Raw genomic sequence first — 57,671 nt, forward strand, 5'->3', positions numbered from 1 at the left:
CTGGTGGCGGATGAACTCACCGCGACCACGCTGGCAGAGCTGCCACCGGAGCGTTTAGCCGGTGTGGTGGTACGCGACGGTGCAGCCAATTCCCACGCGGCTATTCTGACGCGCGCCATGGGCATTCCCACCGTCATGGGTGCGGATATCATCCCTGCGCAGCTCAACAAACGCCTGCTGATTGTCGATGGCTATCGCGGCGAGTTGTTAATCGATCCTGAACCCGTGCTGGTGCAGGAGTATCAGCGTTTGATCAGCGAAGAAAATGCGCTGAGCAAAATGGCTGAAGGTGTGGTGGAGCAGCCCGGCGAGCTGAAAAGCGGCGAACGGGTGCAGGTGATGCTGAATGCGGGCCTGAGCCCTGAGCATGAGCAGAAGCTGGATAACTGGGTGGATGGCATCGGCCTGTACCGCACAGAAATTCCTTTTATGCTGCACAACGGATTCCCGTCGGAAGAGGAGCAGGTCGCGCAATATCAAGGCATGCTGCAACTGTTCTACGATAAGCCGGTGACGTTGCGTACGCTGGATGTCGGCGCCGATAAACAGCTGCCTTACATGCCGATCAGTGAAGAGAATCCTTGCCTTGGTTGGCGCGGTATCCGTTTGACGCTCGACCAGCCAGAAATTTTCCTGGTGCAGGTACGTGCCATGCTGCGTGCCAACGTGGCCTCCGGCAATCTCAGCATTCTGCTGCCGATGATCAGCCATATCGATGAGATCGACGATGCGCGTCGCCTGATCGATCGTGCCGGTCGCGAAGTGGAAGAGATGCTGGGCTATGTGATCCCGAAACCGCGTATTGGCGTGATGATCGAAGTGCCCTCCATGCTTTTCATGATCCCGCATCTGGCGGATCGCGTGGACTTTATTTCGGTGGGCACCAACGACCTGACGCAGTATCTGCTGGCGGTGGATCGCAACAATACCCGTGTGGCGAATCTCTACGATCCGCTGCATCCGGCGATGCTGCGCGCGCTGCAGAGCATTGCCCACGAAGCCCGTCAGGCCAAACTGGAACTCTGCCTGTGTGGTGAAATGGCCGGCGATCCGATGTGCGTGGCGCTGCTGGTGGGCATGGGTTATCACCACCTCAGCATGAACGGTAAAAATATTCCGCGCGTGAAGTATCTGTTGCGCCACCTCGATCATGAGGAAACGCAGAAGCTTAGTGAAAATGGCGTGGCGGCCCATACCGCTTCAGAAGTGCGCCATCTGGTGTCCGCGTTTATGGAGCGACGTGGCCTGGGCGGTTTGATTCGCGGCGGCCGTTAACGGCGTTTACATTTCCGCGGCAATTGTGAAAAGCGGCTGTGCTATCATGCGCAGCCTTTTATGGTATGACCCCTTAGCCAGACCCGTTTCAGGGCAGAAAAAACGATGGTGAAAGATGACTAACGGCTACATTTCGTTTCCCCAATTCGATCCGGTAATTTTCTCCATCGGACCGATTTCGCTTCACTGGTACGGTTTGATGTATCTGGTGGGCTTTGTATTTGCTATGTGGCTGGCGGTGCGCCGAGCCAACAAACCCGGCAGCGGCTGGAAAAAAGAAGAAGTGGAAAACCTGCTGTATGCGGGCTTCCTCGGCGTGTTCCTCGGTGGCCGTATCGGCTACGTGCTGTTCTATAACCTGCCGCTGTTCCTCGATAATCCACTCTATCTGTTCAAAGTCTGGGATGGCGGTATGTCGTTCCACGGTGGCTTGATTGGGGTGATCGTGGTGATGCTGGTGTTTGCGCGTCGTACTAAACGCACTTTCTTCCAGGTATCTGATTTCATTGCACCATTGATTCCGTTTGGTTTGGGTGCCGGTCGTCTCGGTAACTTCATCAACGGCGAGCTGTGGGGCCGTGTCGATCCCAATTTCAAATTTGCGATGCTGTTCCCGGGTTCGCGCAGTGAAGATATCGCGCTGGCGGCCAACAATCCGCAGTATCAGCAGCTGCTGAGCACTTACGGTGTGTTGCCGCGTCATCCTTCGCAGCTGTATGAGCTGTTCCTCGAGGGTATCGTGCTGTTCATCATCCTCAACCTGTTTATTCGCAAGCCGCGCCCGATGGGCAGCGTCTCTGGCCTGTTCCTGATTGGCTATGGCGCTTTCCGCATCATCGTCGAGTTCTTCCGTCAGCCGGATGCCCAACTTGGCCTGTTTGAAGGCGGCATCAGCATGGGGCAGATTCTCTCGATCCCAATGATTCTGGCCGGTGTGATTATGATGATCTGGGCGTTCCGTCGTCGTCCGCAGCAACAAACTCGTGAGGTAAAATGAAACAGTATCTGGATTTAATGCAACATGTGCTGAATGAAGGCGCAGAGAAAGCCGACCGTACCGGTACAGGCACCCTGTCAATTTTCGGCCACCAGATGCGTTTCAATTTACAGGACGGTTTTCCGCTGGTCACCACCAAGAAAGTACACCTGCGTTCGATCATTCATGAGCTGCTGTGGTTCCTGAAAGGTGAAACCAACATCAGCTACCTGAAAGATAACAAGGTGACGATTTGGGATGAGTGGGCGGATGAGAACGGCGATTTAGGTCCGGTCTACGGTAAGCAGTGGCGCAGCTGGGGTAGTGCGTCAGGCGAAGAGATCGACCAGATTAGCAAAGTGATTGAGCAGTTGAAGCGCGATCCCGATTCACGCCGCATCATCGTATCGGCATGGAACGTGGGCGAGCTGGATCAGATGGCGCTGGCACCCTGTCATGCCTTCTTCCAGTTCTACGTGGCAAACGGCAAGCTCTCTTGCCAGCTCTATCAGCGCTCATGCGATATCTTCCTTGGTCTGCCGTTCAATATCGCCAGCTATGCGCTGCTGGTGCATATGATGGCGCAGCAGTGCGATCTGGAAGTGGGTGATTTTGTCTGGACCGGTGGCGATACCCATCTGTACAGCAATCATCTGGAGCAGGCACAGCTGCAGCTGACGCGCGAGCCACGCCCGCTGCCGAAACTGGTGATCAAACGTAAACCTGCTTCTATCTTCGATTACAACTTTGAAGATTTTGAGATTGAGGGTTACGACCCGCATCCGGCCATTAAAGCGCCGGTTGCGGTGTAAACGCATGCGTCATCACGCTGAAGCCCTGCCACTGTGCGGGGCTTTTTTATCTCTGTTATCTGTATCCTCCTCGCAAAAATTTGTCTCTGCCTGTACCGCGCGAAAACAGCCTGCGCGACGCTTTCCATCCTGCCGCTTGATGCCTTGTTGCCTGTTCGATTGAAGCGCACATTGGCTGCCATGAACAAACACGCAAACCTCGGTTTCACCCTACCGGAGCTGCTACTGGTGATGGTCATCGCGGGAATACTCAGCCTCGGTGCTCTTCACAGTTGGCAGCGCTGGCAACAGCATCAACAACTGCGCGATAGCGTGCAGCAGCTGCAGGGTTTTCTGTTACGGCTGCGCGCCCATGCGAACGGGCATAACAGCGATCTCAATTTGTGGCTGATTCCCGGCGAGCGCGGCTGTTTGGGCGTAGGCGTAAAACCGGCAGGGGGCTGTGAACTGCCTTCACGCTGGTGGCTAGCACCGCCGCATGCCGGGGTACGCTTCAGTGCCATCATCGGCGAGCCGGGTTTCTTTGGACGGCGTGACGTGGCGCGCCCTGGCAGCATTGAGATTGAAAATGCGGCCGGTCGCTGGCGGGTGATTATCTCTGCGCGAGCACGTATTCGCGCCTGCCAGACCGGAGAAAAAGGGTGCGAGTAGCGGAGGCCGGTTTCAGCCTGCTGGAAATGCTGATTGCTCTGGCAGTAGGCGCGATATTGATGGTCAGCGTGGGGCGATTTTTGCCGCTGCTGCTGGAGCAAAATCTGCGCCTGCAGCAGCGCGTGCAATTGCAACAGGAGCTACAGCAGCTTTCACATACGCTGCAAAAGGCTTTACAGCGTGCAGGATACTGTCGTGGGCAATGTAACGGACCGGCACTCACACTCGTTGCAGGTGGCAGCTGTGTCCTGTTGCGCTGGGATGAAAACAGCAATGGGCGCTGGGAAGATGTGGGCAGCAGTGACAGCGACTTTTACGGCTATCGGTTGCGCAGCGGGCAGCTGGAAATGCAGCGCGCGGTGGATAACTGCAACGGCAACGGTTGGGAACGCCTAACCGATCCCGCTTTCCTCACCATCGAACATTTTAGCGTGGTGCGGCAAGGCACCCGATTAATGCTCCATCTGACGGGGCGATCGGGTACACAAAGCCTGCAGGTGGAGCACTGGATTGAAGGACGAAACTTATGAGCCAGCACGGCAACAGCACGCTGGGCATGGTGCTGATGCTGTTACTGCTCGGCAGCCTGACGCTGCATGCCACACGCACGCAGTTGTCACAGGGCATGGTGCTGGTGGCCGATACACAGAAGCACCATAAAGATTTTGCGCAGGCACAGGCTGCGCTGCAATGGGGACTGATGCAGAGTTGGCCAGAGGCGTCCGGCTGGCAATGTCAGCAACAGCCCATACACCAGTGGTTAAGCTGCTTATTGCAGATGGAGGAGGGCAATGCGCTGTTATCGGGTCAGGATGAAAAGAGTGAACTCCGCCTCTGGCAATGGGTCTCGCCACGCAACCAACGGCTGCATCCCCAGGCGCACGGCTGGATTGACTACTGTCCATTGTCTAAACCTGAGCACTGCCAGCCGCAGGCAGGAGGAGCAGGGCTTTAGCCTGGCAGAAACGCTGGTGGCGATGCTGCTGCTGGCGATGACCATTAGTACGCTGATGCAATACCATCGCGCGCTGGCCTTAGGGTTTAGTCAGCAGTGGCAGCAGCGCCAGGCGTGGCAGGTTGCCGGACAAGCCTTGCTGGGGCGTGAGGTGGCGGGCTGGCAGATCGATCGTCAGCAGCAGAGTGTGGGCATAGGATGCGTGCTGGAGCGCATCACGGTGACGGGCTCACAACAGCGCAGTGCCAGCCTGGCTCAGCTCAATTGTCACTAAGGTGACCTCGGCGATAGGCATCGTTAGCGATACAGGGTAGAGTGACCAGGCTGCGCTGTTTTCCCTCTCAAGGAGATTTATGTTCCGGGTTTACCACTCCAATCAGCTTGATCTGTTGAAAAATCTGGCAGGTATTCTGATTGAAAACCAGCCGCTGAACGATGCGTTCGCGGCCGAACAGGTGCTGGTGCAAAGCCCCGGCATGGCGCAGTGGCTGCAGATGGAACTGGCAAACAGTTTTGGTATTGCAGCGAATATCGACTTTCCGCTCCCTGCGACCTTTATCTGGAACATGTTTGTCAAAGTGCTGCCCGGCATTCCAGAGGAGAGCGCTTTCACTAAAGCCAGCATGGGCTGGAAATTGATGCATCGCTTGCCCACCTTGCTGGAGCAGGAGGCCTTTCAGCCGTTGCGTCACTACCTCAATGATGACGATGACAAGCGCAAGCTTTATCAGCTCAGCGCCCGCGTGGCCGATCTGTTTGACCAGTATCTGGTGTATCGATCTGACTGGCTCAACAGTTGGGAGCGCGGAGAACTCATCGACGGCTTGAGCGATGCCCAGCAGTGGCAGGCACCGCTGTGGCGCGATCTGGTGGCGTTCACTGAACAATTGGGCCAGCCGATGTGGCACCGTGCCAACCTGTATGCGCGCTTTATCCACGCCCTGGAGCAAGCAAAGACGGCACCGGCGGGGTTGCCGCAGCGCGTGTTTATTTGTGGTATCTCCGCTTTGCCGCCCGTGTATTTGCAGGCGCTGGAAGCGCTTGGCCGCCATATCGATATTCATCTGCTGTTTACCAACCCCTGCCGCCACTACTGGGGCGATATTCAGGATTACGCTTTCCTCGCCAAATTGCAGAGCCGCAAACGTCGCCGCATGCAGTCTGAAGAGGCACAGCCGCTGTTCCGCGATCCCGAAGCAGCGCCGACGCTGTTCAATGAACTCGGCGAGCAACAACTCACCAATCCGTTATTGGCCTCGTGGGGCAAACTGGGGCGCGATAATCTGTTTCTGCTGAGTCAGATGGAATCCGCCGCTAACGATATTGATGCCTTTGTTGAGATGCCGCAGGACAGCCTGCTGCACAGTCTGCAAGCCGACCTGCTCAACCTGGATGACCACGCCGTGATCGGTTTGCACGCCGATGAACTGGGTAACAGCCACAAAAAACGGGTGCTCGACCCTGATGATCGCACCATCACGCTGCAGGTATGTCATAGCGCTCAGCGTGAAGTGGAAGTGTTACAGGATCATCTGCTGGCGCTGATGGAGGCCGACCCCGATCTCAAACCGCGCGACATCATCGTGATGGTGGCGGATATCGATAGCTACGCGCCCTTCATTCAGGCGGCGTTTGCCAGTGCGCCTGCGGATCGTTATCTGCCGTTTGCCATCTCGGATCGCCGCGCCAGCCAGGCACATCCGGCGATTCTGGCCTTATTAAGCTTGCTGGCGCTGCCAGACAGCCGCTTTGCTTCCGAAGAAGTGCTGGCACTGCTGGAAGTGCCTGCGCTGGCGCAGCGCTTCTCGGTGGATGAAAGCGGTCTGCGCCTGCTGCGCCGTTGGGTGATGGAATCCGGTATTCGCTGGGGGCTGGATGATGCCAGCGTCGAAGCATTGGCACTGCCTGCCACCGGTCAACATACCTGGCGCTTCGGCCTGCAGCGCATGCTACTGGGTTACGCGCTGGAAAGCCGCAACGGTGACTGGCAGGGCATTCTGCCTTACGACGAATCCAGCGGATTGATTGCCGAACTGGCCGGGCATCTGGCCGAATTGCTCTCTCGCTTAGAGTCGTGGCGCACCCGACTGACCGGCGAGCGTACGCTACCGGAGTGGTTGCCGCTGTGCCGCGAGCTGATCGACAGCTTCTTCAACGGCGATGCCGAAAGCGACGCAGCATTACTGCTGGTTGAAACCCAGTGGAAACAGATTATTGAGCAGGGCACGCAGGCTGATTATCAGCAACCGATTCCCGTCACCTTACTGCGTGATGAGTTGCGCTCGCGCCTCGATCAGCAGCGTATCAGTCAGCGCTTCCTGGCCGGGCCGATAAACTTCTGTACCCTGATGCCAATGCGTTCGATTCCGTTCAAAGTCGTCTGCTTGCTGGGGATGAACGATGGCGTCTATCCGCGCACGCTGGCGCCGCTCGGTTTTGACCTGATGCAGCAGCAGGCACGCAAAGGCGATCGCAGCCGCCGTGATGATGACCGCTATCTGTTCCTTGAAGCCCTGATTTCGGCACAGCATCAGCTCTACATCAGCTATATCGGCCGCGCGATTCAGGACAACACCGAGCGTTATCCCTCAGTGCTGGTGACAGAGTTGGTGGATTATCTTGGTCAGAGTTTTTGTCTGCCAGGCGATGAAGCGTGCGAACCCGACGTCAGCGAGCAGCGTGTACGTGAGCATTTACAGAAGCTCCACAGCCGCATGCCCTTTGCAGCGGAGAACTTCCGCCCTGACGCTTACGGCCAGAGCTTCGCCGCAGAATGGTTGCCCGCTGCCACCGACAGTGGCGTGGCACAGCCAGACTTTGTGCAACGGTTGCCGCCACTGCCGCTGGAAACGCTCTCGCTTGAACAACTACTGCGCTTCTGGCGTCATCCGGTACGGGCCTGGTTCCAGCAGCGGCTGGGCGTGGCTTTCTGGATGGAAGAGAGCGAACTGCCGGACAGCGAGCCGTTTGCCCCGGATAGTCTGGAGCGTTATCAAATCAATGCGCAGCTACTGAATACCCTGGTCAACGGTGAGGATCCCGCGCAGCTTTATGCGCGTCATCGCGCTGCGGGCAATCTGCCTTATGGTGCTTTTGGGGAACTTTTCTGGCAGAGCCAGACCGAAGAGATGCAGGAAGTGGCTGCGGAAGTGAGTGGACAGCGTCAGCCCTCAGAGAGTTGGGAAATCAATCTGCCGCTGAATGGGGTGCAGTTGACCGGTTGGTTAACCCAGGTGCAAGCTGATGGACTGTTACGCTGGCGTCCGGGTGTGCTGAACATGAACGATGGTCTGCTATTGTGGCTGGAGCATCTGGTGTACTGCGCGTTGGGCGGCACAGGTGAAAGCCGCATGTACGGGCGCAAACAAAGCCGCTGGCGTTTTAAAGCCATCGACGCTGAGTCTGCGCTGTCACTGTTGAACGAATACGTGACGGCTTATCAGGCGGGGATGACGGAACCGTTGATGTTGCTGAACAAATCGGGTGGCGCGTGGCTGGATGCCAGTTTTGATCGAAAATCCGGCCAGTTGCTGGACGATGACGCCACGCAGAAAAAGGCATTGAACAAATTGCTGCAAGCCTGGCAGGGTGGTTTTCAGGTGGAGGGCGAAGGCAGCGATCCTTATCTGCAGCGCCTGAGCCGTACGCTGGATGATGAGGCGGTGCAGGTAATTGTTGCCGCCGCTCGCCAGTGGTATTTACCGGTGCGCCTTGCGCATCAAGATGATGAATAGCAATTGGGTAACGCCGCTTTTGCGGGTGTTCCCAAAATCATAAAAAGTTGTCTATTGCGCCGCTGGGCACACAGCCAGCGGTAAAGGGTAAAGAAAGGGGTTTAAATGCGGATTTACGCACGCTGGATGGGAGCGCTGCTGCTGAGCATGCTGGCGCTGAATGCCTTTGCCGATAGCGATCGCGGCTGGCAGCCCATCAATGAAACGATTCGAAAAAGCGATCACGATCCGCGCAGTTATCAGGCCATCACGCTAACTAACGGTATGACGGTGTTGCTGGTGTCTGACAAAGAAGCGCCTAAATCACTGGCCGCACTGACGTTGCCTATCGGCTCGCTGGACGATCCGAATCAGCAGCTAGGGCTGGCGCACTATACCGAACATATGGTGTTGATGGGCTCAAAACGCTATCCGCAACCGGATAATCTGGCCGAATTCCTGAAAAAGCACGGCGGCAGTCACAATGCCAGTACCGCGTCTTATCGCACCGCGTTCTATCTGGAAGTGGAGAACGATGCACTGCAACCGGCGGTGGATCGTCTGGCCGATGCCATTGCAGAGCCTTTGCTCGATCCGGTCAACGCCGATCGTGAGCGTCATGCAGTTAATGCAGAGCTCACTATGGCGCGTTCGCGCGACGGCCTGCGTATGGCGCAGGTCGGGGCGGAAACCCTGAATCCAGCGCATCCAGCTTCCCGCTACTCAGGCGGTAACCTTGATACGCTGCGCGATAAGCCCGACAGCAATTTGCATCAGGCGCTGACCGAGTTTTATCACAGCCACTACTCCGCCAATCTGATGAAAGCGGTGATATACAGCAACAAATCGCTGCCAGAGATGGCCGATATTGCGGTACAGACGTTTGGACGAGTGGCTAACCATCAGGCTATCGTACCGAAAATCGAAGTGCCGGTGGTGACCGATGCGCAGAAAGGCATCATTATTCACTACGTGCCCGCTCAGCCGCGTAAACAGCTTAAAGTTGAATTTCGCATCGCTAACAACAGCGACCAGTTCCGCAGCAAAACCGACACGTTGATCAGCTACATCCTGGGCAACCGCAGTAAAAATACCCTCAACGACTGGCTGCAAAAGCAGGGGCTGGCCGACGGGGTGAATGCCGGTGCCGATCCGATGACGGACCGCAACAGCGGCGTGTTTGCCATCACGGTCTCCCTGACCGACAAAGGCCTGGCACAGCGTGATGAAGTGGTGGCGGCGATCTTTAGCTACCTCGACATGTTGCGTAGTAAAGGCATCGATAAGGGTTATTTCGATGAGGTGTCGCATGTGCTGGCGCTGGATTTCCGCTATCCGTCGATCACCCGTGACATGGATTATATTGAATGGTTAGTGGATACCATGCTGCGCGTGCCAGTGGATCATACGCTGGATGCACCTTATCTCGCGGATAACTTTGACCCTGCGGCAATCAAATCTCGTCTGGATGAGATGACACCGCAAAATGCCCGCATCTGGTATATCAGCCCGAATGAGCCGCACAACAAAGAAGCCTATTTTGTCAATGCGCCTTACCAGGTCGATAAAATCAGTGATACCCAGTTCAGTGACTGGCAGCAGCGCGGCAAGCAGATTCAACTGTCGATGCCGACGCTGAATCCGTATATCCCTTCTGATTTCTCCATTATGCCTGGTGATGGCAAAACGTATACGCATCCGGTGGCGCTGACCGACGGTGACAGCATGCGCATCTACTGGATGCCAAGCCAGTTCTACGCCAGTGAACCAAAGGCAGCCATTACTCTGGCACTGCGCAACAAAGCGGCAATAAGCGACGCGCGTCAGCAGGTGTTATTTGGCCTGAATGATTATCTCTCAAGCGTGGCGCTGGATGAGTTGAACTCGCAGGCGTCAGTGGGGGGGATCAGTTTTTCTACCGGTGAAGATGACGGCATTGTGTTCAGCGCCAGTGGTTTTACCCAGCGTCTGCCGGAGTTACTGAAAAAACTGGTTGAGGGCTACGCCAGCTTCCAGCCGGACGCACAGCAACTGGAACAGGCAAAATCCTGGTATCTGGATCGACTGGAAGCCGCCGAGAAGGGCAAAGCCTTCGAGCAGGCGATTCAACCGATGCAGATGCTGTCACAGCTGCCGTATACCCAGCGTGAGACGCGCCGCAAGTTAGTGAAAGATCTGACGCTGAAAGACGTGACGGATTACCGTGATGCCTTACTGCGCAACGCCACGCCGGAAATGATGGTGGTGGGCAACCTCTCCGCCGATCGCGTTAAACAGCTGGGCACCGATCTGCAACAGCAGTTGCACAGCGATGGTCACAGTTACTGGCACAGCGATTACGTGGTGATCGATAAAGCCATGAAGGCCAACCTGCAAACCGCAGGAAGCAGCACGGATTCTGCACTGGCAGCACTCTACGTGCCACTGGGTTACGACGAGTATCAAAGCATGGCCAACAGCACCATGTTGAGCCAGATTGTCCAACCCTGGTTCTATAACCAACTGCGCACCCAGGAACAGTTGGGCTATGCGGTGTTCTCGTATCAGATGCCGATTGGTCGCCAGTGGGGGATTGGCTTCCTGCTGCAAAGTAACAGCAAGCAGCCAGCCTATCTGATGCAGCGCTTTGAGGCGTTCTATCCGCAGGCTGAGCAACGCCTGCGCGACATGAAACCGGAAGATTTTGCCCAGTATCAGCAGGCGCTGATCAATGACTTAAAACAGCGCCCGCAAACGCTTGATGAAGAAGCGAATCGCTACAGCCGTGACTTCAACCGGCAGAATTTTGCTTTCGATACCCGTGAAAAAGCCATCGAGCAGATTCAAAAGCTCACGCCGCAGGGCGTGGCCGATTTCTTCCATAAAGCGGTGCTGGAACAGCAGGGCATGGCGATGATTTCGCAGATTGGCGGTAGCCACGATGGCGCCACTAAAGATGATTATGCGCAACTGCCTGGCTTCACCACCTGGGATCAGGTGGAGAAGCTACAGCAATCCCTGCCGGTTAAGAGTGACGCGCAATGAGTCTGATTCAGCCGCCAGAACCGCTCAATCCGCTGACGCTGCCGTTGCGTGGCGAGCGGCTGATTGAGGCGTCTGCTGGAACCGGCAAAACCTTCACTATTGGGCTGCTTTATCTGCGGCTTTTGTTGGGGCTGGGCGGGCAACATGCCTATGCCCGGCCACTGTCGGTCGAAGAAATTCTGGTCGTGACCTTTACCGAGGCGGCCACCGCAGAGCTGCGCGGACGTATCCGTGCCAACATCCATGAGCTGCGGCTGGCCTGCATTCGCGGTACCAGCCGCAATCCGATGCTGATGCAGTTGCTACTGGAGATGCCGCAGCCAGCAGAAGCGGCATCGCTACTGCTGGCTGCAGAGCGGCAGATGGATGAAGCAGCTATCTTTACCATCCACGGCTTTTGTCAGCGCATGCTCAATCTCAACGCCTTTGAATCCGGCATGCTGTTTGAACAGCAGTTGATTGAAGATGAACAACAGCTGCTGCGTCAGGCCACGGCTGATTTCTGGCGTCGCCACTGTTATCCGCTCTCGCTGGATATTGCCCGCGTGATTGTCAACGAGTGGAGTGGCCCGGAGCAGTTGCTGGCGACGTTGCGGCCGTGGCTGCAAGGCGAATCACCTAACCTGCGTTTAGCGCCCGCTGACGACGAAACGCTGACGATGCGCCACAACGAAAACCTGGCGCGCATTAACGCGATGAAAACCGAGTGGCGCGCGGTGGGTGAAGAGGTGCTGACGCTGGTGGGGCAGTCCGACGTGGACAAACGCAGCTACAGCAGTAAAAATCTGCCGGTGTGGGTGAATAAAGTCAGTTTCTGGGCACAGAGTGAAACCCTGGATTATCAGGTGCCCGCAGAGCTGGCGCGCTTTGGTCAACGGGTGCTGGAGGAGAAAACCAAAAAAGGCCATCCTCCGCACCATGCCCTGTTTGCGGCCATCGACCTGTTTCTGACTCAGCCCATTTCACTACGCGATTTGCTGATTGCGCGCGCGCTGGTGGATATCCGCGCCGCCGTACGGAAAGAGAAACGCCAGCAGGCGCTGCTGGGTTTTGATGATCTCCTGAGCCGACTGGATGATGCCCTGCAGCAGCCTGCAGGAGAAATGCTGGCGCAGGCGATTCGTCAGCGTTTCCCGGTGGCGTTAATTGATGAGTTCCAGGATACCGATCCGCAGCAATACCGCATTTTCCGCACGCTGTACGGTAATCAACCCGAGCATGCGTTGCTGTTGATTGGCGATCCAAAACAGGCCATTTACGCCTTTCGTGGCGCAGACATCTTTACCTATATCCGCGCGCGCAATGAAGTGAGCGCGCATTACACCCTCGACACCAACTGGCGCTCTTCGCCAGCAATGGTGGAGAGCGTCAATCAGCTGTTCAATCGGCTCGAAGCGCCTTTTGTCTTTGATGCTATCCCTTTCTTGCCGGTGCACTTCGCTGAGCCAAATCAGACGCTTTCTCTCACACTGGATAATCAGCCGCAGGCGGCACTGCGTTTCTGGCTGCTGCCGGGCGACGGGTGCAGCGTCGGCGATTATCAGCAGGCGTTAGCGCGACAGTGTGCCGCGGATATCAGCCACTGGTTACAGGCGGGGCAGCAACAGAGTGCGCTGCTGGGTAAAGCGGCCGCGCAACGCCCGGTGCAGGCATCGGATATCACGGTGCTGGTGCGCAGCCGCAACGAAGCCAATCCGATCCGCGAAGCACTTAACCAGCTTGGCATTCCCTCGGTCTATTTATCGAACCGCGACAGCGTCTACACCACGCCCGAAGCGCGTGAGTTGCTGTGGTTACTGCAGGCGGTGCTGGCACCCGAACAGGAGCGAATGCTGCGCACGGCGCTCGCTACCTCGCTGTTTGCCTTTGATGCGGCACAGTTGGATGCATTGGATCAGGATGCGCGCGGCTGGGATGAGCTGGTAGAGACTTTTGCCCGCTGGCAACTGCTGTGGCAGCAGCGCGGCGTACTGCCGATGCTGCGCCAGCTGATACAGGAACGCCAGCTTGCGGAAAACCTGCTCGCCTCAGAAAATGGCGAACGCCGCCTGACCGATTTGCTGCATCTGGGTGAACTGATGCAGGAAGCGGCGGCGCAGCTCGACAGCCCGCACGCGCTGGTGCGTTATCTGGCGCAGCAGATAGCCAGCCCGGACAGTCAGTCGTCCAGCCAGCAATTGCGTCTGGAAAGCGATCGCCATTTGGTGCAGATCGTCACTATCCATAAATCTAAAGGACTGCAATATCCGCTTGTGTGGCTGCCGTTCGCCGCCGGATTCCGCGAGGCGGATACCGCGCTGTATCACGATCGCGACAACTTTGAAGCGGTGCTGGATCTGCAGGCCGATGACGCAAGCCTGGCGATGGCCGAGCAGGAGCGTTTGGCCGAAGACCTGCGCTTGCTGTACGTGGCACTTACCCGTTCGGTGTATCACTGTAGCGTAGGTGTGGCACCGCTGTTTCGCGGCACGCGCAAAAAAGAAGGCGAGAGCGATCTGCATAAAAGCGCACTGGGCCATCTTTTGCAGCGCGGTGAAGCGGCGACAGCGGAACAGCTGGACATGTTACTCAATCAGATCAATGTCGCGGGCACTGAAGTGATGCGCGTGCAGGATCAGGAAGCCGAACGCTGGCTGGCGCCTGATGCCGCTCATGACGCGCTGGCCGCCCGCACCGTCAGCCGCACGCTGGTGGAACCCTGGCGTGTCACCAGTTACTCCGGTTTGCAGCAGCATGGCAGCCAGCGACTACTTGATGTGATGCCACGTTTCGATCTGGAAGCCGCAGGCGAAGAACAGCAGGAAGAGATCGCTGAAGCTGCACTGACACCGCACCATTTCCCGCGCGGCGCCGCGCCGGGGACTTTCCTGCATGAACTGTTCGAATCTCTCGATTTCCCACATCCCCCCACGGCCGCATTGCTGGAGCAACATCTGCAGCAGAATGGGTATCCATTGTACTGGCAACCGATACTGACGGATTGGATTGCGCGAGTGGTGAGTACGCCGCTCAACGATCAGGGGATACAGCTCGGTCAGGTACAGACCAGCGATCGACTCGTGGAGATGGGCTTCTACTTGCCGATTGACGGTTTGCTGACCGCGAATGATCTGGATGCGCTGATCCGTCAGGATGCTTTATCGTCCGATGCGCCGCCGCTCGATTTTCGTGAGGTACAGGGCATGTTGAAAGGCTTCATTGACCTGGTGTTCCGCTGGCAAGGCAAATATTACCTGCTGGATTACAAATCCAACTGGCTGGGCGACAGCCACGAAGCTTATACGCCAGCAGCGATGAGACAGGCGATGATCGACCACCGCTATGATTTGCAATATCAGCTCTACACGCTGGCGCTACATCGCTATCTTCAACATCGCGTGGCAGATTATGACTACGAGCAGCACTTTGGCGGCGTGTTTTATCTGTTCCTGCGTGGCATGGATGGCACTTCACCGGCCAACGGCGTATTCCACACACGGCCAACTCTGGATTTTGTTTCACAACTGGATAGCCTGTTTCGCGGGCAGGGAGCCTCGGCATGAGTGGCATTACAGCGCTACTTCAACAGGCGGTTGAGCTGCGTTTGCTGCGCTCACTGGATGTTCAGTTCGCCCTGTTGCTGGCGGATGACACGCAGCCAGCACGCCTCCTGGCGGCTGCCTGTCTCAGCGCGGAAGCGGGTGAGGGGCACGTCTGCTTACCGCTGTCACAGCTGAGCCGTGAAGGGTTATTCAATGGCCGCCATTCTGAACTGGCGCAGGCTATCTGGCTGGCGGCGGGTGAACCGCAGGACTGGACGCAAGTGATGGCTGGCTGGCCTGCTCTGATTAACAGCAACAGCAACAGCAACAGCAACAGCAGCGAGCAGGCAGCGCCGATAGTTCTCAGCGATGGGCGTCTTTATCTGCATCGTCTCTGGCATAACGAAGGGCAGGTGGCACACTTCTTTCAGGCGCAGTCTGCAACCCAGCAGTTTGCCAGTGAAACCGTGCGCGACGTGCTGGATAACCTGTTTGGTACTGAACCCGATGACTGGCAAAAAATCGCGGCAGCGGTGGCGCTAACGCAGAAAACTGCAGTCATTTCCGGCGGCCCAGGCACCGGGAAAACCACCACCGTGGCAAAACTGCTGGCGGCATTGATTCGCCTGAGCCAGGGTGCACTGCGCATTCAACTGGCAGCCCCGACCGGCAAAGCGGCGGCGCGTTTAACCGAATCACTCGGTAAAGCGCTGCAAAAACTGCCGGTCAGCGACACCGAGCGCCAACGCTTCCCAGCGGAAGCTACCACGCTGCACCGTTTGCTCGGTGCCCAGCCCGAAACCCAGCGCTTGCGCTATCACGCCGGTAACCTGCTGCATCTGGATGTGCTGGTGGTGGATGAAGCCTCAATGGTTGATTTGGGCATGATGGCTAATCTCATCGCCGCACTGCCACCCCAGGCACGCGTGATTTTTCTTGGTGACCGCGATCAGCTGGCGTCAGTAGAAGCCGGTGCGGTACTGGGCGATATTTGCCGCTGTGCGGAAGCGGGATACAGCGTCGCGCGTGCAGCCCAGCTGAGTGCGTTAACCGGTTGCCAGGTTGAAGGCCACGATGATGACAGCGCGCCAGCCGTGCGCGACGCCATCTGCCTACTACGCAAGAGCTATCGCTTTGATGCTAACTCGGGCATCGGCAAGCTGGCGGCTGCGGTCAATGCCGGTGAGCCAAAGGCGGTTGAGGCCGCATTTAACGCGGGCTTCAGCGATATATCACGCCAGCCACTCAATGATGGCGAGGCCTATCAGGCAATGCTGAATGATATCGCGGAAGGCTACCGTCCATTCCTGCGGCTGGTGAGCCAGCGAGCACAGCCCGCAGAGATTCTGCACGCATTTGGGCGTTATCAGCTGCTGTGCGCATTGCGCGAAGGGCCGTTTGGCGTGCAGGGATTAAATCAGCGTATTGAGCAAAAACTGATGCAGATGCAGCTGATTCGTCGTCCGCTGGGGGGGAGCCGCTGGTATCAGGGCCGTCCGGTGATGGTGACTCGCAATGACAGCGCGCTTGGGCTGTTTAACGGCGATATTGGCATTACGCTGTTTGATGATGAAGGGCTGCTGAAAGTTTTCTTCCCGTTGCCGGATGGCAGCATCAAAGCCGTACAGCCAAGCCGGTTACCGGCGCATGATACGGCCTGGTCGATGACGGTGCATAAATCGCAAGGATCGGAGTTCGACCATACCGCGCTGGTGATGCCGGCACAGTTTTTACCGGTACTCACCCGCGAACTGATTTACACCGCCATTACGCGTGCGCGCAAACAGTTAACCCTTTACAGCGATGAAGGCGTATTTCGTCGTGCGGTGCAATTACGCACTCAGCGTCGCAGCGGATTGTTGGACCGGTTAAGCGGAGAGTCATTCTGAGCGAGAGTTGAGGTCGGTAAAGAAACCGACCGCAGGCAATGCAGATGTTTTATTGGATGCGCGTGGATGCGCATCCTGACAACGTTATCAGTTTAAGACGTTGGGCAATTCCAGACCGTTTAGCGAAACCTTCCCTACGCTGCCTTTAACTGCCTTTAACTGCCTTTAACCGCGCTAGCTGGCATTCCCCGCCGTTAGCGCAAATCCGCCATCAACACTTTCGAACGGCGCTGATAGTTATACATCTGCTTCTTACTCTCCGGCAGTGATTCAATATCCACCGGCGTAAAGCCGCGTTCCTGGAACCAGTGAATACTGCGGGTGGTCAGCACAAACAGCTTCTTCAATCCCATCTGGCGTGCCTGTAGCGCCACGCGCTCCAGCAACAGCTCGCCGCGTGAAGAACTGCGGTAATCGGGATGCACCGCCACGCAGGCCATTTCACCAATCTGCTCATCCGGGAACGGATAGAGTGCGGCACAAGCGATGGTCAGATTGTCGCGCTGAATAATGGTGAATTTGTCGATCTCCATTTCCAGCTGCTCGCGCGAACGACGCACCAGAATGCCTTGCTGCTCCAGCGGGCGAATCAATTCGAGGATGCCGCCGATATCGTTGATGGTGGCGCGACGAATCTGCTCAGCGGACTCCATCACAATCTGCGTACCAATACCGTCACGCGAGAACAGTTCCTGAATCAATGCGCCATCTTCCTGATAGCTGATCAGGTGGCTACGACGCACGCCGCTGCGGCAGGCTTTCACCGCGCCGCGCAGGAAACGAACGGTACCTGACAGGAAATCACCGTCGTTCTCCATCTCATCGATACGCGCCTGCGCTTCGTTGGGGAACAGCTCAGAGATAATGGTACCTTCGCGGTTGGTGACGCCTTGTTCAGAGCAGAAGCCAATCATTTTCTCGGCTTTCAGCTTAATCGCCAACTGCGTGGCCACTTCTTCTGATGTCAGGTTAAAGCTTTCACCGGTCACCGACACCGCGACTGGGCCGAGCAGCACAATGGCATCATTATCCAGCTGACGATGGATGGCTTCTTCATCGATACGACGAATACGGCCGCTGTGGCAGTAGTCCACGCCATCATCGACGCCCAGCGGCTGGGCAATAATAAAGTTACCGCTCACCACGTTGATGTGCGCACCTTGCAATGGGGTGTTATTCAGGCTCATCGACAGCCGCGCGGTGATATCCAACTGCAAACGTCCGGCGGCCTGCTTCACCAGTTCCAGTGATTGGGCATCGGTTACGCGCGTGTGTTTGTGGTAAATCGGTTCCAGCTGCTGTTGCGCCATGCTGGCATCAATTTGCGGTCTGGCACCATAGACAACCACCAGGCGAATGCCGAGACTATGCAACAAGCCAATGTCGTTAACGATGTTGGAAAAGTTCTCATGCTCGATAGCTTCGCCGCCAAGCATAATGACAAAGGTCTTGTCACGGTGGGCATTTATATAGGGAACGGTATGGCGAAAACCCTGAACCAGTTCAGTACTACGTTCCTTCACGGCAAACCCTCTGTGAATGTTTATTCGTAATTTGTGTATTTTTATGCTCTTTTGCCAGCTAATGCAAGCGCCGGGCCTGACGTTACTTTACGATTTTCCTGATGCAACCCATGCTAACAGCCTGCATTATCTGGTTTTTCTGGCAAAACAACCCACGGCTTGCTAAGCAAAGTTTTCGCCTTCCTCTCGTCAATTGACGATATTTTAGACACTACACGGCAGTTGGAGCGGCATGTCTCAGGCTTTTACACGACGACGATTATTACAGGGTGCGGGCGCGCTCATGCTATTAAGCGTAACGCGAACCGGGCTGGCGGCCAGCCAGCATATTGTGGCGGTGCGCATCTGGCCTTCGTCAACCTACTCCCGCGTGACGCTGGAGTCGAACGTCCCCCTCAAGTACAAACAGTTCACGTTGAGCAATCCCGATCGTCTGGTGATCGACATCGATAACCTGCATATCAATCCGGTCCTGAGAGGGGTGGATAAGCAAGTGCGCGTTGACGATCCCTATATCAAACATGCGCGAGTTGGCCAGTTTGATGCCAACACGGTGAGGGTGGTGCTGGAGCTGAAACGCAACGTGGCGCCGAAGATCTTCACGCTGGCACCGGTGGCAGGCATCAAACATCGTTTAGTGGTCGATCTCTATCCGAGCCAGCCCTCGCCGGAAGAGGATCCGCTACTGGCGTTACTGAACGATTACAACCAGGGTGACCTTGAACGCGATCAACCGGCGCAAGCTCCTTTGCCGGGCAAAGCGGGGCGCGATCGCCCGATTATCATCATGATCGATCCCGGTCACGGTGGCGAAGATCCCGGTGCGCATGGCAAATACAAAACGCGCGAAAAGGACATTGTGTTGAAGATTGGTCGCTATCTGAAGGCGCTGATCGACAAAGAGCGCAACATGAAGGCGTATATGACGCGCAACGAGGATGTGTTTATCCCGCTGCGCGTGCGGGTAGCGAAAGCACGTAAACAGCGCGCCGATCTGTTTGTCTCGATTCACGCCGATGCTTTTACCAGTCGTGCGGCGCGCGGTTCGTCGGTGTTCGCCCTTTCGACCAGCGGCGCAACCTCAACCGCAGCGCGCTTCCTGGCACAAACCCAGAACGAATCGGATTTGATTGGTGGGGTGAGCATGAGCGGTGACCGCTATCTGGATCACACCATGTTCGATATGGTGCAGCGGCAGACCATCAGCGACAGCCTGAAGTTCGGCAAAGAGGTGTTATCGCGCATGGGGCACATTAATCACCTGCATAAACGCACGGTGGATCAGGCGGGGTTTGCGGTGCTCAAAGCCCCGGATATTCCGTCGATTCTGGTGGAGACTGCGTTTATCAGTAATGTGGAGGAGGAGCGTAAGCTGCGCACGCCGCGTTATCAGCATCAGGTGGCTGAGGCGATTCTGCATGGGATTAAGGCGTATTTCGATAAAGGTGCGGTGCTGGCGCGTCGCTGAGAGGAGGGCGGCCACTGCGCCGCTTTTTTATCGGAAGCCAAAAACAAAAAAACACCCGTTAAGGTGCTTATCTGTAATTGGTTGCGGGGGCCGGATTCGAACCGACGACCTTCGGGTTATGAGCCCGACGAGCTACCAGGCTGCTCCACCCCGCGTCCGTCTGCCGCGTTAAGCGACTTTTCACATTGTATTCTTCTTAAGTCAATTGGTTGCGGGGGCCGGATTCGAACCGACGACCTTCGGGTTATGAGCCCGACGAGCTACCAGGCTGCTCCACCCCGCGTCCGTCTGACGCGTTACACGACTTTCAAATTGTCTCTTCACTTAAGAAGAATTGGTTGCGGGGGCCGGATTCGAACCGACGACCTTCGGGTTATGAGCCCGACGAGCTACCAGGCTGCTCCACCCCGCGTCCGTGGATGCGCACTATACTCTCGACGCGCGGCGATGCAACCCCTTTTTGTGTTAAAGCCTTAAATTTACAGCCAGTTGGTGATTAATAGTGCCATTGGGCGATTAATTGTACAGATGTGAGCGCGGTAACTCGTGGCGGATTTCATTCTCTCTGCCCCTTTGCTATCGTCGCGGTGCAAACAACCGAGAAAAAGAGAAAGTGATGAAAGGACATTGGGCGAAGTATGCACTTACTGGCGCGTTTCTCGCGCTGTTAGCTGGTTGTAGTTCTAAACCGACTGACCGTGGTCAGCAATATATTGATGGCAAGCTGGAGCAACCGCTTGGGCTGGTCAATGAACCGAATGCCAAAGGGCGTCCGGTGAATGGCAGAGATTTTGGTGTGCAGATTCAGCAGATTCAGAGTGCCTCCAGCGGCTTATACAGCCGCAACACCGGCACTTACAGCGCTATTCAGAACTGGCTGCTCTCCGGTGCCGATACCCGTCAGTTGAGCCAGTTTGGACTTAACGCTTATCAGATGGAAGGCACCGATAATTACGGTAACGTGCAGTTTACCGGCTACTACACCCCTGTGGTGGAAGCACGCTACACGCGTCAGGGTGAGTTCCAGTATCCCATTTATCGCATGCCACCACGCACGCGCGGTCAGAAACTGCCGAGCCGTGCTTCTATATATAGTGGCGGACTTGATGATCGTTACGTGATTGCCTGGAGCAACTCGCTGATCGACAACTTCATGATGGACGTGCAGGGCAGCGGCTACGTTGATTTCGGTGACGGCCGTCCACTGCGCTTCTTCGGCTACGGCGGCAAAAATGGCTGGGCCTATCACAGTATCGGCAAAGAACTGATCGATCGTGGTGAAGTGAAGCGAGAAGATATGTCGATGCAGGCTATTCGCCAGTGGGCACAGGAACATACGCCGGAGCAGGTGCGTGACGTGCTGGAGACCAATCAATCCTTCGTGTTCTTTAAGCCAGAAGAGTATGTGCCGGTGCGCGGTGCCAGCGCAGTGCCTTTGATTGCCAAAGCGTCTGTCGCATCCGATCGTTCATTGATTCCCGCAGGCACGGCGCTGTTAGCCGAAGTGCCGCAGTTGAACGAGAAGGGCAAATTTAACGGCAAGTATGAGATGCGCCTGATGGTGGCACTGGATGTGGGTGGGGCGATCAAAGGTCAGCACTTCGACATCTATCAGGGTGTGGGTCCAGACGCTGCGCATCTTGCCGGATTTTATAATCACTATGGCCGCGTTTGGGTGCTGAAAGCCGCGCCAGGTGCAGGACAGCCGCTGTTCAGCAATCCGCAAAATGGCAATAATGGTTCACTGATTATCGGGGCGAATTGATATTCTTCCCTGCAGCAAATCAGCGGGAGTATTCAGCTGATTTGCCATGGGTCGCCAGTCTTCGCGATCCAATGCGTCCATCACTGTTTCTGTAGGGTGCGTATTCATGCGCACCGCATCAAAAGGTTTGATATGAAAGTAGTCAGCGATGCCTGGCGGCAACGTTTTGGCGGTACGGCACGTCTGTATGGGGAAGAGGCGCTGCAGCGTTTTGCCGACGCCCATTTTTGTGTGATTGGTATCGGCGGTGTGGGTTCGTGGTCTGCCGAAGCGTTAGCACGCACCGGGATTGGTAAAATCACGCTGATCGATATGGACGACGTCTGCATCACCAACACCAATCGCCAGATCCACGCCCTGCAAGGAAAAGTAGGACAAGCGAAAACCGAGGTGATGGCGGAGCGTATTCGCGCCATAAATCCTGAGTGCGAAGTGATCTGCATTGATGATTTCATCACGCCGGATAACACCGCTGAAATGCTGTCAGCCGGTTTTGATTACGTGATTGATGCGATTGACAGTGTGCGCCCGAAAGCCGCGCTGATTGCCTGGTGTCGTCGTAACAAGATTCCGTTGATCACCACTGGCGGTGCGGGCGGGCAGATCGATCCGACGCAGATTCAGGTCAGCGATTTAGCCAAAACCATTCAGGATCCGCTGGCGGCAAAACTGCGTGAGCGCCTGAAGAGTGATTTTGGCGTGATCAAAAACAGCAAAGGTAAGCTGGGCATTGATTGTGTGTTTTCGACGGAAGCGCTGGTATATCCGCAGCTGGATGGCAGTGTCTGCACTTCCAAAAGTACCGCTGAAGGCCCGAAACGTATGGATTGTGCGGCGGGCTTCGGTGCGGCCACCATGGTGACCGCCACTTTCGGGTTTATCGCGGTGTCGCACGCGTTGAAGAAATTCCTCGCGCGTGCGGCGCGTCAGGCTGCTTGATGCGCGCGTGCGTGGCGCTGCACTGCATCCGCCAACGCTTTTAAGCCACTGCTGCGTGAGGCGCTAAGCTGCGCACGCAGGCCTAAAGTATCAAACAACGCCAGCGGATCCTGTGCTAACAGATCGGCTGGCGTTTTGCCTTCCACCGCCGTCAACAGCACCGCCAGCAAACCGCGCACGATGCGGCCTTCACTGTCGCCGTAAAAGTGTAGTTTGCCGTTGGGTAGCCGTTGGCTGCTCAGCCAGACACGATTTTCGCAACCGCTCAGCTCAATCTCTGCCGTCTTCACGTCATCTTCCAGAGCGGGTAACTGGCGGCTGAGCTGGATCAGCTGGCGATAGCGATCTTCCCACTGATGAAAATGGGAAAATTTTTCGGTCAGGCTGGCTTCAGTAATCACATCGCCAAACGGATGTGGGCCGATCAGGGTGGTCATAACGTTATTCACTCAACAGGTCTACGGCATGATGCATGGCGCGCACCAGCGCATCCACGTCCTGCAAATTATTATAGGGGGCGAATGATACGCGCAGGGTGCCGCTAACACCCAGTGCCGCCATTAATGGCTGTGCACAGTGCTGTCCGGCGCGCAGCGCAATATCCTGCTCTGCCAGCAGCGTGACAATATCGCTGTGATGAATGTCCGCGATATCAAACGCCAGCAGACTGGCATTACCACAACGGAAACTGCGAAAGCCGGGAATCTCGCCTAATTGCTCTTCGGCGAGGCTGGCCAGTTGCTGGCTCCACATCTCTGCTTTTTCAGCGTGGTGATGCGACAGCCATTCCAGCGCCGCGCTCAGGCCCACCACGCCCGCGACATTGGGCGTGCCGGCTTCAAATCGCCACGGTACCGCCTGCTGCGTGAAGCCATTAAAGTCGACGTGCGTTAACATCTTGCCGCCGCCTTGCCACGCATCCATCTCTTCCAGCAGCTCGGCTTTGCCGTACAGCGCACCAATCCCCATTGGGCCATACAGCTTGTGCGCGGAGAAGGCGTAAAAGTCGATGTCCAGCGCCTGAACGTTGGGGGGCGCGTGCACCACGCCCTGTGCGCCATCTACCATCACTTTGGCGCCAACATGATGTGCCAGGGTAATCGCCTGTGCCAGATCCGGACAGCCACCGGTGACATTCGACATCTGCCCAATCGCCAGCAGCTTAGTGCGTGCGTTTAGCAAATCAGGCAGTAGACGAATATCGGGCAGACGATCCGCGCCAATCGGCCATTTCACCACTTTCGCGCCTGCGGCTTTTGCCACCTTTAACCACGGCACCAGATTGGCGTGATGCTCGGCTTCGCTGACTACGATTTCATCGCCAGGTTGTAAGCGCGGTGCCAGCCAGCTGTGCGCCACCAGATTGATGGCCTCCGTGGTGCCACGCGTCCAGACAATCTGACGGTCATCGCCCGCGTGCAGCCATTTGGCCACCCGGCCGCGCGCCTGTTCATACTTCTCTGTCAGGTCGCGTGCTGATTTGAACTGGCTGCGATGCACGGTGCCTGCGCTCAAGCTATAGAACTGCGATGTGGCGTCGATCACAGCCTGAGGCTTCAGGGCAGTGGCTGCGCTATCAAGATAAACGCCCGCATCGCTTAATGCCGGAAACTGCGCACGGAAGGCGGTTGGGGAGAAGATGGTCATACGAAACCCACTGTATTCAATTTTAGGACCAGGCTGAAACCCGGCCGATTCGCTGGCAAAGCTGGAAAAGCGCGTTATGCTATTTATTGCAAGGTTTGAACCGCAACCCGCATAACGAATCGACCTTTACCAGTCGATTTCACTTTTTGCTGCCTCTGGTCAGCGCTTGCGGGTGGTTTAATGCAATCAATCTGCAAGGAGATAGAAGATGAAAAAACTCGCCGCAGTGCTGGCCGTGTGTACCATGGCCTTTACCCTGGCTGCTTGTTCCAGCAATTATGTCATGCATACCAATGATGGTCGCACCATTGTAGCGGACGGGAAACCGAAAGTTGACGATGAAACCGGTATGATCAGTTATAAAGATGCCAATGGCAACGAGCAGCAGATCAATCGTACAGATGTGAAAGAGATGGTTGAGATGGGTCAGTAAGCAGCAAGCCAAAAAATTTCCCGGAGAAATTTTTACGTCGCTTCAGTGACGGCCCGAAAGGCGTACACAGGGATGTGTAGGACAAAAAAAAGCACCGCAATTTGCGGTGCTGCATAAAATCACTTGGACAGACAGGGTAAATCTACAGGAATTAAAAGTTTGATCTGCAATCGTCAGATCAAAATGCAAACACAACATCACGACCACAAGCCAAAAGCTCTCCAAAAGTCTGCGATCTCTCGCACGTTTCCAGAAATCTTTTCGTTCCGGCTCAGGAAGTGCGGCAACTATAGGTATTTGCTGGAGCTTCCTCAACGGACAAATTATAATGTCTCGGATTAAAATAACTAATACGTAACGACCTTGTATAAGTCGGACTGTTACCTTGTGAATCCGCTGATGGAAAACCATGTCTAAACGCCTTCCACCGCTTAATGCTTTACGCGTCTTCGATGCTGCAGCCCGCCATTTAAGCTTTACAAAAGCCGCTGAAGAGCTGTTTGTCACCCAGGCAGCAGTTAGCCACCAGATTAAATCTCTGGAAGATTTCCTCGGTCTTAAGCTATTTCGACGGAGGAATCGTTCGCTTTTACTGACAGAAGAAGGTCAAAGCTACTATCTGGATATTAAAGAGATCTTCTCGGCTATCAACGATGCGACGCGTAAACTTCAGGCGCGTAGCGCGAAGGGTGCCTTAACCGTCAGTCTGTTGCCCAGCTTTGCCATTCAATGGCTGGTGCCCCGTCTTTCCAGCTTTAATATGGCTTATCCGGGCATCGATGTGCGTATTCAGGCGGTGGACCGTGATGAAGAGAAACTGGCCGATGATGTTGATGTGGCGATTTTCTATGGGCGCGGTAACTGGCCGGGTCTGCGCGTTGAGAAACTGTATGCCGAATATTTGCTGCCGGTCTGCTCGCCCATGTTTCTGACTGGCGACCATCCGCTTAAAACGCCCGCCGATCTGGCACACTTTACGCTGCTGCATGATGCTTCGCGCCGCGACTGGCAATCCTATATCCGTCAGCTAGGATTGCAGCACATTAATGTGCAGCAGGGGCCGATCTTCAGCCATAGCGCGATGGTGCTGCAGGCGGCGATTCACGGCCAGGGCGTGGCGCTGGCTAATAATGTGATGGCGCAGAGTGAAATTGAAGCTGGACGGCTGGTCTGTCCATTTAATGACGTGTTAGTCAGTAAAAATGCTTTTTATCTGGTTTGTCATGACAGTCAGGCAGAACTGGGTAAAATAGCCGCCTTTCGTCAGTGGATCCTGGAAAAAGCCGCAGCTGAACAAGAAAAATTCCGCTTTCGCTACGATCACTAACGCGTTGAGTGCTGCACAGTGATGTGCAGTTTCATCCTGAGGAACAATGAATGTCCAGTCGTGCCATGTTTGTGTTTGCCGCCATCAGCGGATTTCTGCTGGTGGCCTTTGGTGCTTTTGGGGCTCACGTGCTGAGCAAATCGCTCGGCCCGGCCGAAATGGCGTGGATCCATACCGGCCTTGAATATCAGGCCTATCACACATTGGCGGTGATTGGTTTGGGTGCGGCAATGCTGCGTCGCGCCAATATCTGGTTTTACTGGAGCAGCGCTGCGCTGGCGCTTGGCACCGTGTTGTTCAGTGGCAGCCTGTATTGTTTAGCGTTGTCGCACTTGAAGTTTTGGGTTTTTGTTACGCCAGTGGGAGGGTTGTTCTTCCTGATTGGCTGGTTCTTGATGTTGATTGGCGCATTGCGTCTTAAACGAAAGGCGGATCGCCATGAATAAAGTTTTGCTCTATTGCCGTCCTGGCTTTGAGAAAGAGTGTGCGGCAGAGATCAGCGCCAAAGCCGCTGAACGTGAAGTTTACGGTTTTGCCCGTGTCAAAGATGATTCTGGTTACGTGATCTATGAGTGCTATCAGCAGGAAGATGCCGAAAAGCTGATTCAAACGCTGCCGTTTGCCGAGCTGATTTTTGCCCGTCAGATGCTGGTGGTGGGTGAACTGCTGCGCGATTTGCCGCCAGAAGATCGTATTACCCCGATTGTCGGCATGCTAACCGGTGTGGTGGAGAAGGGCGGCGAGCTGCGTGTCGAAGTGCCGGATACCAATGAAGCGAAAGAACTGACCAAGTTCTGTCGTAAGTTAACCGTACCGCTGCGCGCCAGCCTGCGTGAGAGCAAAATCCTGCTCAACTACGAATCGCCGAAACGTCCAGTGATTCATGTGTTCTTTATTGCTCCGGGTACCTGCTATGTCGGTTATTCGCTGCCAGAGAACAACTCCCCGTTCTATATGGGTATCCCGCGCCTCAAGTTCCCATCAGATGCGCCAAGCCGTTCAACGCTGAAGCTGGAAGAGGCGTTTCACGTCTTCATCCCGGCCGATGAGTGGGATGAGCGCCTGGGCAGCGGCATGTATGCCGTGGATCTTGGCGCGTGTCCTGGCGGCTGGACCTATCAGCTGGTTAAACGCAGCATGTGGGTGTACGCCGTAGATAACGGCCCGATGGCGCCCAGCCTGATGGATACCGGGCAAGTCACGCACTGCCGTGAAGACGGTTTCAAATACCGCCCATCGCGCAATAACATTAGTTGGCTGGTGTGTGACATGGTGGAAAAACCCGTTCGCGTCGCCAGTTTGATGACGGAGTGGCTGGTCAACGGCTGGTGCCGTGAGGCGATTTTCAACCTCAAGCTGCCGATGAAAAAGCGTTATGAAGAAGTGACGCAAAATCTGGCCATGATGGATGCGGCATTGAAAGAGAAGGGCGTGAATGCCCAGATTCAGGCGCGCCAGCTGTATCACGATCGGGAAGAGATTACTGTACATGTGCGCCGGCTTTGGGCGGCTGTAGGCGGCCGTCGCGACGAACGCTAAATTTCCCGTCATACTTCGCGCCACAGGTGCGTTGGCTACGTTTATACGCCCCAGTCACATACTGATGTATGCTCCTGGGGACTTAATAAACTTGCCGCCTTCCTGTGACACGAATTATTTAGGGAAATGCTGCGCACTCTTTTAATTCTTCCTGATCTTCCGTGATACTTCACGCCACTGGTGCGCTTGCCGCCTTGCTGTAGCACAAATTATTTCGCAGGATGCATTTCCCGTCATACTTCGCAGGATTCCTGGGATCAAATCGTAGCGGAGCAATTTATTGCGCATGTTGCGAGGCTCGCAGATGTGTGCAGCAGAGACGTCGCACACATCATTCAAGCCTTATACCGCAACGTATTTAAATTCCCCTTCAGAACCAAATCACGTTTTAACGTTGAGACCTGGCGGCAAATCTCTGCTATCTGCTGGTGGTCGCGCAATTTCTTTTGCCACTTTTCCGGAACCTGATCGAACTGCTGATAAAGAGCTTCCAGGGTGCCGAACTGCGTGAGTAAATCGCGGGCGCTTTTGGGACCGATGCCGGTAACGCCGGGGATTTTGCTGCTGCTTATGCCGCACAGTCCCCAGTAATCGGGTAATTGTGCGGGTGTGACGCCAAACTCGTGCTCGATGAAAGGCACGTCCAGCCAGCGTTTTTGGAAATAATCACGGATGCGGATATTCGGCGCTAAAAGCTGGCAATAACCTTTGTCGGTGGAGACGATAGTTGCCTGATGTCCGGCATCGGCCATTTTCACCGCCAGCGTGGCAGCGAGATCGTCAGCTTCATCGAGATCGGCGACCCAGCAACGCACGCCGACAGCCTCAAAGGCCTGCTGGATAACGGGCATCTCCATCTGCAAATCATCCGGCATCGGTGGGCGGCCCGCTTTGTAATCGGGCAGCAGCTGATGCCGCCAGCCAGGGTGACGATCGTGGCTATCGAATACCGCCACGACGTGCGTCGGTTGCGTGTGGCCTAAAAGCTGATGCAGCGCGGCAACGCAGGCTTCGCGGCAGGGCGTGCCTTGCACGGCATGCAAACGGCGGATCAGGTTCAGCGCATCAATAATCAGAAGATGAAACGACATAGTGATAATGGCAGCCCGCAGGCTGCCTTCCTGATGGGTTATTTAATGATTTCGTAGCAGGGGATGTAGGCGCTGCCTGGCAACTTCATACGCTGCTGGGCGACGAAGCCCTGCAGCAGTTCATCCATGCGATGCATAATGTCGGCGTCGCCGTGCAGTTTGTAAGGCCCCTTCTCGCGGATTTCGCGAATACCGACCTCCTTAACGTTGCCGGCAACAATACCAGAGAAAGCGCGACGCAAATCAGCAGCCAGTTTTTCCGCTGGCTGGTTCGGGAACAGCTTCAAGTTAGCCATGTTTTCGTGCGTCGGTACAAACGGTACCTGCAACTCTGGCGCGATGCGAATCGACCAGTTAAAGCTGTAGGCATCGCCAGTTTCGCGGCGATACTCTTTCACCTGCGGCATGGCTTTCTTCATCAGACGCGCCACTTCAGCAGCATCATCAATGATGATCTTGTAGTGCTTACGCGCGGTTTCACCCAGCGTATTAACAATGAAATCATCCAGAACGCGGAAGTAGTCGGCGCTCTCTTTCGGGCCGGTGAGAATCAGCGGCAGAACCTGATCGCTGTTGTGTGGATTCATCAGAATCCCCAACAGATACAGCAACTCTTCTGCGGTGCCAACACCACCCGGGAAGATCACGATGCCATGCGCAATACGCACAAACGCCTCAAGACGCTTTTCGATATCTGGCATGATGATCAGTTCATTCACCAGCGGATTTGGTGGCTCAGCCGCGATAATTGACGGTTCGGTCAGGCCAATGAAACGGCTGTCATGATAGCGCTGCTGGGCATGACCCACCGCGGCACCTTTCATCGGCGCTTCCATCACGCCAGGCCCACAGCCGGTGCAGATGTTGAGTTCACGCAGGCCCATTTGCGTACCGACATTGCGGCAATACTGATACTCCACCGCGTTAATCGAGTGACCACCCCAGCACACCACGGTGTTGGGATATTCGCCAATGTGCAGCGCACGCGCGTTACGCAGAATCGAAAACACCTGATTCGTGATGTGAGCGGAATCATCAGCGTTTTGCTGATCGTTGCGCTCAAGCTGGCCATTCACAAACAGAATATCGCGCAACACGGCAAACAGGTTGGCCTGCAATGAGCGGATAATACGGCCATCAACAAAGGCTTCTTCCGGAGGATTAATCAGTTCGAGTTTGACGCCGCGCTCACGGCGCAGCACGTTGATGTCGAAATTTTCAAAACGGGAGAGCAGTTCCTGACTACTGTCGGTCTGGCTGCCGGAGTTGAGCACCGCGAGTGAGCAGTTGCGAAAAAGCTGGTAAAGGTCGCTGCTGGCCGTTTGCTTCAGCATGTCGACTTCCAACTGGGAGAGCAGATCCATTGAGCCAAGCGGGCTGATATGTGTAATCAAGAGAACTCCTTTACACGCAAATGCGTGGCGGGTGACGCTGCGCTTAACTTGCTGAACGCAGTGACGAAAATCCTTCGGGACGCAGGTTTAGACCTTAGCGCCTTTGACAGAGTAACGTTGTACGCAGTGAATGCTCAAGTGGAACCGCGCATCCGTGCTGCGGCCTGCGAGGCGTCTCGCAATCTGTTACTGACGGACCAGGCGGGAAAACCCGGGAGAGAAGGGGACGTTGCTGCGCCACGGATTGATATCCAACCCACCACGGCGCGTATAACGTGCATAAACAGTCAGGGCTTCTGGTTGGCAAAAGCGTTGAATGTCGTTGAAAATGCGCTCAACGCACTGTTCATGGAATTCATTGTGCTGACGGAATGAGATCAGGTAACGCAGCAGGGCTTCACGATCGATACGTGGGCCTTTGTAGCGAATCATCACAGAGCCCCAATCGGGCTGATGAGTGATCAGACAGTTGGATTTCAGCAAATGGCTCACCAGCGTTTCTTCCACCACTTCACTGCCTGCAGCCTGGGCTAAATAATCTGCGTTGAAAGCATAGTCGTGAATCTCGATATCCTGCTCGTCAATGACATCGCCATTGAAATGGCCGATCGGCTGTCCTTCGACTTCGCCCAGACGGAACAGCGCCACGCTGACCTCGCCATTGGCACAGGCGCGCAAATCGCGCTCGAGTGTCTGGCGTACTTCTCCCCAGTCCGCGAAACGCGTCTGGTTAAAACTGTTAAGATAGAGCTTAAAGCTCTTGGACTCGATCAGGTTTTCGCTGTCCGCGCGCAGTACCACTTCGCCTACCGCCACCTGCGGCACGCCTTTGCTGTTGAGCCAGGAGAGTTCGTACAGCGTCCAGATATCTGCGCCCTGGAACGGCAGATTATCCGGGTAGAGCCCCAGCGGTTCGCGATTCAGGCTGCGCGGCACCGATTGCAGCAGCGTGTTATCGTAGCGATCAACATAAGCCGTGGGCTTACCTAACGTCAGGCCGCTTAACGCCTGATCGCGGTTTTCAGAAGACATATCGGTTACCACTAAATTCCATCAAAGTGGCTAAGTGTAACCGATCACAAGCGAGAAGAAGAATGATGCAGCAAACCGCAGATGCCCTGCGTGAGTTTACCGCCCGTTATGTGCAACATTGGCAGCAGCAGGCTGGACATCTGCCCGCCAGTTCGGATCTGCTGGGTGTGCCATCCCCTTGTATTGTCAGCACGCTGGATGATTGTGTGCTGTGGCAACCACAGCCCTTCACCTTGCCAGCCACGCTGGAAGCCGTCGAGCGGGCACTGGATATTCAGTTGCAATCGGAAATCAGTGCTTTTTACACCTCGCAGTTTGCCGGCGATATGACCGCAACCTTTCAACAGCAGCCGATAACGTTGTTACAGGTGTGGAGCGAATCAGACTTTACCCGCTTGCAGGAGAATCTGATTGGCCATCTGGTCATGAAGCGCCGCTTAAAACAGAGTCCAACATTATTTATTGCGACTACTGAATCGGAGCAGGATGTGATTGCTCTGTGTAATCTTTCCGGTGAAGTGATTCTGGAACAGCCTGGTAGTAAAAAGCGTCAGGTGCTGGCGGCAAGCATTCAGACATTTCTTAATGATTTACAACCGGTTAAAGCCTGATTAGCAGATTTCACAGGTTAAGTTTGTAAGAGATCTCTCACATCAGGTGTGAGAGATCGCTAGATCATCTTGCAGCTATCCGGAAAACAAAGATGTAAAAATATTGTGAATCATAAGCTTATGGCATCACTCCTAAAATTAGTAGTGTGAGAAATCTATTAACGCGTCTTACTAACTTGTTATTACGATGGTTTCTGACAGAATAGTCACCACTGGCAGGATGCTGGAGATAGAGAGACGTTCAGGAGAATGTCAGCCAGGAGGCAGGAACGTAACGGAGTTTACGGCACATGGAAGGCTTCAGGATGAAGCAGGACACTCAGGATTGAGTCAGGGACACCTCCAGGACGGAGAATGAGAGCCACGTGGATGGTGGTGGGCCAGGATGCTAAGGATATCTGTCACGATGACAGGCAATGGAAAGCAGAGGACAAGTTGTCATGGATGAGCAGGGAGCACAGCGGTGGCGGGAATGCTGCGAACGAAACCGGGAGCACTGTAATCACAGTGCTCCCTTTTTTTATGCCTTTTTTGCACGTTGAACGACTAATGGTATGCTTGCCGCCCAATTTTTCTCTGGAGGTGGCGTATGTCGTCGCAAATGATTATTCAACAGCTGCAGCAGATCGAAGCGGTGATGCGCGAACACGGCCACTGGCAGACGCAATCCCCTGAGCCGGCAGCCTTCGCCAGCACCGAGCCTTTTTGCCTCAATACCATGGAGCCGCTGGAGTGGCTGCAGTGGGTACTCATCCCACGTTTCCATGCGTTAATCGAAGCCGGAGTGCCGCTTCCGCAAAATTTCTCTGTCACGCCTTACTATGAAGTGGCGTTACCTGCGACCACGCCAGGCCATGCGGTCCTGTTGCTGACATTGGGCCAGTTTGATGCGCTTTTTCAGGACCCGACCTCTTAATGCTGGAAATCCTTTATCAAGATGAATGGCTGGTCGCCGTCAACAAACCGTCCGGCTGGCTGGTGCATCGTAGCTGGCTCGATCGCGACGAAAAAGTGGTGGTGATGCAAACGGTACGCGATCAAATTGGTCAGCACGTATTTACCGTGCATCGCCTCGATCGCCCCACCTCCGGCGTACTGTTAATGGCGCTCTCCAGCGAAGTGGCGCATCTACTGTCACAGCAGTTCGAGCAGCATAAAATGCAGAAGACCTATCATGCGGTGGTGCGCGGTTGGCTGGATGGCAGCGCGACGCTCGATTATCCGTTGGTCGAAGAGCTGGATAAGATTGCCGATAAGTTCGCCACTCAGGAACGTACTGCACAGGAAGCCGTCACCGACTATCGCTCACTGGCGCAGGTAGAGATGCCCGTGGCGATCAGTCGCTACAACAGTGCGCGCTACACCCTGGTGGAGATGTCGCCGCATACCGGCCGTAAACATCAGCTTCGCCGCCATATGGTGCATCTGCGCCACCCGATTATTGGCGATAGCGCCCATGGTGATTTGCGGCAGAATCGGGGGGCAGCAGAGCACTTTGGTATGAATCGATTGATGCTGCATGCCAGTGCGCTGAGTCTGACGCATCCGGTCACCGGAGAACCTCTGGTGATTCGCGCCGGGCTCGATCGCGTCTGGCAAGGCATGCTGCAACAGTTTGGCTGGCAGGATCAGATCCCTGAGGTTCCCAGGGTTGAGTTTGCCGACGAGGCAGTCCAGGATAAGCCAACAGAATAAAGGAGCGGCAAGATGGCAAAGATTGGCATTTTTACAGGTACGGTTTACGGCAATGCATTGCTGGTGGCGGAAGAAGCGCAGCCGGTACTGGAAGCGCAGGGCCACGAAGTGAAAGTTTTTGAGGATGCGTCACTGGCGGATTGGCAGGCTTACAGCAAGGAGGTCATTCTGATTGTCACCTCCACCACCGGCCAGGGCGACTTCCCGGACAATATTGCCCGCTTGTATGTGCAGATACGCGATGAAGTGGGTTATCAACCAGAGCTTCGCTACGGCGTGATTGCACTGGGTGATAGCAGCTACGATAACTTCTGCGGTGCAGGAAAAACCTTTGATGCCACCTTGCAGGAGCAAAGTGCCAAACGCATCGGTGATGTGCTGCTGGTGGATGCCACTGAAGATCCTGAGCCTGAGTCAGTGACCACGCCGTGGGTTGAGAGCTGGGGTAAGCTGCTGTAATTCTGCCTTCGCTTCGTCTTTGGCAAGCGGCAATCTGAACGGCCTGAAAATATGATGATGATGTTTCAGGCGCGCCAGATTGCATCCTCTCCCTTGTTGGGAGAGGGTGAGATCGCACTCAGGTCACCGGAGCCGGATTAAATACTGCCAGCTGATTGCGAATGCCCCAGCGATCAGACCAGGTTTGTTTGCGACCACTGGCAATCTCCAGTATCAACTCAAACAACCGCCAGCCCACCTGCTCGATACTCTCTTCACCCGTCGCAATGGTGCCTGCATTAATATCCATCAAATCGTGCCAGCGTTCAGCCAGGGCATTGCGCGTCGCCATTTTAATCACCGGAATCGCAGCCAAACCGTAGGGTGTGCCGCGCCCAGTAGTAAACACCTGCAAGGTAATACCTGACGCCATCTGCTGGGTGCCGCAGACAAAATCACTGGCCGGTGTCGCCGCGTAGATTAAACCGCGCTTTGTTGGGCGCTGCCCTGGTGACAGCACTTCCACAATCGGGCTGCGGCCTGATTTGGCAATCGATCCCAGCGCTTTCTCCACCACATTCGCCAGACCACCTTTTTTATTGCCTGGCGAAGGGTTGGCGCTGCGGTCGGTTTGTCCCTGGCTGAGGTAATCGTCATACCACGCCATCTCTTCCAGCAGACGTTTACCCACATTTTCATCGACCACGCGCGGCGTCAGCAGATGTATTGCATCGCGTACTTCGGTGACCTCGGAGAACATCACGGTGGCGCCGCAGCGCACCAGCAAATCAGAAGCAAAGCCGACTGCCGGATTGGCCGTCACGCCGGAAAACGCATCGCTGCCGCCGCATTGCGTGCCAATCACCAGTTTTGATGCCGGGCAGGTCTCGCGCTGGCGCAGGTTCAGTTTTTTCAGATGGCGCTCAGCCACCTTGAGAATTTCATCGACCATCGCGCCGAAACCAACATGCCGTTCATCCTGCAAACGCACAATGTCATGATCATCCAGCGAGATGGACTGCACATCTGGCGTGCCGGTCAGCAGACGCTCCGGCTGTAACTTCTCGCAGCCGAGACTGACGATCATCACTTCGCCCCCAAAATTGGGGTTCAGCGCGAGGTTATGGATAGTGCGGATCGGCACCACCGCAGCGGGCGCATTGATCGCCACACCACAGCCATAAAGATGATTCAGTGCCACTACGCCATCAACGTTGGGATAGCGTGGCAGCAGATCGCGCTCGATCATTTGCACCACGTAATCCACGACGCCAGCCACACAGTGCACGCTAGTGGTGATACCGAGCAGATTGCGTGTTCCTACGCTGCCATCGGCGTTGCGATAACCCTCAAAGGTGTATCCTTCGAGCGGTGGCAGAGCGGGGGGCACATTGTTCGCCAGTGGCAAACTGTTGAGCGGAGGCGCTTCGGGTAGCGCCACCAGAGATTCTTCAATCCAGCTCCCTTGCGCAATCGGGCGCAAGGCGGTGCCAATCACTTCGCCGTAGCGCAGGATGACGCCGTTTTGAGGAATGTCCACCAGCGCCACTTTATGTCCTTGCGGCACGTGTTCGGTGAGCTGCAGGCCATCCTCAAAGCGGGTACCCGCAGGCAAACCCTGATTATTCACCACGATCGCCACGTTGTCGGCGTCGTGTACTTTTATATAAAGCGGTTTCTCTGTTAGCGGTCGGTTCATTGCTCACCTTCCAGTTCGTCGCGCTGTACATGGCAGCGCGTTGTAAATGCTTCCGTCACGTCATCATTTTTTGCCAGCCTCAGTATATGCAGGGGTATTGGCCTGCGCATTGTGCAACTGACTGGCTTTTTGGGGTTTTATTACCTGAGTTTGGTTCGTTTATCCAAATACAAGTGAACAGACTCACAAAGCGCACGTTGGCTGGCTGCTTCTTAATCAATCTCTGGGTGAAAAATCAGGTTCCGTGAGCTACGCCGCAGGGATATGTGCAATTGCCATAAAATCAGCATAAATCAACGCTCATCATCATGCGTTCTTCCAATGCCTCGTAGTTGTGCTGTTCCTATACTGATTCTCGTTCTTCAACGTTTGGTTATTCGTCACGACGCATCATCGTTTTGCCATAACAACAATCGCCGTGTTTAACCCGACATCATTCTGATACCCAACGCGATGTGTATGCAGTCAGAGTGAATGTAGCGTTCGCTATATTTCAGGAGTGCATCATGAATAGTTTCAGCCAGACAGCGGAAGCGGTGCAAAAACGCACCAACGCCCGTTACTGGATTGTGGTGATGTTATTTATCGTCACGTCATTCAACTACGGTGACCGTGCAACCATTTCGATTGCCGGTTCCGCGATGTCTAAAGATATCGGCCTCGATTCAGTCGGTCTGGGCTATATCTTCTCCGCCTTCTCATGGGCTTACGTCATTGGTCAAATCCCGGGCGGCTGGCTGCTCGACCGCTTTGGCTCAAAACGCGTTTACTTCTGGAGCATTTTCCTCTGGTCGCTGTTTACCTTGCTGCAGGGCTTTGTCGATCTGTTCAGTGGCTTCGGCATCGTCGTTTCACTGTTCCTGCTGCGCTTTATGGTCGGCCTGGCAGAAGCGCCTTCCTTCCCGGGTAACAGCCGTATTGTCGCGGCCTGGTTCCCGGCACAGGAGCGTGGCACCGCCGTGGCGATTTTCAACTCGGCGCAGTATTTCGCCACGGTGATCTTCGCCCCGATTATGGGCTGGCTGGTGGCCGAAGTGGGCTGGGCGCACGTGTTCTGGTTCATGGGCGGACTGGGCATCATCCTCAGCTTCGTCTGGCTGAAGTTCATGCACGATCCGAACAACCATCCGGGTGTGAACAAAGCTGAGCTGGAGTACATGGAGCAGGGCGGCGCGTTGATCAACATGGATGCCAAAAAAGCCGACCGCAAAGTGAGCTGGGATGAGAAGTGGTATCAAATCAAACAGCTGCTTTCGACCCGCATGATGTGGGGTATCTATCTCGGACAATATTGCGTTAACGCGCTGACCTACTTCTTTATTACCTGGTTCCCGGTGTATCTGGTGCAGGCGCGCGGCATGTCGATTCTTAAAGCGGGGATGATCGCTTCGATTCCGGCCATCTGTGGCTTCCTCGGTGGTGTGTTAGGTGGCGTGATTTCCGATTACCTGATGCGCAAAACTGGCTCGCTGAACGTTGCACGTAAGACCCCCATCGTGGTTGGCATGCTGCTCTCTATCAGCATGGTGATGTGTAACTACACCGAAACTGAGTGGGTAGTGGTGCTGTTTATGGCGCTGGCGTTCTTCGGCAAAGGTATTGGTGCGCTGGGCTGGGCAGTGATGGCGGATACCGCACCGAAAGAGATCAGTGGATTGAGCGGTGGCTTGTTCAACATGTTCGGCAACTTCTCCGGCATCGTGACGCCGATTGCTATCGGTTACATCATCGCCGCTTCTGGCTCTTTCGAAGGTGCGCTGATTTATGTCGGAATCCACGCCTTCGTCGCTGCGTTTAGCTTCCTGTTCATCACGGGTGATATCAAACGTATTGAACTGAAACACCGAGCATAAGGACGAACTATGAATACGCAAAGTAGCCCGGTGATCACCGATATGCAGGTGATTCCGGTTGCCGGTTACGACAGCATGTTGCTGAACATTGGTGGAGCGCACAGCGCCTGCTTCACCCGCAACATTGTGGTACTGACCGACAGTGATGGTCATACCGGCGTCGGTGAAGCGCCGGGTGGCGAAACGATCTACCAAACGCTGGTGGAGGCGATTCCACAGGTCAAAGGCCAGCAGGTGGCGCGCATGAACCGCCTGGTGCAGCAGGTGCACAAAGGCAATCAGTCGGCGGATTTCGATACCTTTGGTAAAGGTGCCTGGACCTTCGAACTGCGTGTCAATGCGGTGGCGGCGCTGGAAGCGGCACTGCTGGATTTACTGGGTCAATGTCTGGGCGTACCGGTAGCCGAGTTGCTCGGTCCGGGACAACAGCGCGATGAAGTCACCGTGCTCGGTTATCTGTTCTATCTCGGCGATCGTCGCAAAACCGATTTACCGTATCTGACGGGCGAAGGTGCCAGCCATGACTGGTATCACCTGCGTCATCAGGAAGCGCTGACGCCCGAGTCGGTGGTGCGTCTGGCGGAAGCCGCCCAGGACAAATACGGTTTCAAAGATTTCAAACTGAAGGGCGGCGTATTGCCGGGCGAGCAGGAGATGGAGTCCGCGGCCGCGCTGAAAAAACGCTTCCCGGATGCGCGCATTACCGTTGACCCTAACGGTGCCTGGGCGCTGGATGAAGCGATTGGCTTGTGCAAAGGCATGGGCGAGGTGCTGACCTACGCCGAAGATCCGTGCGGGGCCGAACAGGGCTATTCCGGCCGTGAAGTGATGGCGGAGTTCCGCCGTGCCACCGGGTTGCCGGTCGCCACCAATATGATTGCCACCAACTGGCGCGAGATGAATCACGCGGTGATGCTCAACTCAGTCGATATCCCGCTGGCCGATCCGCACTTCTGGACGCTGAGCGGTGCGGTGCGCGTGGCGCAACTGTGCGACGACTGGGGCTTAACCTGGGGTTGCCACTCTAACAACCACTTCGATATTTCGCTGGCGATGTTTACCCACGTTGGCGCTGCCGCACCGGGCAAACCGACGGCTATCGATACCCACTGGATTTGGCAGGAAGGCGATCAGCGCCTCACCAAAGAGCCGCTGCAAATCCGCAACGGCAAGATTGCCGTACCGGATAAGCCTGGCCTCGGCGTCGAACTGGATTGGGATCGCCTGCATCAAGCCAATGCCCTGTACAAATCTCTGCCGGCAGGTGCGCGTAACGACGCCACGGCGATGCAGTATCTGGTTCCCGGTTGGTCATTCGACCGCAAGCGCCCGGCCTTCGGTCGCCGTCATGCATAAGGAGCAGGAAATGAGTCAGACACCAAAAATCACATCGCTGCAGGTCATTCCGGTGGCCGGTCACGACAGCATGTTGCTGAATCTGAGCGGCGCCCATTCACCGTTCTTCACCCGTAACATCGTCATCATCAAGGATAACGCGGGCCACACCGGCGTGGGTGAAATTCCCGGCGGTGAGAAAATTCGTCAGACGCTGGAAGATGCGGCGGCGCTGGTGGTGCAGAAGACCGTGGGTGAGTACAAAAACATCCTTAACCTGGTTCGCAGTACTTTTGCCGACCGCGATTCCAGCGGACGCGGCAATCAGACCTTCGACCTGCGTACCACCATCCATGTGGTGACTGGCATTGAAGCGGCGCTGCTGGATCTACTCGGTCAACACCTGGGCGTCAACGTTGCCTCGCTGCTCGGCGATGGCCAACAGCGTGACCGCGTGGAGATGCTGGGTTACCTGTTCTACGTCGGTGACCGCAAGAAAACCTCGCTGCCTTATCAGAGCCAGGAAACAGACAAGTGCGACTGGTATCGCCTGCGTCATGAAGAGGCACTGACGCCGGATACCGTGGTGCGTCTGGCGGAAGCTGCCTATGAAAAATATGGCTTCAACGATTTCAAACTGAAAGGCGGCGTTCTGCGCGGTGGCGAAGAGGCCGAAGCGGTCACGGCACTGGCGAAACGCTTCCCGCAGGCGCGCGTCACTCTCGATCCCAACGGTGCCTGGTCGTTGAACGAGGCGATTCTGCTCGGTAAACAACTCAAAGGCGTGCTGGCCTACGCAGAAGATCCATGCGGGGCCGAGCAGGGCTACTCTGGCCGCGAAGTGATGGCGGAATTCCGTCGCGCAACCGGCTTGCCGACCGCCACCAACATGATCGCCACCGACTGGCGCCAAATGGGCCACACGCTGTCGCTGCAATCGGTGGATATCCCGCTGGCGGATCCACACTTCTGGACCATGCAAGGTTCAGTGCGCGTGGCGCAGATGTGTCATGACTTCGGCCTGACCTGGGGTTCGCACTCTAACAACCACTTCGATATTTCGCTGGCGATGTTCACCCACGTGGCCGCTGCCGCGCCGGGCGCGATTACCGCCATCGATACTCACTGGATCTGGCAGGAGGGCAATCAGCGCCTGACCAAAGAGCCGTTCCAGATCAAGGGCGGCATGGTACAGGTGCCGCAAAAACCGGGTCTGGGTGTCGAGCTGGATATGGATCAGGTGATGCAGGCCAATGCGCTGTATCAGAAACACGGTTTGGGCGCGCGCGACGACGCGCAGGCGATGCAGTTCCTCGTGCCGAACTGGACATTCGATAACAAGCGTCCGTGCCTGGTGCGCTAACGTTTCCGGCGCCCCGTGCGGGCGCCTGTTGTAACAGACAGGAGTAAAGACAATGAGCAATGCCTGGCCGAACCACTTTCGTCGCCGTTTGCAGGCAGGGGAAACCCTGATTGGTAGCTGGTGCGCGCTTGCCAGCCCGATTTCCACCGAAGTTCTGGGTCTGGCGGGTTTTGACTGGCTGGTGCTGGATGGCGAACACGCGCCCAACGACATCACCACCTTTATCCCGCAGTTGATGGCGCTGAAGGGCAGCCACAGTGCGCCGGTGGTGCGTCCGCCGTGCAATGAGCCGATCATCATCAAACGCCTGCTGGATATTGGCTTCTATAACTTCCTGGTGCCGTTTGTGGAGACCGAGGAAGAGGCGATTCGCGCCGTGGCATCAACGCGCTATCCGCCAGCGGGCATTCGCGGCGTGTCGGTTTCGCATCGCAGTAACATGTACGGCACGCTGCCGGATTACAACGCCACCATCAATGACAACATCACGGTGCTAGTGCAGATCGAAACGCAGCAGGCGGTGGATAACATTGATGCGATTGCTGCCGTTGACGGCGTGGATGGCATTTTTGTCGGACCGGGCGATCTCTCGGCGGCGATGGGCTATCTCGGTCAGCCTGCACATCCTGAAGTGCTGAAAGTAATCAAACATATCTTTGAACGTGCCAAAGCGGCGGGCAAGCCGAGCGGGATTCTGGCGCCGGTGGAAGCCGACGCACGCCGTTATCTCGAATGGGGCGCCACATTCGTTGCCGTGGGCAGCGATCTCGGTGTTTTCCGCAACGCCACGCAGGCGCTGTGTGACAAATTCAAGAAATAACTGACGAAGAGGAAAGGCAATGAAAATTGGATTTATCGGCCTCGGTATTATGGGCAAACCGATGAGTAAAAACCTGGTGAAAGCCGGTTATTCACTGGTGGTACGTGACCACAACGTCAGCAATGAAGCCGAGCTGGTGGAGCTGGGCGCTACCGTGGCGAAAACGCCAAAAGAGGTCGCCGAACAGGTTGATGTGGTGATCACCATGGTGCCGAACTCACCGCAGGTGAAAGAGGTTTGCCTCGGCGCCAACGGGATTATCGAAGGTGCGAAGCCAGGACTGATTGTGATCGACATGAGTTCGATTGCGCCGCTGGCCAGCCGTGAAGTGCACGATGCGCTGGCAGAAAAAGGCATCAAGATGCTGGATGCGCCGGTCAGCGGCGGCGAGCCAAAAGCGATTGAGGGCACGCTGTCTGTGATGGTTGGCGGCGATAAAGCGGTATTCGACCAGTGCTATGACATCATGAAAGCCATGGCCGGTTCGGTGGTGCACACCGGCGATATCGGTGCAGGTAACGTCACTAAGTTGGCGAACCAGGTGATTGTGGCGCTGAACATCGCGGCGATGTCCGAAGCGCTGTCGCTGGCAACAAAAGCCGGTGTGAACCCAGAACTGGTCTATCAGGCGATTCGTGGTGGGCTGGCAGGCAGCACGGTACTCGATGCCAAAGCGCCGATGGTACTGGATCGTAACTTCAAGCCAGGCTTCCGCATCGATCTGCACATCAAGGATTTGGCGAATGCGCTGGACACTTCACACGGCATTGGCGCGCATCTGCCGCTGACGGCTGCGGTGATGGAAATGATGCAAGCGCTGAAAGTCGACGGCAAGGGCACATCTGACCATAGTGCGCTGGCTTGCTATTATGAAAAATTAGCTCAGGTCGAGATCACCCGGTAGTTTGCCTGTCCGGTGTCTGCGGATGCCGGGCAGCTTACTGCATTAGCAGGACGGAACTCCGTCATCCATCGCGCTCGGATTGCCTATGAAAATTGTCATCGCACCGGATTCATATAAAGAGAGTTTGTCCGCCCTGGAAGTGGCTGCGGCGATTGAAGCGGGATTTAGCGAAATTTTTCCCGACGCCGAATACGTGAAAATACCGGTCGCCGACGGTGGCGAAGGCACGGTAGAAGCCATGGTGGCGGCGACGCAGGGAAGTATTGTCAGATTGACCGTGACCGGACCGCTCGGCGCGCCGGTTGAGGCATTTTATGGATTATCGGGTGATGAGCGCAGCGCCTTTATTGAAATGGCGGCAGCCAGCGGTCTGGAGCTGGTGCCGGCCGCGCAGCGTGACCCGTTGATCACCAACTCTTATGGCACTGGCGAGCTGATTAAAAACGCGCTCGATCGCGGTGTTGACCACATCATTATTGGCATTGGCGGCAGCGCCACCAACGATGGGGGATCCGGCATGATGCAGGCGCTGGGCGCTCGCTTGCTGGACCAGCAGGGCAATGAGATTGCCTTTGGCGGCGGCGCACTGCCGCAGCTGGCGCGGATTGAAATCGATCAGCTGGATAAACGTATTCAGCAGTGCCGCATTGAAGTGGCCTGCGATGTCACTAATCCCCTGACCGGTGAAGAGGGGGCTTCGGCGATTTTTGGTCCTCAAAAAGGGGCCACGCCGGAACTGGTGCAGCAGCTGGATAAAGCGCTGGCGCATTACGCTGAGATTATCCATCGCGATTTAGACATTGATGTGCTGCACATTGCGGGCGGCGGTGCGGCGGGGGGCATGGGCGCGGCACTGCATGCGTTTTGCCAGGCCGAGCTACGTCGCGGTATTGAGATCGTCACGGAAGCCCTTGGGTTAGCGGATCAGGTGCAGGATGCCGATCTGGTGATTACCGGCGAAGGGCGTATTGATAGCCAGACCATTAACGGCAAAGTGCCGATTGGTGTGGCGAAGGTGGCAAAGCAGTTTAAAAAGCCGGTGATTGGCATTGCGGGCAGTTTAACCGCAGATGTTGGCGTGGTGCATCAGCACGGGCTGGATGCGGTATTCAGCGTGTTGTTTAGCATTGGCTCACTGGAGGATGCGTTAGCCAATGCGGCGCAGAATGTGCGACTGACCTCGCGCAATGTGGCGGCAACAATCAAGGTGGGGCAGGCCTTATAGATGCGGCTGATCGCGCGCAATGTCGTGGCAGCGAACAATGTGGGGCAGGCCTTACAGGCGCGCCCCTCTCATCCTAACCCTCTCCCGTTATCGGGCGAGGGGACCGTTGGTGGCGATGATTGAGACGACGAGTCATTCTTTAACCATGCTCGATTAGCGCTCTCTTGTGCTTAAGAGAGGGCATGAAACGTTCCGTTATCCCACACCCAACACTTTCCTGGCCTCACGCGCCACGTTCGCCATCTCATCACTCAACTCCAGCAATTCCGGCTCCAGCGCTTCGATATCACTCTCCTGATGCAGGCTCTTTTCCAGCTGCTGACACAGCTGTTTCAGTCTGGGCACGCCGCTGTAGCTGGCACTGCCGTGCAGCTTATGGATGATCTCGCGTAGGCCATTAACATCGTTACTGGCCATGGAACCCTCCACGCGCGCTTCCACCTCCGGCAGGAAATCCAGCAGCATCTGCAGCAGATCGCGCGCCAGATCCGGTTTGTTGGCGGCCTGACGCAGTGCCAGCGCCCAGTCGAGCGATGGCGCAACATCCGGCAGTAGTGTGGGTGCCGCCGTGGGGTTCGGGGCATAGCGCTGCAACAGCTGGCTCAGTTTGCCTTCGTCTATCGGCTTCGCCAGATAATCATTCATCCCGGCGCCAATCAGCTGCTGGCGCTCGCCATCCAGCGCATGCGCGGTCACCGCGACAATCGGGGTATTGGCATGCAGCGGCAGGCTACGGATAATTTCACTGGCGCGAATGCCGTCGATATCCGGCATCTGGATATCCATCAAAATCACATCCAGCTTGTGTAAACGCGCCTGGCGGATAGCCTGTTCCGCGTTGTCGCACAGAATGATGTGCTGAACCTGCTCCTCCAGCAGCGCACCGATTAACTTCAGATTGGCAGGATTGTCATCCACCGCCATCACCGTCAGTGGCTGGCGGGTACTGTGCGGTAAGGCATCGTTATGCAAACTGTGCAAATCCAGCAGCATCGGCAACAAGCGCGTCAGTGAGACGGGTTTGGCGATACAGCCGGCGATGCCTCGTGCGCGCAAATCGTCGGCGAACAGCATCATCTCGCTGGGCAGCGCCAGCAGTACCGAATCGGCATGGGCGCGCAGCCGTTGAATTAAAGCATCCGGCAGCGTGGCGGGGTGAGGATCGTTCACCGGCAATCCCATCAACAACAGCGGGAAGCGGGTATCCGGCAGCGCTTCCAGTGAAGTGAAATGCTGAACCTGCAGCGGCGTGATGCTGAGCATCTCCTGCACTGCTTTCGCCACCGCCGCATGGGGTTCGATATAGGCTAACGGGATGGCGCGCAGATCTTCCAGCATACGCGGAATGGGCGGTGCGTTGGGATTGAGATCGAGATGAACATGCACCCAGAAAGTGGATCCCTGATTCTGACGGCTGTGGAACGCGATCTCTCCGCCCATCTCCGACACCAGTTTTTGCGTGATCACCAGACCCAAACCAGTGCCGCCGTGGCGGCGGGAAATACTCGCATCGGCCTGACGAAACGCCTGGAACAGCTGTGACTGTTGCTGCTCAGAAATGCCAATGCCGGTGTCGTGTACCTGAATTTCCAGTTCAACGCGCGTGGTGCTCAGGCTACGCAGCTCAACACGCAAATCGATGTGCCCCTGCTCAGTAAACTTAATGGCATTACCAATCAGGTTAATCATGATCTGCTGTAAACGTAGCGGATCGCCAATCACATTATCCGGCACCTGTTTTTCCAGACAAACGGTGATCTCGAGTCCTTTGTCATGTGCCGAAGGTGCCAGCAGCACCAGCGTTTCATCCAGCGTGGCGCGTAGCGGGAAGGGGATCGATTCCAGCACCAGTTTACCGGCTTCGAGCTTTGAGAAATCCAGCACATCGTTGATGATGCTCAGCAGGTTATTGGCCGAGCGTTCAATGGTGCTCATATAATCGCGCTGGTTGGTGCTCAGTCCGGTTTTCAGCATCTGACGGGTAAAGCCAATCACTCCGTTGAGCGGTGTTCGTAACTCATGCGACATATTGGCGAGGAATTCTGATTTAATACGCGCCGCTTCCTGCGCGCGCTTTTTCGCCAAATCCAGCTCGACGTTTTGAATCTCCAGCTGCTCCAGGGTTTCACGCAGATCGTAAGTGGCCTGATCGATATTCTGCTGCATCTCTTCGTGATAAGCGGTGAGCGACATCGCCATGGCATTGATGCCGTTTTTCAGGATGCTCAGTTCGCCCAGCATGTAGCCATCAACGCGGCTGTCGAGTTGGCCGCGACGAATGCGGTCCACGGTGGAAACCATGTTACGAATCGGCCCGGTGACGTCGCGCATCAGACGATAGGCAAACAGCATGGCGATGCACAAACAAAACAGTAAGAGCAAAGTGGCCACAAACACCTCTTTGTACTGCTCCAGCCGCACCGATTGCAGATCGAGTTCAATAGCCACATACCCCAACGGATTACCCGCCGGTTTGGCATCTTCTCCGGGCAGTTCGTCTACGGAATAGCGTTCGGAGATAATCGGGGTTCGCAGTACCATCAAATTGCCGTGGCGCTCGACGGAGACACCCTCTTCCAGCGTCGAGATGTCTTCTTTCTGCAATAACGCCAGATTTTGGTTGTTGTTCGAAGTGACGTAGATGTGATTGTTGTTGTCGAAAACGGTAATGGCACGGACAATATCGGAATGACGACGATGCAGCAGGCTGACCAGCTCGCGAATCGCATCACGATTGTGCCAGGTCATGCCGTATTCGCTGGAGACTGCCAGCGGTTCGATAATGTTCGATCCGGCATCGCGCACCTGATGTTGTAATTCGTTATAACGGTGCACCACGAAGAAGGTACTGAGCAGCAGACCAATCATTAACGTTGGCGCCAGTATCAAAATCATCATTCGCGCCCGCAGGCTATATTTGGTCATAATTGTGGCCTGGCAACTCCTGGCATTGATATCCCTGTGCACAATCCGCTTGCGATGGCACACCCCATTAATTTAGAGAATTCACAACACTATGGCGCAATTTTACTCCGCAAAACAGCGTGTGGCGACAAAGCAGCGTATTACCGTCACTATCGAAGACCTTGACCCCTTTGGACAAGGTGTTGCGCGCCATAATGGCAAAGCGATGTTTGTCTGCGGCGCACTGCCGGGTGAACAGGCCGAAGTTATGGTCGTGGAAGATAAACGTCAGTTCTCGCGGGCCAAAGCCAAAAAGATTATGCAGCCAAGCGCACAGCGGGAAAAACCGCGTTGTGTGCACTTTGGCGTGTGTGGTGGCTGCCAGCAACAGCATGCCGCGATCGCGTTACAGGAGGACAGTAAAGCACGTGCGCTGAGCCGAATGTTGAGCCGGGATGCGCCTTTGCCGGTGCAGGTGAATGAGATCATCAGCGGCAACACCTGGGGCTACCGCCGTCGCGCCCGTCTGGGACTGCAATGGCAGCCTAAACAGCAGCGATTACAAATGGGGTTCCGCCAGGCGGCCAGCAACGATTTGGTTGAGTTAACTCAATGCCCCATTTTGGTGCCCGAGCTTGAAGCGTTACTGCAGCCGTTGCACCAGTGTCTGAGCAGCTTACAGGCCGCACGGCGACTGGGGCATGTCGAGTTAGTGCTGGCAGATAATGGCCCGGTGATGGTGCTGCGTCATCTTAATGCATTGTCCGCAGGCGATCGTGTAAAACTGGAACGCTTTTCGCATGAGCATCAGCTGATGTTGTATCTGGCGGACGGCAGCGAGCATTTGCAGCCGTTGGGGGATTACGCACCTTTCTACCAATCGTTTGATTTGAAACTGACTTTCAGCCCACAGGATTTCATCCAGGTGAATGATGGCGTGAATCAGCAGATGGTGACAAAAGCCATTGAATGGCTCGATTTACAGCCCGAAGATCGGGTGCTGGATCTGTTTTGCGGTATGGGTAATTTCACTTTGCCTGTAGGAAAGTTCGTACAAAATGCTGTGGGTGTGGAGGGTGTTGCAGCATTAGTCCACCAGGCAGCGTATAATGCTGAGCTGAATAATCTTAAAAATGTCCGCTTTTTCCAGCACAACCTGGAGGAAGACGTTGCCCACCAGCCTTGGGCAGCGCAGGGATTTAACAAGGTGTTACTGGATCCAGCACGTGCTGGGGCCGCGGGTGTGATGTCGCATATCGTTAAACTTGCGCCGCAACGTGTGGTCTATGTTTCCTGTAACCCAACAACACTTGCGCGCGACAGTCAGGCATTACTGTCGGCGGGCTACCATTTGGAAAGGGTCGCGATGCTGGATATGTTCCCACATACCAGTCATCTCGAGTCCATGGTGCTGTTTAGCAAAGCATAAGCGGCGTTTTCGTCGTTATGGCAGGAGAGGATATGGTTGCGGTTAGAAGTGCGCATTTGAATACGGAAGGGGAATTTGCCCTTGACCAGTGGATCGCCAGTTTAAATATCAATAATCCGCAATCCTGTCAGCGATTGGCGGATACCTGGCGCTACTGTGAAACCGAAACGCACAACCATCCAGATCAGGCTCTGCTGCTGTGGCGCGGTATTGAGATGGTGGAAATACTCACCATGCTCAGTATGGACAACGATAGCCTGCGCGCTGCCTTACTGTTCCCGCTGGCCAACGCGGATGTGGTCAGTGAAGAAGAGCTGGAAAAGTCGTTCGGCAAAGGCATTGTCTCGCTGGTACACGGTGTGCGCGATATGGACGCGATCCGCCAGCTGAAAGCCATCCACAATGATTCTATGGCCTCCGAGCAGGTGGATAACGTGCGCCGCATGCTGCTGGCGATGGTGGAAGATTTCCGCTGCGTGGTTATCAAGCTGGCAGAGCGTATTGCCCACCTGCGTGAAATGAAGGATGCACCAGAAGACGAACGTGTTCTCGCCGCCAAAGAGAGCACCAATATCTATGCGCCGTTAGCCAATCGTCTGGGTATCGGTCAGCTCAAATGGGAGCTGGAAGATTACTGCTTCCGCTATCTGCACCCCGATGAGTACAAACGCATCGCCAAACTGCTGCATGAACGCCGTATTGACCGCGAAGGTTACATTGATAATTTCGTGAGTAACTTACGTGCAGAGATGCAGAAGGAGGGCGTGCGTGCTGAAGTGTATGGCCGCCCGAAACATATCTACAGCATCTGGCGCAAGATGCAGAAAAAGTCGCTGGCGTTTGATGAGCTGTTCGATGTGCGCGCGGTGCGCATCGTGGCAGAACGTTTGCAGGATTGCTACGGCGCGTTAGGCACCGTGCACACACTGTATCGCCATCTTCCCAGCGAGTTCGACGACTACGTTGCTAATCCAAAACCCAACGGTTATCAATCCATTCACACGGTGGTGCTCGGTCCGCAGGGCAAGACGGTAGAGATCCAGATTCGTACTCGCCAGATGCATGAAGATGCGGAGTTGGGCGTGGCCGCGCACTGGAAGTACAAAGAAGGCCCGACTTCCAGTAACGCGCGCGGTGCGGCAGGGCACGAAGAACGCATTGCGTGGCTGCGTAAGCTGATTACCTGGCAGGAAGAGATGGCGGATTCCGGCGAGATGCTGGAAGAGGTGCGCAGTCAGGTATTTGACGATCGGGTGTACGTGTTTACCCCGAAAGGCGATGTAGTGGATCTGCCATCTGGCTCAACACCGCTGGACTTCGCTTATCACATTCACAGTGATATCGGCCATCGCTGCATTGGTGCCAAAATCAGCGGTCGCATTGTGCCGTTCACCTATCAATTGCAGATGGGCGATCAGATTGAGGTGATTACCCAGAAGCAGCCGAACCCGAGCCGCGACTGGCTGAACCCGAACCTCGGCTATATCACCACCAGCCGTGGCCGTTCAAAAATTCACGCCTGGTTCCGCAAACAAGATCGCGACAAGAACCTTCTGGCTGGCCGCCAGATTCTTGAAAGCGAGTTGAGCCAGCTGGATATCAGTTTCCGCGATGCAGAAAAAATTCTGCTGCCGCGTTATAACGTCAGCTCGCAGGATGAGCTGTTGGCGATGATTGGCGGCGGCGATATTCGCCTCAATCAGATGGTCAACTTCCTGCAGGCTAAGCTCAATAAGCCGAGTGCGGAAGAGGAAGATCGTGAAGCGCTGCGCCAGCTGACGCAAAAATCACATCAGCCTTCATCTGCGCGCAGAGAAAGTGGACGCGTGGTGGTGGAAGGCGTGGGCAATCTGCTGCACCACATTGCGCGCTGCTGCCAGCCGATCCCGGGTGACGATATCGTGGGCTTTATCACCCAGGGGCGCGGTATTTCCATTCACCGAGCCGACTGTGACCAGTTAAGCGAACTGATCTCCCATGCGCCGGAACGGATTGTCGATGCGGTGTGGGGCGAAGATTATTCGAGCGGCTATTCGCTGGTGGTACGCGTCACCGCCAACGATCGCAGCGGGTTACTGCGCGATATCACTACCATTCTGGCGAATGAGAAGGTTAACGTGCTGGGCGTTTCCAGCCGCAGCGACACCAAAAAGCAGCTGGCAACCATTGATATGGATATCGAAATCTACAACCAGCAGGTGCTGGGTCGCGTGCTGGCGCGCCTTAATCAGGTGCCGGATATCATCGACGCACGCCGTCTGAACTGATGTGGCCAGGCCGCCATGAAAGGGCGGCCTGGCATTTACTGTACGCCCGAAATGGCACGTCCAGGTTGTTCTGCGCGTCGACGAGATTTCGGTGCGCCTCAGGGTCGCCATTTTGGCGACCTTTTCCATTTTAACCCCTAAGGATTTCCCCATGACAGCCCTGAATCGTCTGCTCACCATCATGCAAACCTTGCGCGACCCGGAACGTGGCTGCCCATGGGATCGTCAGCAGACCTTCGCCTCCATCGCCCCTTACACGCTGGAAGAGACCTACGAAGTGATCGACGCGATTCAGCGCGAGGACTTTGATGACCTGCGCGGTGAACTCGGTGATCTGCTGTTTCAGGTGGTGTTTTACGCGCAAATGGCCGATGAGCAACAGCGTTTCAACTTCGATGACATCTGCAATGCGATTAGCGACAAGCTGGAGCGCCGTCATCCGCACATCTTTGGTGATGTGCAGGCCGACACCACGCAGGAAGTACTGAAAAACTGGGAAGCGATCAAACACAGCGAGCGCGCAGAGAAGTCACAGCATTCGGTGCTGGATGACATCCCTAAAGCCTTGCCTGCACTGATGCGTGCTTACAAAATCCAGAAGCGCTGTAGCACGGTGGGATTCGACTGGAACAACCTGGGGCCAGTGCTGGATAAAGTGCATGAAGAGATCGATGAAGTGATGCACGAAGCGCAGCAGGCGGTGGTCGACAATGACAAGCTGGAAGAGGAGATTGGCGATTTGCTGTTTGCCACCGTCAACCTTTCGCGCCATCTGGGCAGCAAAGCCGAAATCGCCTTACAAAAAGCCAATGATAAATTTGAGCGTCGCTTCCGTCAGGTTGAATCCATCATCAGCGGGCAGGGACTGGCGATGCAGGATGCGACCCTGGATGAAATGGAAGCCGCCTGGCAGCAGGTGAAATGCAGTGAGAACAAAGACTAAGCGGTTATTCTTCAAATTGTAGATTATTCCTGCATTGCGCATAAATTGTCCGCTTGAGCTTACTCGATTCAGCCAAGCGGCAACTTTGTGACGCACGTCAACATTTCCCCCTCGTCTATTCGCTATGTTATCGGCTGCAATGCGGGGGGGTGATGTGATTCATCAATTGTGGCTGAGGACGACTTCGGGTATACTATTTTCCCGTCTTGGTTATTCCACCGTCTTTAAACCTAAACTCTCAGGTTCAGCATGACAACGAATTATATTTTTGTGACCGGCGGGGTCGTATCCTCTCTGGGCAAAGGCATTGCCGCAGCCTCCCTCGCAGCCATCCTTGAAGCACGTGGTCTGAATGTGACCATCATGAAACTCGATCCGTACATTAACGTCGATCCGGGTACCATGAGCCCAACGCAGCACGGTGAAGTGTTTGTTACCGATGATGGGGCCGAAACCGATCTGGACTTGGGTCACTACGAGCGCTTCATCCGTACCAAAATGTCGCGCCGCAACAACTTTACGACCGGTCGTATCTACTCAGAAGTGCTGCGCAAAGAGCGTCGCGGTGACTATCTGGGTGCCACGATTCAGGTTATCCCACACATCACCAACGCCATTAAAGAACGTATTATTGAAGGCGGCGAAGGTCATGATGTCGTGCTGGTGGAAATCGGCGGTACCGTAGGTGATATTGAATCCCTGCCGTTCCTCGAAGCGATTCGCCAGATGGCGGTTGATGTGGGCCGTGAACACACCATGTATATGCACCTGACTTTGGTGCCGTATATGGCCGCTGCAGGCGAAGTGAAAACCAAGCCAACCCAGCATTCAGTGAAAGAGCTGCTGTCGATCGGTATCCAGCCTGATGTGCTGATCTGCCGTTCTGACCGCGCTGTGCCGGCCAATGAACGTGCGAAGATCGCCCTGTTCTGTAACGTGCCAGAGAAAGCGGTTATTTCCCTGAAAGATGTGGATTCCATCTACAAGATTCCTGGCCTGTTGAAATCACAGGGTCTGGATGACTATATCTGTAAGCGTTTCAATCTGAGCGCACCGGAAGCGAACCTGGCCGAATGGGAACAGGTTATCTATGAAGAAGCCAATCCGGGCGGCGAAGTGACCATCGGTATGGTCGGCAAATATGTCGAGCTGCCAGATGCGTACAAGTCAGTGATTGAAGCACTGAAGCACGGTGGCCTGAAAAATCGTGTAACCGTGAACATCAAGCTGATCGATTCGCAGGATGTGGAATCTCGCGGTGTCGAAATTCTGAAAGATCTGGATGCTATCCTGATCCCGGGCGGCTTCGGCTACCGTGGTGTGGAAGGCAAAATGCTCACGGCGCAATACGCGCGTGAGAACAACATCCCTTACCTCGGTATCTGCCTGGGTATGCAGGTTGCGCTGATGGAATTCGCACGCAACGTGGCCGGGATGGCAGACGCCAACTCAACGGAATTTGTGCCAGACTGTAAGTACCCAGTGGTCGCGCTGATCACTGAATGGCGTGATGAAGAAGGCAACGTTGAGCAACGTACTGAGCAGAGCGATCTGGGCGGCACCATGCGTCTGGGTAGCCAGCAGTGCCAGCTGACGCCGGAAAGTAAAGTGCGCCAGCTATACGGTTCTGACGTGATTACTGAACGTCACCGTCATCGTTATGAAGTGAACAATCTGCTGTTGAAGCCGATTGAAGCGGCGGGTCTGCATATTGCGGGCCGTTCCGGCGACGAGCAGCTGGTGGAGATCATCGAACTCCCGAACCATCCGTGGTTTGTAGCTTGTCAGTTCCACCCGGAATTCACGTCGACCCCGCGTGATGGTCATCCGCTGTTCGCTGGCTTTGTTAAAGCCGCGCAGGAGCACCAGAAGCGGTTAGCGAAGTAAGAGTTTAACGAACAGCGCGCGAACTTTTCGCGCGTTGTTTGTCTTAGGATTGACTAACTTGTACTGAGGAAAATCGAATGTCCAAAATCGTAAAAGTCATCGGTCGCGAAATCATCGACTCCCGTGGCAACCCGACTGTAGAAGCAGAAGTGCATCTGGAAGGCGGTTTCGTTGGTCTGGCTGCAGCGCCATCAGGTGCTTCAACCGGTTCTCGCGAAGCACTGGAGCTGCGTGACGGTGACAAATCTCGTTTCCTGGGCAAAGGCGTGACCAAAGCGGTTGCCGCTGTTAACGGTCCTATCGCTGCAGCGGTAACCGGTAAAGATGCCAAAGACCAGGCGAACATCGATAAGATCATGATCGAGCTGGACGGTACTGAGAACAAATCCAACTTCGGCGCTAACGCCATTCTGGCGGTTTCGCTGGCTGCGGCTAAAGCGGCTGCGGCTTCTAAAGGCCTGCCACTGTACGCGCACATCGCTGAACTGAACGGCACCCCAGGCAAATTCTCTATGCCACTGCCGATGATGAACATCATCAACGGTGGTGAGCACGCGGATAACAACGTTGATATCCAGGAATTCATGATCCAGCCTGTTGGCGCGAAAAACGTGAAAGAAGCCATTCGCATGGGTTCTGAAGTTTTCCACAACCTGGCAAAAGTGCTGAAAGCCAAAGGCATGAGCACTGCGGTCGGTGACGAAGGTGGCTATGCGCCAAACCTGGGTTCTAACGCCGAAGCGCTGGCTGTTATCGCTGAAGCGGTAAAAGCAGCAGGCTACGAGCTGGGCAAAGACATCACCCTGGCGATGGACTGTGCAGCGTCTGAATTCTACAAAGACGGCAAATATGTGCTGGCTGGCGAAGGCAACAAAGCTTTCACCTCTGAAGAGTTCACGCACTTCCTGGAAGACCTGACCAAACAGTACCCAATCGTCTCTATCGAAGACGGTCTGGACGAGTCTGACTGGGCGGGCTTCGCTTACCAGACCAAAGTACTGGGCGACAAAATTCAGCTGGTAGGTGACGACCTGTTCGTGACCAACACCAAGATCCTGAAAGAAGGTATCGATAAAGGTATCGCTAACTCCATCCTGATCAAATTCAACCAGATCGGTTCTCTGACCGAAACTCTGGCTGCAATCAAGATGGCAAAAGATGCAGGTTACACCGCGGTGATTTCACACCGTTCAGGTGAAACTGAAGATGCGACCATCGCTGACCTGGCGGTCGGTACTGCTGCTGGCCAGATCAAAACCGGTTCTATGAGCCGTTCTGACCGTGTTGCTAAGTACAACCAGCTGATTCGTATCGAAGAAGCGCTGGGCGACAAAGCTCCGTTCAACGGTCTGAAAGAAGTTAAAGGCCAGTAAGGGTCTGTTGATGTGGCCTGATGGGCTGCATCATCGCTGATAAAGCCCCGCCTCGTGCGGGGCTTTTGCTTTTTTGGCACGAAGCAGCTGTGAACCGGTGGTGAAAATCTGCCATAATCTGCGCCTCGAATTTAAGACGTGAGTAAAAAATGTTCTACCCGATTAACGAAATGTTCCAGACCCTGCAGGGCGAAGGATTTTACACCGGTGTTCCGGCGCTGTTCATCCGCTTACAAGGATGTCCGGTGGGCTGTAGCTGGTGTGATACCAAGCATACGTGGGAAAAACTGGCCGATCGGGAGACCTCGCTGGGTGACATTCTGATAAAGACCGTAGAAAGTGACGCCTGGGGCAGTGCCGATGCGGCAATGCTGATCGAGACCATTCAACGTCAGGGCTGGACCGCGCGCCATGTGGTGATCACTGGCGGCGAACCGGCTATTTTTGATTTGCGCCCGTTGACCGGGGCGTTGGAAGCGGCCGGATTTGAGTGCCAGATTGAGACCAGCGGTACACATGAAGTGCACTGTTCTGACAGCACCTGGGTGACGGTCTCACCGAAGGTCAATATGCGCGGTGGTTACGATGTGCTGCCTCAAGCGTTGCAGCGTGCCGATGAGATTAAACATCCGGTGGCGCGTGAGCGTGATGTCGAAGCGTTAGATGTGCTGCTGGCGGGTCTGCATGATGACAAGAAGCGCATTGTGGCGCTGCAACCGATCAGTCGTGGCGATGCCGCCACCAAACTGTGCATTGAGACCTGCATTGCGCGTAACTGGCGCCTTTCGATGCAGACACATAAATATCTGAATATCGCCTGATTCATCAGGTGCGCATCCCTGCGGCACCTGACTCAAACCTGTTTGAAGGGGCGCCATTGATGGCGACCCTGTTCATTACCGCACCGGCTAAACGATATGGATAGCGACTTTTGCCATTACCCCGCCGACGCATGCTTAGGTTTTATTGCTTTGCTTTATACGCGTCGAAGGCCTGTTTGATCTCAGCCCTGGCTTTCGCCGCGTCTTCAAAACCATTCAGCTCAACTTTCTTACGGCCATCTGGCAGCTGCTTATACACGCGGAAGAAGGCTTCCAGACGCTCCTGCTCCATTTTCGGCAGGTCTTTCATCTCTTTGATGTCGTCATAGGTTGGGTCGATTTTGCTGGTTGGTACCGCAACAATCTTGTCGTCCACTTCGCCACCATCAATCATTTTCAGCACGCCAATCGGGCGCAGTTTGATCAGTGTGCCCGGTTGCAGTGGCGCGCGGGTGTAGAAGATCACATCCAGCGGATCGCCATCACCGCCCAGTGACTGGGTCAGTGAGCCGTAGTTTGCCGGATAGGCAACCGGCATCGACTGGAAACGGTCAGCCACGATAAAACCGGTTTTCGCGTCGGTTTCATATTTAATCATCCCGCCCGCCGGAATTTCAGTCACGGCATAGAACTCATCCGGTACTTTTTCAGGCTGCGGAAAATCGAGGACGTTTTGCGCCTGAACGGCGGCAGAGGCGGAAACCAGCAAAGCAATAACAGAAAGGCGTTTAACGAAGTTCATTGTTGATTCTCTTGATCTTTAATGAAGGAGACAACAACGTAGAGGGGGCGGATGACATGGAGATGAAGTGAACGTAAAGAAGCGTATAGCTGAAAGTCAGGCTGCACAGCGGCAGCCCGTCAACAGTGATTAACCTTTATAAGTACAACCTGCGGTACAGGTTTCCTTGATCATCACTGCACTCAGTTCTGGCAGCATCGGTTTCATCTGATCCCAAATCCATTTTGCCAGCACTTCGCTGGTTGGATTTTCCAGGCCTGGAATATCATTCAGATAGTGATGATCGAGACGATCATAAATCGGCATAAACGCCGCCTTCAGTTCGGCAAAATCCATGACCCAACCGGTATGCGCATCCACTTCACCGGTAATTTCTAATCGCACCAGGAACGAATGGCCATGCAGACGACCACATTTATGCCCTTCAGGCACATGCGGCAGGCGGTGGGCAGATTCGAACTGGAACTCTTTAAACAGCGTGGTAGACATAATGGCTCTCAGACTTAAAAACCGCCGAATTCTACCTGAATCACAGATTTTTCGCACCCGCTTACGATGAAAAGGGCATTTTGCGCACGCCTATACCGCAACATGTTGATTAACGTATTGAATAAAGGCGACTTTATTTACCACTTTTGCCGATTAACATTACCCGAAAAACCACTTAGTCATTTTGGTTATTAATTATGTCGAAGGCGTATTTAATCGTTAATATACAGCCCGGTAACCTACCCACTCTTCCGCCATTTATCGGTCCGGACTTCAGACACTGGAATTTTTAACGCGATGACGACTCAGGCACCAGGTTCAATGCTCCCGCTTAATCCGGAGCAACTCGCGCGCTTACAGGCAGCGACCACGGATTTCAACACCACGCAGATGGCCTGGCTTTCCGGCTACTTCTGGGGCATGGTCAATCAGACGCCGGGCGCCGTTGCCGCACCTGCACCGGTGCAGGCCGAGGTGCCAACCATCACGCTGATTTCCGCGTCACAAACCGGTAATGCTCGTCGTCTGGCGGAACAGCTGCGCGATGATCTGCTGGCCGCCAAACTGAGCGTCAATCTGGTGAACGCCGGTGACTACAAGTTTAAGCAAATCGGTCAGGAGAAATTACTGGTTGTTGTCACTTCGACGCAAGGTGAAGGTGAGCCACCGGAAGAAGCCGTGGCGCTGCACAAATTCCTGCTGTCGAAGAAGGCGCCGAAATTTGCGGCTGGCTCCGCGTTTGCGGTGTTTGGCCTTGGTGACACCTCATACGAATTCTTCAGCAAAGCCGGTAAAGACTTTGATGAGCGTCTGGCGGAACTGGGCGCAGAACGTCTGCTGGATCGTGTTGATGCCGACGTGGAGTACAAAGAGCAGGCTACGGCCTGGCGTCAACAGCTGACCGAGATTCTAAAAGCACGCGTGCCGAGTGAATCCTCAGTGGTCGCGGCTGTGACGGCTTCTGGCGTGGTGAACGATATCCACAGCAGCCCTTACACCAAAGAAGCGCCGCTGACCGCCAGTTTTGCCGCTAATCAAAAAATCACCGGTCGTGATTCGGATAAAGATGTTCGCCATATCGAAATCGATCTGGGCGATTCTGGTCTGCGCTATCAGCCCGGCGATGCGCTGGGCGTGTGGTTTGAAAACGACGCGGAACTGGTACAGGAACTGCTGCAACTGGTGTGGCTGAAGGGCGATGAGCCGGTTGATGTTAACGGTGAAAACCTGCCGCTCGCAGAAGCCTTGCAAAAGCATTATGAGTTGACGGTGAACACGCCGCAGATCGTTGAACAGTATGCTGCGCTGTCACGCAATGATGCGCTGCTGGCGCTGTCGGGTGATAAGCCGAAATTACAGAGCTATGCGCAGAGCTTCCCGATTGTCGATATGGTGCGTCAGGCACCGACTGAACTCAATGCAGAACAGCTCACTGGCCTGTTGCGTCCTTTAACACCGCGCCTCTATTCGATTGCTTCATCGCAAGCGGAAACGGATACCGAAGTACATATTACTGTCGGTGCGGTGCGTTATGAGATTGATGGTCGTCAGCGCGGCGGCGGTGCGTCAACCTGGCTGGCGGATCGCATCGAAGAAGACGGCGAGATCCGCGTGTTTATCGAACACAACGACAACTTCCGCTTGCCGGCGAATCCGGAAACGCCAGTGATCATGGTCGGCCCAGGCACCGGTATTGCGCCGTTCCGCTCCTTTATGCAGCAGCGTGATAACGATGGCGCAGGCGGCAAAAACTGGCTGTTCTTTGGTAACCCACACTTCACCGATGATTTCCTCTATCAGGTGGAATGGCAGAAATACGTCAAAGACGGCTTGCTGACCAACATTGATTTAGCGTGGTCACGTGACCAGGCTGAGAAAATATACGTACAAGATAAAATC

45 protein-coding genes and 3 tRNA genes (2 of these 48 running past the window's edge) are annotated in these 57,671 nt (G+C 55.3%); 35 read left to right on the forward strand and 13 right to left on the reverse strand.

Annotated features, from left to right (window positions below):
• From ptsP to recD, 11 genes are all read left to right on the forward strand, one after another.
• Window positions 1–1,275, forward strand: the 3' portion of a protein-coding gene (gene ptsP, locus F3J37_RS07995; protein WP_038645088.1) for a phosphoenolpyruvate--protein phosphotransferase. The gene continues 972 nt to the left of window position 1, outside the view; 1,275 of the gene's 2,247 nt are visible here — the last part of the coding sequence; the start codon falls outside the window, past its left edge; it ends in the stop codon at window positions 1,273–1,275.
• A 115-nt stretch (window positions 1,276–1,390) separates the two neighbouring features.
• A complete protein-coding gene (lgt, locus tag F3J37_RS08000) occupies window positions 1,391–2,272 on the forward strand; it encodes a prolipoprotein diacylglyceryl transferase (protein WP_034823111.1) in 882 nt (293 codons plus the stop codon).
• Window positions 2,269–3,063 (forward strand): thymidylate synthase, encoded by a 795-nt coding sequence (thyA, locus tag F3J37_RS08005; protein WP_166932908.1) that lies wholly within the window; start codon window positions 2,269–2,271, stop codon window positions 3,061–3,063. Before lgt ends, thyA begins: the two co-directional genes overlap by 4 nt.
• Before the next feature lie 180 nt (window positions 3,064–3,243).
• The gene (locus tag F3J37_RS08010; protein ID WP_166932909.1) at window positions 3,244–3,714 is read left to right on the forward strand and encodes a prepilin-type N-terminal cleavage/methylation domain-containing protein; all 471 of its coding nucleotides are present in this window, start codon (window positions 3,244–3,246) and stop codon (window positions 3,712–3,714) included.
• On the forward strand, window positions 3,705–4,244 hold the full coding sequence (locus F3J37_RS08015; protein WP_160868320.1) for a prepilin peptidase-dependent protein: 540 nt from the start codon (window positions 3,705–3,707) through the stop codon (window positions 4,242–4,244). The genes F3J37_RS08010 and F3J37_RS08015 overlap by 10 nt, the downstream gene beginning before the upstream one ends.
• The gene (locus F3J37_RS08020) at window positions 4,241–4,669 is read left to right on the forward strand and encodes a DUF2509 family protein (protein WP_166932911.1); all 429 of its coding nucleotides are present in this window, start codon (window positions 4,241–4,243) and stop codon (window positions 4,667–4,669) included. Before F3J37_RS08015 ends, F3J37_RS08020 begins: the two co-directional genes overlap by 4 nt.
• 22 nt (window positions 4,670–4,691) lie before the next feature.
• Entirely contained in the window at window positions 4,692–4,943 is a 252-nt protein-coding gene (locus F3J37_RS08025; protein WP_166932982.1) for a prepilin-type N-terminal cleavage/methylation domain-containing protein, read from the forward strand.
• Window positions 4,944–5,022: 79 nt separating this feature from the next.
• Complete coding sequence (recC, locus tag F3J37_RS08030) at window positions 5,023–8,403, forward strand: exodeoxyribonuclease V subunit gamma (RefSeq protein ID WP_166932912.1); 3,381 nt, start codon at window positions 5,023–5,025, stop codon at window positions 8,401–8,403.
• Between the two features lie 105 nt (window positions 8,404–8,508).
• Window positions 8,509–11,406 (forward strand): pitrilysin, encoded by a 2,898-nt coding sequence (gene ptrA / locus F3J37_RS08035; protein ID WP_166932914.1) that lies wholly within the window; start codon window positions 8,509–8,511, stop codon window positions 11,404–11,406.
• Window positions 11,403–14,948, forward strand: coding sequence for an exodeoxyribonuclease V subunit beta (gene recB / locus F3J37_RS08040; RefSeq protein WP_166932915.1), 3,546 nt, complete (start codon window positions 11,403–11,405; stop codon window positions 14,946–14,948). The genes ptrA and recB overlap by 4 nt, the downstream gene beginning before the upstream one ends.
• Window positions 14,945–16,816, forward strand: coding sequence for an exodeoxyribonuclease V subunit alpha (recD, locus tag F3J37_RS08045; protein ID WP_166932917.1), 1,872 nt, complete (start codon window positions 14,945–14,947; stop codon window positions 16,814–16,816). The genes recB and recD overlap by 4 nt, the downstream gene beginning before the upstream one ends.
• Before the next feature lie 194 nt (window positions 16,817–17,010).
• Here recD and argA read toward each other — a convergent pair whose 3' ends face one another.
• On the reverse strand, window positions 17,011–18,339 hold the full coding sequence (gene argA / locus F3J37_RS08050) for an amino-acid N-acetyltransferase (protein ID WP_034823094.1): 1,329 nt from the start codon (window positions 18,337–18,339) through the stop codon (window positions 17,011–17,013).
• 232 nt (window positions 18,340–18,571) lie between these two features.
• Here argA and amiC point away from each other — a divergent pair, with 232 nt between their 5' ends.
• On the forward strand, window positions 18,572–19,807 hold the full coding sequence (amiC, locus tag F3J37_RS08055; RefSeq protein WP_034823092.1) for an N-acetylmuramoyl-L-alanine amidase AmiC: 1,236 nt from the start codon (window positions 18,572–18,574) through the stop codon (window positions 19,805–19,807).
• A 78-nt stretch (window positions 19,808–19,885) separates the two neighbouring features.
• Here amiC and F3J37_RS08060 read toward each other — a convergent pair.
• The 3 genes from F3J37_RS08060 to F3J37_RS08070 all read right to left on the reverse strand — a co-directional run bounded on the left by F3J37_RS08060 (window position 19,886) and on the right by F3J37_RS08070 (window position 20,219).
• A tRNA-Met gene (locus tag F3J37_RS08060) sits at window positions 19,886–19,962 on the reverse strand.
• A 51-nt stretch (window positions 19,963–20,013) separates the two neighbouring features.
• Window positions 20,014–20,090, reverse strand: a tRNA-Met gene (locus F3J37_RS08065).
• Between the two features lie 52 nt (window positions 20,091–20,142).
• Window positions 20,143–20,219, reverse strand: a tRNA-Met gene (locus F3J37_RS08070).
• Between the two features lie 204 nt (window positions 20,220–20,423).
• Here F3J37_RS08070 and mltA point away from each other — a divergent pair.
• Together mltA and tcdA are read left to right on the forward strand one after the other, a co-directional pair.
• Window positions 20,424–21,572, forward strand: a complete 1,149-nt coding sequence (gene mltA / locus F3J37_RS08075) for a murein transglycosylase A (RefSeq protein WP_034823090.1) — start codon at window positions 20,424–20,426, stop codon at window positions 21,570–21,572.
• Between the two features lie 132 nt (window positions 21,573–21,704).
• Complete coding sequence (gene tcdA, locus F3J37_RS08080; RefSeq protein ID WP_160868328.1) at window positions 21,705–22,511, forward strand: tRNA cyclic N6-threonylcarbamoyladenosine(37) synthase TcdA; 807 nt, start codon at window positions 21,705–21,707, stop codon at window positions 22,509–22,511.
• On the opposite strand, the gene csdE is transcribed toward tcdA, so the two are convergent.
• Window positions 22,499–22,948, reverse strand: a complete 450-nt coding sequence (csdE, locus tag F3J37_RS08085) for a cysteine desulfurase sulfur acceptor subunit CsdE (RefSeq protein WP_097117983.1) — start codon at window positions 22,946–22,948, stop codon at window positions 22,499–22,501. The genes tcdA and csdE overlap by 13 nt on opposite strands.
• A 4-nt stretch (window positions 22,949–22,952) precedes the next feature.
• Window positions 22,953–24,158, reverse strand: a complete 1,206-nt coding sequence (csdA, locus tag F3J37_RS08090; protein WP_160868329.1) for a cysteine desulfurase CsdA — start codon at window positions 24,156–24,158, stop codon at window positions 22,953–22,955.
• A gap of 208 nt (window positions 24,159–24,366) precedes the next feature.
• On the opposite strand from csdA, the gene F3J37_RS08095 reads away from it, so the two are divergent.
• The 4 genes from F3J37_RS08095 (at window position 24,367) to rlmM (ending at window position 27,457) form a co-directional block, all read left to right on the forward strand.
• Entirely contained in the window at window positions 24,367–24,591 is a 225-nt protein-coding gene (locus F3J37_RS08095) for a YgdI/YgdR family lipoprotein (protein ID WP_034823084.1), read from the forward strand.
• Between the two features lie 409 nt (window positions 24,592–25,000).
• Complete coding sequence (locus F3J37_RS08100; protein ID WP_045816412.1) at window positions 25,001–25,918, forward strand: transcriptional regulator GcvA; 918 nt, start codon at window positions 25,001–25,003, stop codon at window positions 25,916–25,918.
• 50 nt (window positions 25,919–25,968) lie between these two features.
• Window positions 25,969–26,364: a DUF423 domain-containing protein gene (locus F3J37_RS08105; protein WP_034823080.1), complete on the forward strand. Its 396-nt coding sequence runs from the start codon at window positions 25,969–25,971 to the stop codon at window positions 26,362–26,364.
• Window positions 26,357–27,457, forward strand: a complete 1,101-nt coding sequence (rlmM, locus tag F3J37_RS08110) for a 23S rRNA (cytidine(2498)-2'-O)-methyltransferase RlmM (RefSeq protein ID WP_166932918.1) — start codon at window positions 26,357–26,359, stop codon at window positions 27,455–27,457. Before F3J37_RS08105 ends, rlmM begins: the two co-directional genes overlap by 8 nt.
• Window positions 27,458–27,792: 335 nt before the next feature.
• Here the strand turns inward: rlmM and xni are convergent, their stop codons facing one another.
• The 3 genes from xni to queF form a co-directional block, all read right to left on the reverse strand.
• Window positions 27,793–28,548, reverse strand: coding sequence for a flap endonuclease Xni (gene xni, locus F3J37_RS08115; RefSeq protein WP_166932920.1), 756 nt, complete (start codon window positions 28,546–28,548; stop codon window positions 27,793–27,795).
• 38 nt (window positions 28,549–28,586) lie between these two features.
• Entirely contained in the window at window positions 28,587–29,942 is a 1,356-nt protein-coding gene (gene ppnN, locus F3J37_RS08120; protein ID WP_166932922.1) for a nucleotide 5'-monophosphate nucleosidase PpnN, read from the reverse strand.
• Between the two features lie 186 nt (window positions 29,943–30,128).
• Complete coding sequence (gene queF, locus F3J37_RS08125; RefSeq protein ID WP_034823076.1) at window positions 30,129–30,974, reverse strand: NADPH-dependent 7-cyano-7-deazaguanine reductase QueF; 846 nt, start codon at window positions 30,972–30,974, stop codon at window positions 30,129–30,131.
• A 62-nt stretch (window positions 30,975–31,036) separates the two neighbouring features.
• Here queF and syd point away from each other — a divergent pair, with 62 nt between their 5' ends.
• The 4 genes from syd (at window position 31,037) to F3J37_RS08145 (ending at window position 33,739) form a co-directional block, all read left to right on the forward strand.
• A complete protein-coding gene (syd, locus tag F3J37_RS08130) occupies window positions 31,037–31,585 on the forward strand; it encodes a SecY-interacting protein (RefSeq protein WP_058961517.1) in 549 nt (182 codons plus the stop codon).
• A gap of 589 nt (window positions 31,586–32,174) precedes the next feature.
• The gene (locus F3J37_RS08135; protein WP_058961516.1) at window positions 32,175–32,501 is read left to right on the forward strand and encodes a YqcC family protein; all 327 of its coding nucleotides are present in this window, start codon (window positions 32,175–32,177) and stop codon (window positions 32,499–32,501) included.
• Window positions 32,501–33,280 carry a tRNA pseudouridine(65) synthase TruC gene (truC, locus tag F3J37_RS08140; protein WP_166932924.1) on the forward strand — a complete coding sequence of 260 codons (780 nt, stop codon included), beginning with the start codon at window positions 32,501–32,503 and terminating at the stop codon, window positions 33,278–33,280. The genes F3J37_RS08135 and truC overlap by 1 nt, the downstream gene beginning before the upstream one ends.
• 12 nt (window positions 33,281–33,292) lie before the next feature.
• Window positions 33,293–33,739 carry a flavodoxin gene (locus F3J37_RS08145; RefSeq protein WP_058961514.1) on the forward strand — a complete coding sequence of 149 codons (447 nt, stop codon included), beginning with the start codon at window positions 33,293–33,295 and terminating at the stop codon, window positions 33,737–33,739.
• 118 nt (window positions 33,740–33,857) lie between these two features.
• Here the strand turns inward: F3J37_RS08145 and garD are convergent, their stop codons facing one another.
• On the reverse strand, window positions 33,858–35,417 hold the full coding sequence (gene garD, locus F3J37_RS08150) for a galactarate dehydratase (RefSeq protein ID WP_166932926.1): 1,560 nt from the start codon (window positions 35,415–35,417) through the stop codon (window positions 33,858–33,860).
• A gap of 506 nt (window positions 35,418–35,923) precedes the next feature.
• On the opposite strand from garD, the gene F3J37_RS08155 reads away from it, so the two are divergent.
• The 6 genes from F3J37_RS08155 to F3J37_RS08180 all read left to right on the forward strand — a co-directional run bounded on the left by F3J37_RS08155 (window position 35,924) and on the right by F3J37_RS08180 (window position 42,917).
• The gene (locus tag F3J37_RS08155; protein ID WP_058961512.1) at window positions 35,924–37,270 is read left to right on the forward strand and encodes an MFS transporter; all 1,347 of its coding nucleotides are present in this window, start codon (window positions 35,924–35,926) and stop codon (window positions 37,268–37,270) included.
• Window positions 37,271–37,279: 9 nt separating this feature from the next.
• Entirely contained in the window at window positions 37,280–38,626 is a 1,347-nt protein-coding gene (locus tag F3J37_RS08160) for an enolase C-terminal domain-like protein (protein ID WP_166932928.1), read from the forward strand.
• A 10-nt stretch (window positions 38,627–38,636) separates the two neighbouring features.
• Window positions 38,637–39,968 (forward strand): glucarate dehydratase, encoded by a 1,332-nt coding sequence (gene gudD / locus F3J37_RS08165; protein WP_034823062.1) that lies wholly within the window; start codon window positions 38,637–38,639, stop codon window positions 39,966–39,968.
• A gap of 52 nt (window positions 39,969–40,020) precedes the next feature.
• A complete protein-coding gene (gene garL / locus F3J37_RS08170; RefSeq protein ID WP_097117971.1) occupies window positions 40,021–40,788 on the forward strand; it encodes a 2-dehydro-3-deoxyglucarate aldolase in 768 nt (255 codons plus the stop codon).
• A gap of 19 nt (window positions 40,789–40,807) precedes the next feature.
• The gene (garR, locus tag F3J37_RS08175) at window positions 40,808–41,692 is read left to right on the forward strand and encodes a 2-hydroxy-3-oxopropionate reductase (RefSeq protein ID WP_034823058.1); all 885 of its coding nucleotides are present in this window, start codon (window positions 40,808–40,810) and stop codon (window positions 41,690–41,692) included.
• Window positions 41,693–41,777: 85 nt separating this feature from the next.
• Window positions 41,778–42,917, forward strand: coding sequence for a glycerate kinase (locus F3J37_RS08180; protein ID WP_166932930.1), 1,140 nt, complete (start codon window positions 41,778–41,780; stop codon window positions 42,915–42,917).
• A 195-nt stretch (window positions 42,918–43,112) separates the two neighbouring features.
• Here the strand turns inward: F3J37_RS08180 and barA are convergent, their stop codons facing one another.
• Window positions 43,113–45,842 carry a two-component sensor histidine kinase BarA gene (barA, locus tag F3J37_RS08185; RefSeq protein ID WP_166932932.1) on the reverse strand — a complete coding sequence of 910 codons (2,730 nt, stop codon included), beginning with the start codon at window positions 45,840–45,842 and terminating at the stop codon, window positions 43,113–43,115.
• 91 nt (window positions 45,843–45,933) lie between these two features.
• Between barA and rlmD the strand changes: the two genes are divergently transcribed.
• The 6 genes from rlmD (at window position 45,934) to queE (ending at window position 54,541) form a co-directional block, all read left to right on the forward strand.
• Window positions 45,934–47,250 carry a 23S rRNA (uracil(1939)-C(5))-methyltransferase RlmD gene (gene rlmD / locus F3J37_RS08190; protein ID WP_166932934.1) on the forward strand — a complete coding sequence of 439 codons (1,317 nt, stop codon included), beginning with the start codon at window positions 45,934–45,936 and terminating at the stop codon, window positions 47,248–47,250.
• A 32-nt stretch (window positions 47,251–47,282) separates the two neighbouring features.
• Window positions 47,283–49,517, forward strand: coding sequence for a GTP diphosphokinase (gene relA, locus F3J37_RS08195; RefSeq protein WP_166932936.1), 2,235 nt, complete (start codon window positions 47,283–47,285; stop codon window positions 49,515–49,517).
• Window positions 49,518–49,668: 151 nt separating this feature from the next.
• On the forward strand, window positions 49,669–50,460 hold the full coding sequence (gene mazG, locus F3J37_RS08200) for a nucleoside triphosphate pyrophosphohydrolase (protein WP_166932938.1): 792 nt from the start codon (window positions 49,669–49,671) through the stop codon (window positions 50,458–50,460).
• Between the two features lie 249 nt (window positions 50,461–50,709).
• Window positions 50,710–52,347, forward strand: a complete 1,638-nt coding sequence (gene pyrG / locus F3J37_RS08205) for a glutamine hydrolyzing CTP synthase (protein ID WP_166932940.1) — start codon at window positions 50,710–50,712, stop codon at window positions 52,345–52,347.
• Between the two features lie 77 nt (window positions 52,348–52,424).
• Window positions 52,425–53,720: a phosphopyruvate hydratase gene (gene eno / locus F3J37_RS08210; RefSeq protein ID WP_034823037.1), complete on the forward strand. Its 1,296-nt coding sequence runs from the start codon at window positions 52,425–52,427 to the stop codon at window positions 53,718–53,720.
• A gap of 149 nt (window positions 53,721–53,869) precedes the next feature.
• The gene (gene queE / locus F3J37_RS08215; protein WP_166932941.1) at window positions 53,870–54,541 is read left to right on the forward strand and encodes a 7-carboxy-7-deazaguanine synthase QueE; all 672 of its coding nucleotides are present in this window, start codon (window positions 53,870–53,872) and stop codon (window positions 54,539–54,541) included.
• Window positions 54,542–54,683: 142 nt separating this feature from the next.
• Here the strand turns inward: queE and F3J37_RS08220 are convergent, their stop codons facing one another.
• Both F3J37_RS08220 and queD read right to left on the reverse strand, forming a co-directional pair.
• Window positions 54,684–55,283 carry an inorganic diphosphatase gene (locus F3J37_RS08220; protein ID WP_058961504.1) on the reverse strand — a complete coding sequence of 200 codons (600 nt, stop codon included), beginning with the start codon at window positions 55,281–55,283 and terminating at the stop codon, window positions 54,684–54,686.
• 129 nt (window positions 55,284–55,412) lie between these two features.
• Window positions 55,413–55,772, reverse strand: a complete 360-nt coding sequence (queD, locus tag F3J37_RS08225) for a 6-carboxytetrahydropterin synthase QueD (protein WP_166932943.1) — start codon at window positions 55,770–55,772, stop codon at window positions 55,413–55,415.
• A 297-nt stretch (window positions 55,773–56,069) separates the two neighbouring features.
• Here queD and cysJ point away from each other — a divergent pair, with 297 nt between their 5' ends.
• A protein-coding gene (gene cysJ, locus F3J37_RS08230) for an NADPH-dependent assimilatory sulfite reductase flavoprotein subunit (RefSeq protein WP_166932945.1) crosses the window boundary here: on the forward strand, window positions 56,070–57,671 show its 5' portion. The gene runs 204 nt beyond the window's last position; the window shows 1,602 of its 1,806 coding nt (coding positions 1–1,602); it begins with the start codon at window positions 56,070–56,072; its stop codon lies beyond the right edge, outside the window.

The organism is Candidatus Pantoea communis, from assembly GCF_011752685.1.
GTDB lineage: Bacteria > Pseudomonadota > Gammaproteobacteria > Enterobacterales > Enterobacteriaceae > Pantoea > Pantoea communis.

Excerpts from the sequence above, each read along its gene's own strand:
- lgt (WP_034823111.1), top strand. The coding sequence starts at position 1,391 with ATGACTAACGGCTACATTTCGTTTCCCCAATTCGATCCGGTAATTTTC.
- thyA (WP_166932908.1), top strand. The coding sequence starts at position 2,269 with ATGAAACAGTATCTGGATTTAATGCAACATGTGCTGAATGAAGGCGCA.
- F3J37_RS08010 (WP_166932909.1), top strand. The coding sequence starts at position 3,244 with ATGAACAAACACGCAAACCTCGGTTTCACCCTACCGGAGCTGCTACTG.
- F3J37_RS08020 (WP_166932911.1), top strand. The coding sequence starts at position 4,241 with ATGAGCCAGCACGGCAACAGCACGCTGGGCATGGTGCTGATGCTGTTA.
- F3J37_RS08025 (WP_166932982.1), top strand. The coding sequence starts at position 4,692 with ATGCTGCTGCTGGCGATGACCATTAGTACGCTGATGCAATACCATCGC.
- recC (WP_166932912.1), top strand. The coding sequence starts at position 5,023 with ATGTTCCGGGTTTACCACTCCAATCAGCTTGATCTGTTGAAAAATCTG.
- ptrA (WP_166932914.1), top strand. The coding sequence starts at position 8,509 with ATGCGGATTTACGCACGCTGGATGGGAGCGCTGCTGCTGAGCATGCTG.
- recB (WP_166932915.1), top strand. The coding sequence starts at position 11,403 with ATGAGTCTGATTCAGCCGCCAGAACCGCTCAATCCGCTGACGCTGCCG.
- recD (WP_166932917.1), top strand. The coding sequence starts at position 14,945 with ATGAGTGGCATTACAGCGCTACTTCAACAGGCGGTTGAGCTGCGTTTG.
- amiC (WP_034823092.1), top strand. The coding sequence starts at position 18,572 with ATGTCTCAGGCTTTTACACGACGACGATTATTACAGGGTGCGGGCGCG.
- mltA (WP_034823090.1), top strand. The coding sequence starts at position 20,424 with ATGAAAGGACATTGGGCGAAGTATGCACTTACTGGCGCGTTTCTCGCG.
- tcdA (WP_160868328.1), top strand. The coding sequence starts at position 21,705 with ATGAAAGTAGTCAGCGATGCCTGGCGGCAACGTTTTGGCGGTACGGCA.
- csdE (WP_097117983.1), bottom strand. The coding sequence starts at position 22,948 with ATGACCACCCTGATCGGCCCACATCCGTTTGGCGATGTGATTACTGAA.
- csdA (WP_160868329.1), bottom strand. The coding sequence starts at position 24,158 with ATGACCATCTTCTCCCCAACCGCCTTCCGTGCGCAGTTTCCGGCATTA.
- F3J37_RS08095 (WP_034823084.1), top strand. The coding sequence starts at position 24,367 with ATGAAAAAACTCGCCGCAGTGCTGGCCGTGTGTACCATGGCCTTTACC.
- F3J37_RS08100 (WP_045816412.1), top strand. The coding sequence starts at position 25,001 with ATGTCTAAACGCCTTCCACCGCTTAATGCTTTACGCGTCTTCGATGCT.
- F3J37_RS08105 (WP_034823080.1), top strand. The coding sequence starts at position 25,969 with ATGTCCAGTCGTGCCATGTTTGTGTTTGCCGCCATCAGCGGATTTCTG.
- rlmM (WP_166932918.1), top strand. The coding sequence starts at position 26,357 with ATGAATAAAGTTTTGCTCTATTGCCGTCCTGGCTTTGAGAAAGAGTGT.
- xni (WP_166932920.1), bottom strand. The coding sequence starts at position 28,548 with ATGTCGTTTCATCTTCTGATTATTGATGCGCTGAACCTGATCCGCCGT.
- queF (WP_034823076.1), bottom strand. The coding sequence starts at position 30,974 with ATGTCTTCTGAAAACCGCGATCAGGCGTTAAGCGGCCTGACGTTAGGT.
- syd (WP_058961517.1), top strand. The coding sequence starts at position 31,037 with ATGATGCAGCAAACCGCAGATGCCCTGCGTGAGTTTACCGCCCGTTAT.
- F3J37_RS08135 (WP_058961516.1), top strand. The coding sequence starts at position 32,175 with ATGTCGTCGCAAATGATTATTCAACAGCTGCAGCAGATCGAAGCGGTG.
- truC (WP_166932924.1), top strand. The coding sequence starts at position 32,501 with ATGCTGGAAATCCTTTATCAAGATGAATGGCTGGTCGCCGTCAACAAA.
- F3J37_RS08145 (WP_058961514.1), top strand. The coding sequence starts at position 33,293 with ATGGCAAAGATTGGCATTTTTACAGGTACGGTTTACGGCAATGCATTG.
- garD (WP_166932926.1), bottom strand. The coding sequence starts at position 35,417 with ATGAACCGACCGCTAACAGAGAAACCGCTTTATATAAAAGTACACGAC.
- F3J37_RS08155 (WP_058961512.1), top strand. The coding sequence starts at position 35,924 with ATGAATAGTTTCAGCCAGACAGCGGAAGCGGTGCAAAAACGCACCAAC.
- F3J37_RS08160 (WP_166932928.1), top strand. The coding sequence starts at position 37,280 with ATGAATACGCAAAGTAGCCCGGTGATCACCGATATGCAGGTGATTCCG.
- gudD (WP_034823062.1), top strand. The coding sequence starts at position 38,637 with ATGAGTCAGACACCAAAAATCACATCGCTGCAGGTCATTCCGGTGGCC.
- garL (WP_097117971.1), top strand. The coding sequence starts at position 40,021 with ATGAGCAATGCCTGGCCGAACCACTTTCGTCGCCGTTTGCAGGCAGGG.
- garR (WP_034823058.1), top strand. The coding sequence starts at position 40,808 with ATGAAAATTGGATTTATCGGCCTCGGTATTATGGGCAAACCGATGAGT.
- F3J37_RS08180 (WP_166932930.1), top strand. The coding sequence starts at position 41,778 with ATGAAAATTGTCATCGCACCGGATTCATATAAAGAGAGTTTGTCCGCC.
- barA (WP_166932932.1), bottom strand. The coding sequence starts at position 45,842 with ATGACCAAATATAGCCTGCGGGCGCGAATGATGATTTTGATACTGGCG.
- rlmD (WP_166932934.1), top strand. The coding sequence starts at position 45,934 with ATGGCGCAATTTTACTCCGCAAAACAGCGTGTGGCGACAAAGCAGCGT.
- relA (WP_166932936.1), top strand. The coding sequence starts at position 47,283 with ATGGTTGCGGTTAGAAGTGCGCATTTGAATACGGAAGGGGAATTTGCC.
- mazG (WP_166932938.1), top strand. The coding sequence starts at position 49,669 with ATGACAGCCCTGAATCGTCTGCTCACCATCATGCAAACCTTGCGCGAC.
- pyrG (WP_166932940.1), top strand. The coding sequence starts at position 50,710 with ATGACAACGAATTATATTTTTGTGACCGGCGGGGTCGTATCCTCTCTG.
- eno (WP_034823037.1), top strand. The coding sequence starts at position 52,425 with ATGTCCAAAATCGTAAAAGTCATCGGTCGCGAAATCATCGACTCCCGT.
- queE (WP_166932941.1), top strand. The coding sequence starts at position 53,870 with ATGTTCTACCCGATTAACGAAATGTTCCAGACCCTGCAGGGCGAAGGA.
- F3J37_RS08220 (WP_058961504.1), bottom strand. The coding sequence starts at position 55,283 with ATGAACTTCGTTAAACGCCTTTCTGTTATTGCTTTGCTGGTTTCCGCC.
- queD (WP_166932943.1), bottom strand. The coding sequence starts at position 55,772 with ATGTCTACCACGCTGTTTAAAGAGTTCCAGTTCGAATCTGCCCACCGC.